This is a genomic window from Salmonella sp. GDC200615 (genome assembly GCF_050574145.1).
Lineage (GTDB): Bacteria > Pseudomonadota > Gammaproteobacteria > Enterobacterales > Enterobacteriaceae > Salmonella > Salmonella enterica.
Map to the genome: position 1 here is coordinate 2,353,944 of NZ_CP192247.1, position 57,449 is coordinate 2,411,392.

A 57,449-nucleotide genomic window follows, 5' to 3' on the forward strand; every position below is an offset into this window, starting at 1 on the left:
AACAAAAAAAGAAAATATAAAAAAATATATAATAAAACCAAGCATAACTATAGTGAAACAATGCCTTCGCACCCAACTGAGTTGCGTAAAACAAATCACCGGCATCAATTTACTATAAAAACGCATCCCCACCGATAAGCATAAAGCCACCAGTAAAATGATAAAAAAAAGCTCCCACAAAAACGATTCTGTTAAGAGAGAAAACTCGATAACAATTGGAATAAAGAACAAAACCGCTGCCAAAAAAAGACGTAAAAAGCTAAGGTCGTGGATACGTACTTTTTGCTTTACTAGAAAAAATAATAGAATACCCACTCCCCACGCTATTATGAATATAGCCATCAGGCTAATCGCATGGAATAGACTTCGGGCAATGTTGTCAGGGCCGACGCCTACATACCACCACGGGAAACCATAGTACGCGGAGACGCCCCAGCCATAAAAATAGGCGCTTCCCCATCCCAAACCACCTAAATAGGCCAAAAGCATCGAAGAGTTTTTAATAATTGAATCATCATTCATTATAGTTAACTCACTTAAGAAATATTTAATATGAAAATAGAAATCAAAATGTCACATAAAACACTAGCACTTTAGCAATAATAGTCGGATGATAAGTTTGTCTGTTTTTCCTGAGTATCAAGCCAGCTCATACTCACGCCAGCATACTAAAATCAGGAGTGGCTTCTTTTTTAGATCTTTGCCTTAGCCAGGCGCACACTCAATAATGATAGCAGTCAGATAATATGTACCAGGTATTAACCTCACGTTGTTGATGATATATTTACTTCGTTGAAAAACAATAAACATTGTATGTATTTTATTGGCGACGAAAAACTGTTAAAGAAGCGTAATTCCATATACACCATTTACCTGATTACTTTTCTTGCTAATATTTGCTAATTAATTATTTGCTAAAGCGTGTTTAATAAAGTAAGGAGGACACTATGCCATTGAGTGTTGGACAGGGTTATTTCACATCATCTATCAGTTCTGAAAAATTTAATGCGATAAAAGAAAGCGCACGCCTTCCGGAATTAAGTTTATGGGAGAAAATCAAAGCATATTTCTTTACCACCCACCATGCAGAGGCGCTCGAATGTATCTTTAATCTTTACCACCATCAGGAACTGAATCTAACACCGGTACAGGTTCGCGGAGCCTACATCAAACTTCGAGCCTTAGCGTCTCAGGGATGTAAAGAACAGTTTATTATAGAATCACAGGAACACGCCGATAAGTTGATTATTAAAGATGATAATGGTGACAATATTTTATCTATTGAGGTTGAATGTCATCCGGAAGCTTTTGGTCTTGCCAAAGAAATCAATAAATCACATCCCAAGCCCAAAAATATTTCTTTGGGTGATATTACCAGACTGGTATTTTTTGGCGACAGCTTGTCTGACTCCTTAGGGCGTATGTTTGAAAAAACACATCATATCTTACCCTCCTATGGTCAATACTTTGGCGGAAGGTTTACTAATGGATTTACCTGGACTGAGTTTTTATCATCTCCACACTTCTTAGGTAAAGAGATGCTTAATTTTGCTGAAGGGGGAAGTACATCGGCAAGCTATTCCTGCTTTAATTGCATCGGTGACTTTGTATCAAATACGGATAGACAAGTCGCATCTTACACCCCTTCTCACCAGGACCTGGCGATATTTTTATTGGGGGCTAATGACTATATGACACTACACAAAGATAATGTAATAATGGTCGTTGAGCAACAAATTGATGATATTGAAAAAATAATTTCCGGTGGAGTTAATAATGTTCTGGTCATGGGGATTCCCGATTTGTCTTTAACACCTTATGGCAAACATTCTGATGAAAAAAGAAAGCTTAAGGATGAAAGCATCGCTCACAATGCCCTGTTAAAAACTAATGTTGAAGAATTAAAAGAAAAATACCCCCAGCATAAAATATGCTATTACGAGACTGCCGATGCATTTAAGGTGATAATGGAGGCGGCCAGTAATATTGGTTATAATACGGAAAACCCTTATACTCACCACGGCTATGTACATGTTCCCGGGGCTAAAGACCCTCAGCTAGATATATGTCCGCAATACGTCTTCAACGACCTTGTCCATCCAACCCAGGAAGTCCATCATTGTTTTGCCATAATGTTAGAAAGTTTTATAGCTCATCATTATTCCACTGAATAAAGTTCCATCGGCTGCGGTACGCCTTGAGCAAAACACAGCTCAATATCATAGTGCCGGTGGTATGAAAATATGATGCTATCTTTGCTGCCGATTGGTCAATAAGTGATACATAGTCTATGTTCAGTAAGACAAAAATGGATAGGGTCGATAAATCGCCACCGTAACTAAAATACTCACTATCACACTGACAATAAAGTATGTTTTGAATGGCTGCTTTTGCGTTTTATGACGGAAGAGTTGTTGACCAACAATCGCCCCAGGCCACTCACCGACAACCCCAAACACCAACAAAGTGGATTCCGGCACTCTGCGCCAGGTTTTACGTGCCGCCGTTTTGTCTATACCGTAGATCGCCAGCGTTAGCACATTGGCGAGCAGGAACCACATCGCGACGGGATGCGATGTAAAAATGCTTCCGACCGCAGCGAAGATCAGGAGTAAATAACAAAAGCGGTTAAGATACATATCATTATGTCATAGCAATAATTAGGGGTATCGGAGCCCATTATACGCGATACATGCGCCTATGTGATGTAGAATTTTTTTTCACTCAGCCAACGAGTCATTAAGGATTCATTTTTAATTACCATGGTAATCATAAGGTAATTAACGGCTGTGAACACGATTAAAATGGGTAAAGCCACCGAAAATGTTATCACCTTAATCGTTGCCAGGATAACTTAATGAAGAACCCTCTTTATTGCTGTTTGTTATCCGGTTGTCAGTCTCAGTTTTGGATTTATTAATCGTATTTATATTTATTACATAAGATGTACGATGTTAATTTGAGAATTTTATCTCAACAACCGTATATATTCAGATATTTCTGAATTAAGATTATCATCGATTAAAACAAGTTAACGTTTTGATAAACATAACAACATCGTCAAAAATCCTGACTTGTTGTCGTTTGTTCATGAGACAAATAATTTATATGCTTGTAAATATAGATAGCACGCAAATCAACTTAGCTCAAAAAATGTATTTGACAAGAAAAGATAAGTCTTTATATTGGCCCTGGATAGAGTGGTAAGATGATAATTAGAGACATGAAAGGCACCGTCACTGAAGCATTTATCTGCTTATCATGTAAATATGTATGCGTAAATGGAGCATAAACTATGTCCAGTATACTAATGTCTATGGTATCTTTACATTTTCACCTTTCATGGTGTCGCTGCACTCATATCCAGTTGATATCTTATGGTATATTCAATCCATTCCCTTTGATGATTCCTGTCAAACCTCCTGATTAAATTACTTAACAGCGATGGAATACATAACGTTAAGTACTTTACGCCTGCAAATGTCAGGCTCACGCCCTAATGCTTAATTTATAATACGCATTACCTTACTACAGGAAATAGATAGCATGTTATCCAAAAAATTTGGCTTATCGATGATAGTGTTGGGAATAATGTCGTCTTCAGCGTTTGCTGATAGCATCGTTGAAGGGAGAACACTCAATGTCGCAGTATCACCAGCCTCTCCCCCTATGTTATTTAAAAGTGCTGATGGCAAATTGCAGGGGATAGATCTGGAGCTTTTTTCGTCTTACTGTCAGTCACGGCATTGTAAGCTAAACATCACCGAATATGCCTGGGATGGAATGCTTGGCGCAGTGGCGAGTGGTCAGGCAGATGTAGCATTTTCGGGAATTTCAATCACAGATAAACGTAAGAAAGTTATTGATTTCTCTGAACCTTATTACATCAACTCTTTTTATCTGGTCAGTATGGCCAATCATAAAATAACGCTCAATAACCTCAATGAATTAAATCAATATTCTATTGGATACCCTCGAGGAATGGCTTACTCCGACCTTATCAAAAACGATCTGGAGCCCAAAGGATACTACTCGTTAAGTAAAGTAAAATTGTATCCAACCTATAATGAGACGATGGCTGATCTAAAAAATGGCAATCTTGATCTGGCTTTTATAGAAGAGCCGGTTTATTTTACCTTCAAAAATAAGAAAAAGATGCCGATAGAAAGCCGTTATGTTTTCAAGAATGTTGATCAGCTTGGCATTGCCTTTAAGAAAGGCTCTCCCGTGCGCGATGATTTCAACTTATGGCTTAAAGAGCAAGGGCCACAAAAAATATCTGGCATTGTCGATAGCTGGATGAAATAGTAAGCTATGTCATCAGGTAATATGCTGGCTATCTTTTATTTCCTATTGGAAGGGATTGGTAATACGCTGCTTGTAACATTTACCTGTTTTCTCTCAGCGTTTTTGTTTAGGCTTACAGTCGCCGTATTACGGCGACTATCCCCCCTTCCACTACAGAAGATACTCGACGTACTGGTCTTTATTCTTCGGGGAATTCCAATACTTATTGCTGTTTTTCTTGTTTATTTTGGATTGCCATCGATTGGCATATATGTTTCACCTCTGGTGGCCATGAACCTCAGCGTCGGCTTAATCAGTGGGAGCTATCTTGCCGAGGTGTTCAGAGGGGCGCTTAAATTAGTTGAGCCATACGAAATTACGGTAGCGAAAGTAGCAGGAATGCGTCAATTACAGGTTATAATAAATATTGAACTGCCACAGATGTTGCGATTTTCTGTGCCCGGTATTATCAATGAGTTTTCTTCTGTATTAAAAGCGACGCCCTTTGCTTATACTGTAGGTATCGCTGAAATAACGAAGCAGGCAATGTCACTGACAGCCATCACGCTGAACGGGTTACAGATCTATACTCTTGCCGGGGTATTATATTTCATTATTTATAAAGTTTTTACTCTTCTGGCCGGAGTGTTTGAGAAAAAATATCGCATCAGTTGAACCATAAAAATAGAGGTGATACTCATGGCTTTACTGAAACTAAAAGAGATAAGTAAGGAATATTCAGGAAAAAAGGTTCTTGATACGGTTAGTCTGAAAATTCAATCGGGAGACATGAAAGTAGTCATGGGGCCATCAGGTTGTGGAAAAACGACGCTTTTACGCTGTCTGCTTCGATTAGAAGAACCTGATTATGGCAATATTTATTTTCACGGGAAAAATATTTACGACAAAGAATTTACTATTCTTGAGTTCAGAAAAAAAGTTAGTTGTGTCTTCCAGAATTACGCTTTGTATCGCCATCTTAACGTCATGGATAATATTACCCTTGCCCTATGTAAAGTGTTTGGCATGCCGGGACAACTAGCCCGGGAGAAAGCCTTACATGAGCTACAAAAACTTGATATGGCCTCGCATAGCGCGAAATACCCTTCGCAATTATCGGGCGGCCAGCAACAGCGCGTCGCCCTGGCCCGTACAATGGTCACCGACCCAGAACTCATTATTTTTGATGAGCCGACGTCTGCGCTTGATCCGCTCATGACTCGTGAAGTCGGAATGTTGATCAAGCAACTTCACGACAATGGCGTCACTATATTATGCGTCACTCATGATATTCGCCTCGCCAGATTACTAAGCGATAACGTAACGTTTCTTAATCATGGCAAGATTCGTGCAGAAGGCGCTTTTACCGATCTTGCCTTACGAGAAACGGATCCAGATATCCACTGTTTTTTTAGCGAGGCACAACGATGATCGCTGGCTGGTCTCTCTTCTTTAATGACCTGACTGAACAACTGCCACTTGTTGTGGACGGTATTAAAGAAACCTGTAAACTTGCGCTGATTGTTTCCATCACCGGTTTTTTGTGGGGAATTATTATTTTCTTTCTGAGCCTGAGCCATCGCCCCGTGGTAAAAGCCATAACTCGACTGTACATGGATTTCTTTATCGGTACGCCACTCATTCTTATTCTATTTGTTATCTATTATGGTTTACCTCAATCTGGCATTCACCTGTCCTCTTTTACCGTGGCGGTTACAGGTTTTACCTTGAATGTCGGCGCATATAATGCCGCGTACATGACAACGGCCTATAACGCATTGAATAAGTATGAAACGGAGGCAGCAGTCGTTCAGGGGTTGAACAAACGGCAGGTCTTTTTGTGGATTATACTGCCTCAGGTATTGCTGTCTTCCATTCCAGCCTTAACGAATCAGGTGATTAATAACCTTAAAGACAGCACCATCGTTTTTCTTATCCAATATACTGAGTTTTTCGCGCGAATTCAGGAGGTTGCTGCAACCAGCTTTAAATTCTTCCATGCTTACCTTTTTGCCGCCATAGTGTATCTTATTGGCGTTACCTTTATCGTCGGTTTGACCCGGTTTTTAGAGCATAGACTGCTTCGCCATTACGGTCAGGGTTACTGAGTTGCACTGCACTATTCTGATTAATTCACCACTGACATTATCAAAGTTATTTTTATTTAGTGTTGGTTAAGATTTTAACCTTCATTATTGCGTTAGGTGTCCATTCTGGTCTAAGTCTTACTCCATTGAGGATATTATGGCGCTACCACAACTATCAATATGGCAGCCCGGCGATGGGTTAAGAAAAATAAAGTATAAATATCATGTTTGTCTCATTGTCATATTCTCCGTCCTTATACGGTTGCTGTTTTTAACTGACCGCTACCTTTGGTGTGACGAAGCGTCCAGCGTGCTGATTAGTCGACATAGCGTAGATAATCTGCTATTCCATACCGCTTTTGACGTGCATCCCCCGCTTTATTATCTGTTACTGCATGACTGGATCATATTATTGGGTGATAGCATTGCAGCGGTACGCTCTCTCAGTCTACTCTTTGGGATCCTGACAGTTGTGCTGGTTATCGCGCTTACGCGATGGCTGGCAAATGAACGTACAGCCTTATTGGCGGGATGGTTCGCCGCCCTGATGCCGATGGCAGTTCATTACAGTCAAGAAACGCGCATGTACGCGTTAATGGGAATGCTAACGCTCGCTGCCGCGTTAGCATTGATGATGTGGATAAAAACACCCACCCATAATCGCTATCTTATCGCGTATGCTTTACTTATGACGTTCAGCTTTTACACCCATTATTTCACCCTATTTACACTTATTGCCCACTGGATCGCAGTAACAATATTATCCTGCCAAAGCCATAAAACGGCCTGCTACCTTAAACTTCCTGGCTGGTGGTTTGCTAACCTGGCGATTGCTGTCGCTTATCTCCCCTGGTTGCCCGTATTGTTTAATTTACTGACTCATCTGGCGCAGTTGAGAGCCGGTAATGATATCGGTTGGATTCCCCCCGTAACATGGCGTGACCTGCCTGCGATGTATTTGCATTTTTTTACCAGAAACAACGGACAGGGTTTTCCGTCGTTCATTCTGTGGCTGGCTGTGGGAGGTTTTATCGGTACTGTGGGGCGAATATCTTTATGCAACGGAGAATATGAAAGATATCAGCTGATATTATTTTGTAATCTGGTCATCCCTGTAATGCTGGTCTTCATCATTTCCTGGTGGATGCCGTTATTTATCGATCGTTATTTCTTCTTCTCATCGCTGAGCATTCCTCCCCTGCTCGCGGTATTACTTACCCGCGCAAAAAAAGCGGTTTGTGGCTTCTGGTTTATCTTATTCACCTTATTATTCGGCTATGGTTCATATCATAATAACCCTGAGCACATAGACGAGTTTAAACCACTGGTAAACTATATTAATACCCGTCACCAGCCTAATGATGCCGTGGTAGTCAGTAAAATGTTCGATTATTTAAGTTATGTGTATTATAATAAGCGAGATTATCGTACGTTTCTTTATACACCGCCTAACGCTCATGGAACATCAGGCAGACCGAATGCCTATGGCTTTGGTTCACTGTTTTATGCGCAAGCCGATCAGACATATATTGATACTCTGACAACGCTTTCAAAAAGTTACCATCGTGTCTGGTTGGTAAGCGGCGGTAACTTTAGTCAGGATTATCCCTTGCCGTCAGAATGGCAAAATATCGCAAACTTCAGAAGTGGTAGATTTCAGGTACAGTTATTTGTAATACCGACTCAACAGGCGCGTCAAATGCAATGATTACCGTTTTTTATCCAGTGCAGTGATAAACAGTACTGCCACTGCCAGACCGCCTAAAAGTAAGGTCCAGCCAAACGCTTCAAAAACCTCAATCATATCGCCTCCAGGTAGGTGATATTAAATAAAGATGGCTATCTCAGCGTAACATTTAAAATATCAATTAATGTGCAATAATCGCTTTATGTGTTTAAATAAATATTGTTCTTCCTGCATTTAATTGCATTGTTATTATCAAAGGGCTTAATACGCGTACATCAACGATTATTAATTATCAGCTTATAATAATATGACTGTTCAATTCATTTATCAGCTATTATTATCCTCTATATTCTTTAAGATAGCCGCTTAATTCATAATATCTCCTTTATTCATCGCATTAAATTACTCACTCGCCTGATTAATGCTTTGCCTAACGATTGCTTCGTTGTTTTAATTCCAGCGCGAAATTATTTAGTGAGAGAACAATGAAGCATACACAACAATCAGGCGCAAAAGTCTATAACCCATTCACGCTTAGCTTATATGACTGGTGGGTACTCAATATCTCAAACAAATATGCATGGAAGCGTCCTACTGATACGCGACTACTTCCTTTCTTCCTGCATCACATGGGCGAGACTCACCTGGATATTGGCGTAGGTACAGGTTATTACCTGAAACATGCACCTGCGACTCATGCCATTTCGCTGATGGATTTAAATCCGGATAGCCTGAAAATAGCCGCCAGCCGAGTGGGTAATACGAAAATCCGCGCCACACTACAACACGATGTTTTCGACACGTTCCCGGCGGACTGGCACGGGCGCTTCGATTCCGTTTCGATGTACTATCTTCTGCACTGCTTACCCGGTGAGATGACAACAAAAGCGAAGGCAATTAAAAATGCCGGTATGGCGCTTAAACCCGGCGGCACACTTTTTGGCGCCACGATTCTGGGCAAAGAGGTTCCTCACAATGCTTTTGGTAAGAAATTAATGGCTGTTTATAACAAGAAAGGAATATTCAGTAATACCAATGATTCAGCCGATACGTTACGCAGCGTGTTGGACGAACATTTCGCTAAGGTGACTTTGGAGCAACATGGCGCCGTTGCGCTATTTTCCGCCACTATGCCACGTTCATTGTAAGTGTAGGCACTTCCGGGCGGTCGGCAGCGCGATCATGTGGGTTTAACCCGTTGATTAAACATTGGATTACGGAATAGTAATTGTTTATTTTATTTGTCATACAAATAAGTATAATACCCGCTTCCGATGTAGACCCGTCCTCCTTCGCCTGCGTCACGGGTCCTGGTTAGACGCAGGCGTTTTCTGTATGGAATACGCCATCCCCTCTGATAGATGCCTTGTTTGCCTGAAGCAGTTAACCCCGCCTGTAGCAAACGTCATACAGGACGGTCAGTTACGCTTACGCGGCATCATCCGTAACAGCGTATTGTCTTTCCAGAAATAGTGATGCATCAAAGCAGCGATGGCATGAAGTCCAATAACAAAATAGCCCAGATTCGCCAGCGTGACGTGCCAGGATTTCAGCATATCTACGCGTTCAAAGTTAGCTTCGGCGGCATGCGGCATAGTAATGCCAAATGCGACCCAGGGATTGCCGCGGTTATACATCATGACCAGACCAATAACAGGCAGCACGATAAATAACAGGTAAATCACCAGATGTCCTAAATGCGCCATTCCGGTCATCATCGGTTTTGGACGAGGAACAATGGGCGGCGTGGGATATTTCAGCCGAATAATCAAGCGCGCCACCATTAAAAGCAAAATAGTGATACCACATGAAACATGCGTCATATTAAACCAGGGCCGATAACTACGCGGCGCAAAACCGCGCAGTTCCATCGCGGCGTAAGCCACAATAACCAGAAAAAAGACTAACCAGTGAATACCAATTTGCAGGCCGGAATACTTATTGCCCATAGCGCGTCCTGAATGAAAACCGTAAAGCGACAACATAACCAGCTTTTATAAATAATTCATCAAATTTATGAGATGGTGGTCGCACTTGCCCGTTCACCCTCGCAAACGGGCGATTTTTAGCGTAACGCTCTCTGTTCTAACGCACTGCGCAGCGTCGTATCTGCCTGCAATACCTGCCATGCGTTTTCAATATCGCGTGGGATATCAACGTGAATGATAAAATCTTTACCACGCGGTCCATACCCTGTTTCATCGTCACGCAAACGTGGCAGCTCGCCGGCAATCAGAGACAGATAACGCTCCACCGTCCAGATGCCCTCTTCAACGTTGGCAAAACGTGTACCGCCGTTAAGGTGGCGCAGTACCGGAACAAAACCAGGAAAACTCAGCCAGCGCGGCGCATCGGTGTCGTCGTTTGTCACGCGCCGGAATGCCGCGATAGTGCGCCGCTGCATGGTGGGGTCTTGCACAACGATAGCCGTGTTAATGTTTTCTTTCGCCTGACGGATCAGTGCGCAAGAGAAACGGGCATTTTCGCCGCAATTAGTTGACCGATCTTCCAGCCAAATTTTCTCAGCCGGAATATGCCAGAACTGGTTCGCGATATCCGCGAGGATCGCGGCTTCAGCGCGTCTGGTTGTGCGAATAGTGTGGTAGCGCGGATGCCGGGCAATCACGGCGTACAAAAACGGCGTCGAATGACCTATACCGCCGCTAATCAGTAAAGGAACGCCTTGCGCTTTGGCGATGCGACAGGCCGCGTCGATAGTGGGGATCACCGCATTGCCCGCCAGGACGACGCAATCCGACGAATAAGGTTGTTCGCCGGAAAAATCATTTTGCGCCAGCCACTGTCCGACGGTATTCACCGCCAGCAATGTTTCCGCAGAGAGCGCCGGAAATGGCGTTGTATTCATAATTCCTCCTTTTTGTTCCGAACTTGTACCGGATCGCTTTGAAAGACGTCGTCGCCTGGCTTTTTAGGCCGTAATCTGATCCATGGCCTGTAAAATACGCTTATCGGAAATAGGATAAGGCGTACCGAGCTGTTGGGCGAAATAACTGACACGCAGTTCTTCAATCATCCAACGGATCTCTTTAACATCATCATCTTCGCGACGCGCTGGAGGCAATTTATTTATCCATTGTTGCCACGCCTGCTGGACGCTTTCGACTTTCAGCATTTGCGCCCGATCGCGGTGCGGATCGACAGCCAGTTTCTCCAGCCGCTTTTCAATTGCCTGCAGATAACGCAGCGTATCGCCGAGACGTTTAAAGCCGTTGCCAGTCACAAAACCACGGTATACCAGACCGCTCATCTGCGCCTTGATATCGGAAAGCCCCAACGCCATGCTCATATCCACCCGCCCTTTCAGACGCTTATTGATATTGAATACGGTCGTCAGGATCCGCTCAACCTGCTTCGCGATATCCACCACAGTATCATTCAGCTCGGCGCGTACCTTTTCGTGCAGCGCGGTGAAACCTGCTTCGCTCCAAACCGGCCCGCCGTTGGCATCTATCAGCTTATCTACCCCGCAGGCGATACAGTCATCAATCAACTCCAGTACTTTGCCGTACGGGTTAAAGTACAGCCCCAGCTTGGCTTTATTCGGCAATTTCTCATGCAGATACTTAATCGGTGAAGGAATATTGAGCAACAGCAGACGGCGTAAACCGCACCACATCGCCTGTTGTTGTTCCAGCGGATTATCAAACAATTTGATAGCGACGCTGTCACGCTCATCCACTAACGCTGGCCACGCCTTCACTTTATAATTACCGCGTTTCTGTTCGTAGCTTTCCGGCAGCTCGCCGAAACTCCAGATATGCAGCCCGCTCTGCTCGATGCCGTCATCCGCCACCGCCGAGAGCGTCTCCTGCACTTTGCCTTTCAGCGCATTTTTAAGCTCGGCGAGCGAACGCCCTTCCTGCAGTTTCTTGTTTTTGTCATTCACCACGCGAAACGTGATTTTCAGATGCCCGGGCACCTGATCCCAATGCCAGTCTTCCCGGTCGACCGTGACGCCGGTCATCCGGCGCAGTTCACGCTCCAGAGCGTCCAGCAGCGGCAGCTCCAGCGGCGTTACGCGACCCAAAAACGCTTCAGCATAGTTTGGCGCCGGAACAAAGTTGCGACGTACCGGTTTTGGCAACGATTTAATCAGCGCAATCACTAATTCACGGCGCAGCCCCGGGATCTGCCATTCAAAACCGCTCTCGTCAACCTGGTTAAGTAGCGGCAACGGAATATGGACGGTCACGCCGTCAGCATCCGCGCCCGGTTCAAACTGATAGCTCAAACGCAGCTTGAGATTGCCCTGGTGCCAGAAATTCGGGTAATCCAGTTTGCTGATTTTTTCCGCGCCTTCTTTAATCAGCATACTTTTTTCAAAGTTGAGCAGATCCGGCGTCTCGCGGCTGATTTTTTTCCACCAACTATCAAAGTGGCGGGCGGAAATAACGTCATGGCTAATACGCTGGTCATAAAACTCAAACAGGGTATCGTCATCCACCAGGATATCGCGGCGGCGAGATTTGTGCTCAAGTTCCTCGACTTCCGCACGCAATTTCAGATTCTCACGGAAGAAGGCATGACGGGTTTGCCAGTCCCCCTCCACCAGCGCATGGCGGATAAACAACTCACGACACAACGCCGGGTCAATCTGGCTGTAATTCACCTTGCGCGCGGCGACAATCGGCAGACCGTAGACAGTAACCTTTTCCGTCGCCATCACCGCGCCTTGCGCCCGCTCCCAGTGCGGTTCGCTATATGAACGTTTAATCAGGTGCTGGGCTACCGGTTCCACCCATTCTGGCTCAATGCGGGCAGCGATGCGCCCCCACAAACGGCTGGTCTCCACCAGTTCTGCGACCATTGTCCATTTCGGCGGTTTTTTGAATAAACCGGATCCGGGGAAAATAGAGAATCGGGCGTTACGCGCGCCGGTGTACTCTTGTTTATCGGCATCTTTCATCCCGATATGCGACAACAGCCCCGTTAACAACGCAACGTGAATTTCCCGGTACTCTGCGGGTTCGCTGTTTACCGGAATCCCCAGCTCTTTTACCACCTGACGCAGTTGGGTATAGATATCCTGCCACTCACGCACGCGTAAATAGTTCAGATAGTCGGTGCGACACAGACGGCGGAATTGATTCGACGACAGGGCCTTTTGTTGCTCGCCGAGGTAATTCCACAGGTTAACAAACGCCAGAAAATCGGATTCCTTATCATGAAAGCGCCGGTGTTTCTCATCGGAAGCCTGCTGCTTATCCACTGGGCGCTCGCGCGGATCCTGAATAGAGAGTGCGGAAGTAATGATCATCGCTTCGCGCACACAGCCATGCTTTTGCGCTTCCAGAACCATACGCGCCAGGCGCGGGTCGACCGGCAACTGGGATAATTGTCGGCCCAGCGGCGTCAGCTTATATGCCGTTTGCTGTTCGTCGGCGGTAATCGCCCCCAGCTCTTCCAACAAACGCACGCCATCCTGAATATTGCGCTTATCCGGCGCTTCAACAAACGGGAAGGCGGCGATGTCACCCAGCCCCAGTGCGGTCATCTGCAAAATAACCGACGCCAGGTTGGTACGTAGAATTTCCGGGTCGGTAAATTCCGGACGTGACAAAAAGTCATCTTCCGAATACAGACGAATGCAAATCCCTTCCGATACGCGTCCGCAACGCCCTTTACGCTGATTGGCGGAAGCCTGTGAGATCGGTTCAATCGGCAGGCGCTGCACTTTAGTGCGGTAGCTGTAGCGGCTGATGCGCGCAGTGCCAGGATCGATCACATACTTGATACCCGGCACCGTCAGCGAGGTTTCCGCCACGTTAGTCGCCAGCACGATACGGCGTCCGCTGTGCGACTGGAAAACGCGGTTCTGTTCGCTGTTCGACAAGCGTGCATACAGCGGCAACACTTCGGTATGCCGTAAGTTCAGCTTGTTCAGGGCATCGGCGGTATCGCGGATTTCCCGCTCTCCGCTCATAAAAATCAGGATATCGCCGGGACTTTCACGCCCCAGTTCATCAACAGCGTCGAAAATTGCCTGTAGCTGATCGCGTTCAGTGTCGTCAGCCTCTTCCACGATGGGGCGATAACGAACTTCTACGGGATACGTTCGGCCAGAGACTTCGATAATCGGCGCGTTATTAAAGTGGCGCGAGAAGCGTTCCGGGTCGATGGTCGCAGAGGTAATAATCACTTTCAGATCGGGGCGACGCGGCAGAAGCTCTTTCAGATAGCCGAGCAAGAAGTCAATATTCAGGCTGCGTTCATGCGCTTCATCAATAATGATGGTGTCATACTGCATCAATAGTCTGTCCTGCTGGATTTCCGCCAGCAGGATACCGTCCGTCATCAGTTTGACCATGGTGTTGCTACTGACATGATCGCTGAAACGAACTTTATAGCCGATGCAGCCGCCTGGCTCCGTTTGCAACTCTTCGGCAATGCGGTTAGCGACGGTGCGCGCCGCCAGGCGACGCGGCTGAGTATGACCAATAAGTCCTTTAATTCCACGTCCCAGTTCCATACAAATTTTCGGCAACTGGGTGGTTTTACCGGAACCGGTTTCCCCTGCTACGATCACTACCTGATGATCGCGGACCGCTTCCAGAATGTCCTGTTTCTTCTGGCTAACAGGCAGATTTTGCGGATAAGTGATTGAGGGGCGCGCCGCTTCACGGAGGGCGACTTGCGCCACAGCCTGTTCAATTTCTTTCGCCATCGTCTGGAAAATGGCCTGTTGCGCATCAGGATTTTTTACTTTCTTTACGCCATGCAGGCGGCGCGCAAAGCGCTGTTTGTCGCGCAGCATCAGTGCATCCAGCCGCTGCTGTAACACCTGAAGCGTCAACGTAGATTGTTCAGTCATAAAGCTCTTGGGCAGCATTCTGCCTGTTTAAAATCGTTTTAAATGATAGGTATAGAGTACCACATTGGGGCTTTTTTTGTGTTGTTCAATAATTTCGAACAAAGGGTTCGATATATTGCGCTATCCCTGCGACATATTTGTGAATAAAGTGTCAACAAGCAACGGGGCACGCCCCTTCAAACACATAAAAGGAAACACCCATGAGCAAGGTATTAGTTCTTAAATCCAGTATTCTGGCAGGGTACTCTCAGTCTGGTCAGTTGACTGACTATTTTATTGAACAATGGCGCGAAAAACACGTCGCAGATGAAATTACTGTCCGCGATCTGGCGGCCAACCCTGTTCCGGTGCTGGATGGCGAGCTGGTGGGCGCGATGCGTCCGGGCGATGCGCCTTTAACGCCACGTCAGCAGGACGCTCTGGCGCTGTCTGATGAACTCATTGCTGAACTGAAAGCCCACGACGTCATCGTTATTGCGGCGCCGATGTACAATTTCAATATCCCGACGCAGCTGAAAAACTACTTTGATCTGATTGCCCGCGCCGGTATCACTTTCCGCTATACCGAAAAAGGCCCGGAAGGTCTGGTAACCGGTAAACGCGCGGTGGTTCTCTCCAGCCGCGGCGGTATCCATAAAGACACCCCGACGGATTTGATTGCGCCTTACCTGAAAGTGTTCCTTGGTTTTATCGGTATCACCGACGTGAATTTTGTCTTTGCCGAAGGCATCGCCTACGGGCCGGAAGTGGCGGCTAAAGCTCAGGCCGATGCAAAAGCCGCGATTGACAGCGTCGTGGCCGCTTAAATATTTTTGCCTCCCGTTTCGACGGGAGGCAACGTCTCCGGTTCGTAGCGCAAATATCCTACCACGCCGCTACTGCCGCCATCGCTGGGATGCGTTACCCCATCATTGACTTCAACGCAGGCGAAATCAAAAGGCGACACATTTTCGATGCACGCCACATTGACCCCATATTGATCGGGATTGGATCGGCGCTGATGAAAAGTATATATCCCGCATACCGAACAGAAAAAATGCACCGCCTTGCCCGTATTGAAGCGATATTCGGTAAGCTTATCCTGCCCTTTTAGCACTTTAATACCCGATAGCGGCGCAGACACTGCCACCGCTCCGCGCATCCGGCAAAACGAACAGTTGCAGCGCCTGGCGGTATGAAAGCCATCGCTAAGTTGAACGGTAAACACGACGCTGCCACAATGGCAAGCAGCAGATAATTTTTCAGACGTCATACCTGGTTACTCTCGCGAATAGTGATACCAGTCGACAGTATAGAAATAGCCTTCCGGTTCGCCTAATGTAAATACGACCTCCGTATTCAAAAATTACCAATATAAAAATGCATTTTGCGGTAAAAAAATTGTCGGGAAGCGGTTATTTACGCATCCATTTGCCATTAATTCCCTGGACATATTCTCCCGGCCTGGCGCGCTCAACCAGTTTTTGCCCTGCCATCTTCGCCACCTCGTCCACGGGAAGATGATTGCTATCCGCTAACTGCTGATAACTGGCGCGGCGGGCATGATTAATATCAAGCACCAGTTTCTGGGTTTCGGCATCATTCTTTAAGGCCACCAGATAGCCATTCAGCGTTTCCCCGACCCGGCCCTGCGTGCGCGCTTCGTCCAGGGTTAAGGCCCACACAGAAGGTGTGAGCAAGCTCAGCGTCAGCACCCATAGCATTAAATACTTTTTCATTATGGCCTCAGAATAGATCGCTGCGTGATTTCAGGAGTTCTTCAACATCTTTATCGACTTTGATATGTATTTCATGCTCGATCTTTACATTCATGTTGATGGTAATCGGCTGTTCCGGCGCGGCGACTTCAATACGTGGCGTGCAGCCCACCACGATAAATGACGCAAGCGCTGACAGCATGGCAATACTCATTTTCATTATTTATCCTCACAGTCCTTGTCTTTCCGGCAAGGAGGTTGCGGCAACGCTGTATTTTGTTCAAGCCATGCCTGTAAATTGTCGCCAAAACGCAAACTGCGCCACAGCGTAAACACATTTTCTTCATGGGTATAGTTCAAGTTAACGATCGCGGTTTTACCATCTACCCGGCTTTTGCCGGTAATAGCCGCCTGCATCGTTAGTACGCCCAGGTTATCAACGTTAATTTTCGTCCACGAATGCGTAATCTCCATATAACGTAGCCAGTTGATCGCCGAGCCTGCCGTGACATTATCCTTCACCACCGCATCCGCAGTATCTTTATCGATACGCAACGTCATTGGCCCAGGATTCGTAAGCCAGCCATCTTTGATTATCCATTTTTCATTGTTCAGCCACAGCGGCAGCGCGCCGCTGACCGGACCAGACATGGCGAATTGCTTTGGATTTATGGCGCTAATCAATTCGCTGGATGAAATATTTTGCACCCGCAAAAGCGCCGGGTCGTGCTGCGGCATTCGCAACTGTTTCATAATGATTTGACCGCCCAGCACGTCTACGCTGACATCGCTTAGCAGTAATGGATTCGACTCGCTCCAGGGATAACCGCCCTGTAAATCAGCGGTGATATTTTTCGCCGTGACCTGGTTAACTATCCCGGCGATACGCAGCGAGATGGGCCCGCGCGTCCCCAATTGCCACGCGCCGTTGTGGAAGCGAAATGGCAGAATGAAATCGACGCCGTTGATTTTGTTATCCGGCATCCAGGCGCTGCCGCCTTTTAACACGCCGTGTCCACCTGCTTCAAACCCCTGCCCCTGTGCGGCGGAAAAAGCCACCTGCGCATACAGTGAGCCTTCGCGCAGCGTCATTTTCCAGTCCGGTGGAAGCAACGGCTGGAAAACGATAAGCGACTGCTTCGGCCACCAGGCCTGTCCACGAAGGCGTTCGCCATCCCAGCGCCCATTCAGCCGTACCGGCCCTATCGCCCCCGCCCGAAGGTCGCCTTTAAACTGGAACAGGGTTGGCTCTCGCCCTTCAACGCTAAAATTAAGGGTAGAAGGCGGCAGCACGCTCCCACTGGTAAATACGGTTTTCCCCGCCACCAGAGACAGCGCGCCCTGTAGCGACGGCGTTGTGGCGTCGCGAACCCAGACAATAGGTTTATTCAGCGCCAGTCTTGGCGATGTGACAGTCATTGCGCCATAGTGCAACTGATCAAAACCGGTGGACAAACTGGTCAACCTGATGGTGTTATCATGCCATTCGCCCTGTCCGGCAATATCCCAGTGGGCGCGCATTGGCGTAAAGCTTCCTTGCCCCCAATAGCGCCACCGCCAGCGACCAGCATCAGGGAGAAAATCATTGGCCAGGCCATCAAGATGAAGAACGAAATCGCCCATCTCATTTTCGTGCGCCCGTAAAATAGCCTGTAATCGGCCATCAACGCCGCGCGGCGTCACCTTAACGCCCGCCAGCGGCCAACGAATTTCATCAATATCTAACGCATCAATCACCCGCCCGCGCGAGCGTAGCAATGCGCCAGGTGCAAAGGTGAGCTGCGGATCGGCCAGACTGCCGCGGAACATAGCGGGCAATACGGCATAAAAGATTAAATCCTTCTGTTTAGCCTCGCCGGTAAGCTGTAGAGGCATCTCACTGCTATCCATGCTGAGTTTTCCCGGGCCGATAGTCAGTACAGCGTTCGCTTTACCGGCATCGCCCTGGGTCAGAATATTCAGGCGTCCGCTGACTTGCGCATTATCCAGCCCGGCTTGCCAGTTATCGATATTAAAAGCCAGACGTCCGCTCAAGGGGAATCCCTGATATGGCCAGTTCCAGCGGCCATCGCTGATGGTAAGCCGCTGACGCGTTACCGCCCAGGGGAGATCGAGAATCGGGTCAGGATTACCTCGCGCCATCACGATGAGCTGTCCGGCGTTATCACGCCACTCCAGTTCCGCATCCACCAGCGACGGTTCCTGCGGCAGACGCAAGGTCGCTGCCGCATGACCGCTGACCGGCAGGCCATCCGGTACCAGCGGCAACACAAATTCCCCCGCCAGGCTAACGGGAGGCTGGTTGGCCAGCGCGGCGATCTCCAGTTGGCTCACCGTCAATGCCTGACCGCGTAGCTGCCCTTGAAATTTTACTTTTTCGCCCTGATAACGTATCTGCTGAATGACCGGCGTCATGGAGATCGCCAGCTTGCCCTGCCATTCCGGCCAGGGCGCGAGAATGACATTATCGATGTTAATCCAGGTATTGGGCAGCATTGACTGCCACTGCGCCAGCGTACGCGGCGCGGCGGGAGAAGCTTCCGTAGCGGGCAGTTTCGCCAGGCATGCGGCATCCAGTTTAAGGCTTTTAATATTCAGCAACCAACGGCTGGGATGCGTCAGTTCCGCCTGGGTAATATGCGCTAACGAACAATCATTGACCAGATAGCGAAGATCGGGAATCACTAACCCATGACGTGTCAGGCGTGGACTTTGTTCCAGAGCGATACGGGTACCGACGGGTAGCCAAATTCCCGCCAGAGTGGGAACCCACAGCCCGAGGGTCATCAGTAGCGTCAGAGGGATAAGAATCAGCAGTAACAGTAGCGCAAGGGCGGCTTTATATTTACCCTTCATGGGCCATTAATTTCCTGATTTAACGAAAAATTCAGTCGGCTATCTCTTTATTTTGGCATGATTGCCCGTACATAGCCTAATAGTTCATGTTGCAGGGGCGCCCTCCGGCTATTTGAGGCGTTGTGGAGAATGATAACCTAAAATTATTCATTATATGTATGACTATCAATTATTTTTGATTTTTTGTAAGATAATTTTAAGCATATTTGTGTGATTCAAACATCACTGGAGAAGGTCATATGAAACTCGCCGTCTATAGTACCAAACAGTATGACAAGAAATATCTACAGCAAGTGAACGAAGCGTTCGGTTTTGAACTGGAGTTTTTTGATTTTCTGCTAACCGAGAAAACGGCGAAAACCGCCAATGGATGTGAAGCAGTTTGTATCTTCGTGAATGACGACGGGAGCCGACCGGTACTGGAAGAGCTGAAAAAACACGGCGTGAAATACATCGCGCTGCGTTGCGCCGGATTTAATAATGTCGACCTGGATGCCGCAAAAGAGCTCGGTTTGCAGGTGGTGCGCGTACCGGCTTATTCTCCGGAAGCCGTCGCTGAACATGCGATTGGCATGATGATGACATTGAACCGCCGTATTCACCGCGCTTATCAACGCACCCGCGACGCTAACTTTTCCCTTGAGGGACTGACCGGCTTTACCATGCACGGAAAAACCGCTGGCGTCATTGGTACCGGTAAAATCGGCGTCGCCGCGCTGCGTATCCTGAAAGGCTTTGGAATGCGTTTACTGGCGTTTGATCCCTATCCCAGCACCGCCGCGCTTGATCTCGGCGTCGAGTATGTGGATCTGCAAACGTTGTTTGCCGAATCGGATGTCATTTCCCTGCACTGCCCGCTCACGCCGGAAAACTACCATTTACTGAACCATGCGGCATTCGACCAAATGAAAAATGGCGTTATGGTCATTAATACCAGTCGTGGCGCGCTGATTGATTCCCAGGCGGCTATCGAAGCTCTGAAGAATCAGAAAATCGGCTCGCTGGGGATGGATGTGTATGAAAACGAACGCGACCTGTTCTTTGAAGATAAGTCAAACGATGTTATCCAGGATGATGTTTTCCGCCGTCTGTCGGCCTGCCATAACGTACTGTTTACGGGGCACCAGGCATTCCTGACCGCAGAAGCGCTGATCAGCATCTCTGAAACCACGTTACAAAACTTAAGCCAGCTTGAGAAGGGCGAAGCCTGCCCGAACGCGCTGTTCTAATCCTGTCGCTCCCCTGCGCTCAGGGGAGCATTTTCGGATAACCCCTGAAGATCTATCCGGTCATATCATTACTATAGTCAGTGTTAACTATCAGATTACAGAGAATATCAATGAAGAAAAGCGTCACGCTGGTCGCCCTGAGCATCATAATGACAGGGTGTGTGAGCAGTGGAAAAGTGTCCGTCAAACGCGAGCAACTGGAGCACCACCGCTTTGTTCTGGAAAGCGTAAACGGTAAAACGGTCACCGGCCCGGAGCTCAGCTTTGGCGAGGACATGACGGTATCCGGCAAAATGTGCAATCAATTCACCGGCGAAGGAAAACTGTCGGACGGCGAATTAAAAGTGAAAAATTTAGCGATGACCCGAATGATGTGCGCCGATCCACAGCTTAACGCGCTGGACGGCACCCTCAGCGAGCTCTTCAGCAAGGGCGCACAGGTCGATTTAACCGCGAACCAATTAACGCTGGCGACGGCAGAAACAACGCTAATGTATAAACTGGCGGATTTAGCGCACTAAGCCATTAAGTGAAAAGTTATACGCGTCAGGCGAAACGCCGCGCTTAATAACTCCCGCAGCTTCCGGCGGCAAGCGACTGTTCGCTACAACGTTTGCCGTTGGGTAGCGCGCACATACCAATTACTGAACCATCAAGCTGCCGGGCCGCTGAAAGCGAACCGCCAATCATAGCGCAATTCGCTTCGCCGGCGCTGGACATAGCCGCTTTCATCCCTGGCGAAACATGTGCCGCGGTTGCCTGCTGAACAGGTTCGCTACTGCAAGCCGACAATAATAACGCGGCACATCCCACCCAAAACGCTGCGCGCATTTCTCTCCCCTCTGTTTATTCATCCAAACGACACCGCCCTAAATAATAGGCAGCAGAAACTGACGCGTCGAGAGGCAAAGCGCGCATTTATGCGCTTCATTAACATTTATTGGCAATTTTTTACGTCTTTTCGGCAAGAAATCGCCATTCTCCTCCCGCCAGGGACACAAAAGCGAAAATGGGGCTTGAAGGGCTTTGCTAAAATAAAAGGATAACTACAGGATGCGCTCACGATTATGCGTGTCCCTCTTTTTTGCGCAATGTAAGGGTGTCATATGCAAACAATTGACGGTAATGGCGCAGTAGCGTCGGTGGCGTTCCGTACCAGCGAGGTTATCGCCATTTACCCGATTACGCCCAGTTCAACAATGGCTGAACAAGCGGATGCCTGGGCCGGCAATGGGCTTAAAAATGTCTGGGGCGATACGCCGCGTGTGGTAGAGATGCAGTCGGAAGGCGGCGCGATCGCCGCCGTTCACGGTGCGTTACAAACCGGTTCGCTTTCTACGTCATTTACATCATCGCAGGGGCTGCTGCTGATGATTCCAACGCTGTATAAACTGGCGGGGCAGCTCACGCCGTTTGTACTGCACGTTGCCGCGCGCACTGTCGCCACACACGCGCTTTCTATTTTTGGCGACCATTCCGATGTGATGGCGGTCCGCCAGACAGGCTGCGCGATGTTATGCGCCGCCAGCGTTCAGGAAGCGCAGGATTTTGCGCTGATCGCACACAGGGCTACGCTGAAAAGCCGCGTTCCGTTTATTCATTTTTTTGATGGCTTCCGTACATCGCATGAAATCAACAAAATTATACCGCTAACGAATGAAACCATTCTGAACCTGATGCCGCAGGCGGAGATCGACGCTCACCGCGCCCGCGCGCTGAATCCGGAACATCCGGTGATTCGTGGAACTTCAGCGAATCCGGACACCTACTTCCAGTCTCGCGAAGCGACCAACCCGTGGTACAACGCCGTTTATGATCATGTTGAAGAGGCGATGAAGGCATTTGGCGACGCTACGGGCCGTCAGTACCAGCCATTTGAATATTATGGCCATCCCCAGGCTGAACGCGTCATCATAATGATGGGCTCCGCCCTCGGCACCTGCGAAGAGGTCGTGGACGAGCTACTGATACGCGGAGAAAAGGTCGGCGTTCTGAAAGTCCGTCTGTTCCGCCCCTTCTCCGCCAAACATTTGTTACAGGCATTACCGGAAACCGTTCGCGCTATCGCCGTGCTGGATCGCACCAAAGAGCCTGGCGCCCAGGCCGAGCCGCTTTATCTGGACGTGATGACCGCACTGGCGGAGGCCTTTAATAATGGCGAGCGCGAAACGTTGCCGCGCACCATTGGCGGCCGTTATGGGCTATCATCCAAAGAGTTCGGCCCGGCGTGCGTACTGGCGGTCTTTAATGAACTCAGCCGTGCGAAACCCAAGCCACGGTTTACGGTGGGCATTTATGATGACGTTACTAACCTCTCGCTGCCATTACCGGAAAATACCCTGCCCGGCAGCGCTAAACTTGAAGCGTTATTTTACGGTCTGGGAAGCGACGGCAGCGTATCCGCCACGAAAAATAATATTAAAATTATCGGTAATTCTACGCCGTGGTATGCGCAAGGTTATTTCGTTTATGACTCTAAAAAAGCTGGCGGGCTCACGGTATCGCACCTGCGCGTCAGCGAAAAACCCATTCGTTCCGCTTACTTAATTGCTCAGGCGGATTTTGTCGACTGCTATCAATTACAGTTTATCGATAAATATCAGATGGCGGAGCGTCTGAAGCCCGGCGGTATCTTTCTGCTTAATACGCCGTACAGCGCCGACGAGGTCTGGTCGCGTCTGCCGCAAGAAGTTCAGGCGGTGTTGAATCAGAAAAAGGCGCATTTTTACGTGGTTAACGCGGCGAAAATCGCCCGCGAATGTGGACTTGGCGCCCGCATCAATACCGTCATGCAAATGGCTTTCTTCCACCTGACGCATATTCTTCCGGGCGATAGCGCCCTGGTTGAGCTGCAGGGCGCGATTGCCAAAAGCTATAGCAGCAAAGGACAGGATCTGGTTGAGCGTAACTGGCAGGCATTGGCTCTGGCGCAGGAATCGCTGGCGGAAGTGCCGTTGCAGGCGGTTAATCCGCATAGCGCGCATCGCCCGCCGGTCGTCTCCGACGCCGCGCCGGATTTCGTGAAAACCGTTACCGCCGCCATGCTGGCGGGCCTCGGCGACGCACTGCCTGTTTCCGCCCTGCCGCCGGACGGAACATGGCCAATGGGCACCACCCGCTGGGAAAAACGCAATATCGCCGAAGAGATTCCTGTCTGGAAAGAGGAACTGTGTACACAATGTAATCACTGCGTCGCCGCCTGCCCTCACTCGGCGATTCGTGCAAAAGTCGTTTCCCCGCAGGCGATGGAGAACGCGCCAGCCAGTCTGCATTCGCTGGACGTGAAGTCCCGCGATATGCGCGGCCAGAAATATGTGCTGCAGGTCGCGCCGGAAGACTGTACTGGCTGTAATTTATGCGTAGAGGTCTGCCCGGCTAAAGATCGGCAAAATCCACAGATCAAGGCTATTAACATGATGTCGCGCCTGGAGCATGTGGAAGAAGAGAAAGTGAATTATGACTTTTTCCTCGACTTACCGGAAATCGATCGCAGCAAACTGGAACGAATTGATATCCGCACATCGCAGCTTATTACGCCGCTGTTTGAATATTCCGGCGCCTGTTCCGGCTGCGGTGAAACGCCGTATATTAAACTGCTGACTCAGTTATATGGCGACAGAATGTTAATCGCTAACGCCACGGGGTGTTCCTCTATTTACGGCGGTAACTTACCCTCTACGCCTTATACCACCGATGCCAACGGACGCGGCCCGGCGTGGGCGAATTCGCTATTTGAAGATAACGCGGAATTTGGCCTCGGTTTCCGTCTGAGTGTGGATCAGCACCGGGCGCGCGTCATGCGTTTACTGGCGCAATTCGCCGATCGCATTCCGGCGGAATTAAACGATGCGCTGCATGCCGAAGCAACGCCTGACGTTCGGCGTGAACAGGTCGCCGCATTACGCCAACATCTGAAATCGGTTGCGGGCGCAGAGGAACTGTTAAAGGATGCTGATGCGCTGGTAGAAAAATCAATCTGGCTGATTGGCGGCGATGGTTGGGCATACGACATCGGCTTTGGCGGTTTAGACCATGTGTTAAGCATGACGGAGAATGTCAATATTCTGGTTCTGGATACGCAGTGTTATTCCAATACTGGCGGCCAGGCGTCGAAGGCGACGCCGCTTGGCGCCGTCACTAAGTTTGGCGAACATGGCAAGCGTAAAGCCCGTAAAGATCTTGGCGTCAGCATGATGATGTATGGTCATGTTTATGTCGCGCAAATTTCGCTGGGCGCGCAGTTAAACCAGACGGTGAAAGCCATCCAGGAGGCCGAAGCCTGGCCAGGACCGTCGCTGATCATTGCCTATAGCCCCTGTGAGGAACATGGTTACGATCTGGCGCTAAGCCATGACCAGATGCGCCAGTTAACGGCGACCGGTTTCTGGCCGTTATACCGCTTTGATCCCCGCCGTGCGGATGAAGGCAAGCCGCCGCTGGCTCTGGACTCTCGGCCACCGTCTGATGCCCTGGCGGAAACGTTGCTTAATGAACAGCGTTTCCGTCGCCTGAATGCGCAACAGCCTGAAGTAGCTGAACAATTATGGCGAGATGCCGCATTGGATTTGCAAAAACGCTATGACTTTCTTGCCTTGCTGGCAGGAAAAGCGGAAAAACCCGGCGCAGATTAAAAAATATTCTAAGGATTAACCTGGAAACAAAAAAAGCCCGAACATCCGTTCGGGCTTGTCAATTTATACGCTGGAAAGCAAAGGTTAACGCAATGGCCCAGCGACAAAATGAATATGTGACAATAAAGGCATATAACAGGCGTAGAATATCGTAACCGAATGATATTGTATAATTTTTATTTCGTATAATACCCCAAAAGCATTCGTATAAATTATATCTATTTCACTGCGAATTATTTCATTAATTATTGAATTAAACGGTAACATCTCTTTTTAGGTCTTTCCTGACAAGGCAGAAATAACGTTTTAACGTCAACTCGCTGATTATTTACGTGGAATACGCGTAATATTACGTCGCCCTCCCCTGTAGGCAGTCCCCGCAGAGTATCGTGGAGCAGCACCTAAAATGTGACGTATGTCATTGTACATAAAGTGCCTTTAGGGAGTAGAATTTCAGTGGATACTTAAACAGGAGGTTTTATGAACAGAACGATTCTTGTACCCATCGATATTTCAGATTCAGAATTAACTCAACGCGTAATTTCGCATGTTGAAGCTGAAGCAAAGATTGACGACGCTAAAGTGCACTTTTTGACTGTAATCCCGTCTTTGCCCTATTACGCCTCACTGGGACTGGCTTATTCAGCAGAGCTTCCCGCAATGGACGATTTGAAAGCCGAAGCCAAATCTCAACTGGAAGCGATTATCAAGAAATTCAACCTTCCTGCGGACCGCGTGCAGGCTCACGTTGCAGAAGGCTCTCCTAAAGATAAGATTCTGGAAATGGCAAAAAAATTACCGGCCGATATGGTGATTATCGCCTCGCATCGCCCGGATATTACTACCTATCTGTTGGGTTCCAACGCCGCAGCCGTTGTGCGTCATGCGGAATGCTCCGTACTGGTGGTACGCTAAATACCCGAGCCCGCATAAGAGAGTGCGGGCTCAAATCAATCATCATCGCCTAGTGACTGACACTTTTTGAAAACAGATTGATTACGATTACGCCGCAGATGATAAGCAACATGCCAATAATAGCCGGCATATCCAGTTTTTGGCCGAGAAATAACCATCCTATCAATCCAATAAGAACAATCCCTACCCCAGACCAAATAGCATAAATGATACCCGCAGGGATGGTTCGCATTGGGATGGTAAGACACCAGAACGCAATACAATATCCGATGATAGTAACGAGGCTCGGTACCAGACGCGTAAAACTATCTGATAATTTTAATGAGATCGTGGCGATAACTTCTACCACGATGGCGATAAATAGAAAGATTACAGCTTCTTTAGTCATACATCTCTTCGTTCCAATATTTTTCGGGTCGTGATGATATCTTAAGTAATACGGATGACAGAATAAAGACGCTTTTGAACCATTGCGTATCTTGCCATAAAAACGTGCTGGCATTCGTCGCCGTAATCCGTACCATACGCGACATGCTTTTGCCTGCTGGCTGTTGACGGCAGGAGCGAACCCGGCATTTATCGCCAGCCAAATGGGGCATGAAACTGCGCAGATGGTGTATGAAATTTACGGTATGTGGATTGATGACATGAACGACGAACAAGTAGCGATGTTGAATGCGCGGTTATCGTAATTGCAAAGTTTGCCCCCAATTTGCCCCATTTAGTACCAGAGAACTGAAATAATGCAAGAAATTCAAAAGAATACAAAGAAAGAGCAATACAACCTCAACAAGTTGCAAAAGCGCCTGCGCCGTAACGTTGGCGAAGCGATTGCCGATTTTAATATGATTGAAGAAGGCGATCGCATTATGGTTTGCCTTTCTGGCGGCAAAGATAGCTATACGATGCTGGAAATTTTACGTAATTTGCAGCAAAGCGCCCCGATCAATTTTTCACTGGTCGCCGTCAACCTCGATCAAAAGCAGCCAGGTTTTCCGGAACATATCCTGCCAGCCTACCTTGAGCAGCTGGGCGTAGAATATAAAATCGTCGAAGAAAACACCTACGGCATTGTGAAAGAAAAGATTCCGGAAGGAAAAACCACCTGCTCGCTGTGCTCGCGTTTGCGTCGGGGTATCCTGTATCGTACGGCGACTGAACTGGGCGCGACCAAAATCGCCCTGGGCCACCATCGCGACGATATTCTGCAAACCCTGTTTCTGAATATGTTCTATGGCGGAAAAATGAAAGGGATGCCGCCGAAACTGATGAGCGATGACGGCAAACATATCGTGATCCGCCCGCTGGCTTACTGCCGCGAGAAAGATATTGTCCGTTTTGCTGAGGCCAAAGCCTTCCCTATCATTCCTTGTAATCTGTGCGGTTCGCAACCAAACCTGCAACGCCAGGTGATTGCCGACATGCTACGCGACTGGGATAAGCGCTATCCTGGACGGATCGAGACGATGTTTAGCGCCATGCAGAATGTCGTGCCGTCTCACCTTTGTGACACTAACCTGTTCGATTTCAAAGGAATCACTCACGGTTCCGAGGTCGTCGACGGCGGCGATTTAGCGTTCGATCGTGAAGAGATTCCCTTGCAGCCCGCTGGCTGGCAGCCGGAAGAAGATGACACCGCCTTAGAGGCGTTGCGGCTTGATGTTATCGAAGTGAAATAATCTGCAGGCGTCTCAGCACTCCGCTGAGACGCCATGCTATCGATCATTTTAATAGCCGTACCCGGCATGACTTGCCTTTGATCTTCCCGTTTTGCAACTGCTTCCAGGCTTTTTGCGCTACTGCTTGACGTACGGCGACGTAAACGTGCATTGGATGCACGTTAATTTTGCCAATATCCGCCCCGTCTAATCCAATATCGCCGGTCAGCGCGCCCAAAATATCTCCCGGACGCATTTTCGCTTTTTTGCCGCCGTCAATGCATAGGGTAGCCATCTCTGCGGCCAGAGGGAGTGACGGCTGCCGGGCGGGCGCATTCAGCCAGTTCAGCTTGAGTTGCAGCATTTCTGAAAGAATATTCGCCCGCTGCGCCTCTTCCGGCGCGCAGAAACTGATCGCCAGGCCGCTGCTTCCCGCGCGCGCCGTACGGCCAATACGATGGACATGCACCTCCGGGTCCCAGGCCAGTTCATAGTTAACCACCAGTTCGAGCGATTTAATGTCTAATCCTCGCGCGGCAACGTCGGTGGCAACCAGAATGCGCGCGCTACCGTTTGCAAAACGCACCAACGTCTGGTCGCGGTCGCGTTGTTCCAGATCGCCGTGGAGCGCCAACGCGCTTTGTCCTACCGCATTAAGCGCATCACAAACGGCCTGACAATCTTTTTTGGTATTGCAAAATACCACGCAGGACGCTGGCTGATGCTGGCTAAGCAACGTTTGTAGCAGCGAAATTTTTTCATGCGCAGACGTTTCGAAGAACTGTTGTTCGATAGCCAGTAGCGCATCTACCGTATCGATTTCAATACGTATTGGCTGCTGCTGTACACGACCGCTAATCGCCGCGATGGCCTCAGGCCAGGTTGCTGAAAACAATAACGTCTGGCGCGTCGCAGGCGCAAAGCGGATCACCTCATCAATGGCGTCACTGAATCCCATGTCCAGCATTCGGTCTGCTTCATCCATTACCAGAATATGCAGCGCATCCAGCGATACGGTTTCTTTTTGTAAATGATCCAGCAGGCGCCCCGGCGTCGCGACAATGATATGCGGAGCGTGCTGAAGCGAGTCGCGCTGTGCGCCAAAGGGTTGCCCGCCACACAAGGTCAGAATTTTGGTATTTGGCAGAAAACGGGCCAGGCGACGTAACTCTCCGGCAACCTGATCCGCCAGCTCCCGCGTCGGGCACAGCACTAATGCCTGTGTCTGGAACAGAGTGACGTCAATTCGATGCAAGAGCCCAAGACCAAACGCCGCCGTTTTGCCGCTACCGGTCCTGGCCTGCACACGCACATCATTACCCGCCAGAATGACGGGTAATGCTGCGGCCTGAACAGGCGTCATCTCAAGATAGCCCAGCTCAGTAAGGTTATTGAGCTGGGCGGCGGGCAAAACATTCAGGGTTGAAAAAGCGGTCACAATTTACTCTCGCGGTAACGACTCATAGTCAGCAGGCGCGTATCCTCGCAGATCCGGGCGTTTGATGCGACATTTTAATCGGTTCTTCGTCCGGCGGCGGGTCGGGCATCGGCTGAGGACGGGGAAGCGGCTCAGGAATGGGAACAGGGTCAGTGGGAATCGGGTCCGACAAGGACGAGTGTAGATATAATAAGGTCAAAAGACAGCTCATATTACCCTCCAGAATGTCATTCAGACTCTTAAAGGGTAGACGCTGATATTCTACAGGCAAAAAAAAGCCGACTAATCTAAGCCGGCGTCGTACGAATCAATTGTGCTATGCAGTAATTCAAAAAAGGAAGTAAGACAATATGGAGCGCAACGCCCATCGCTTGACGTTGCATTCACCTGCGAGAGAGATATTGCCCCGAATAGGTAGATGTTTTATTGACTTCGCTCAAATTTCTCGGCGTTTTTTCATACGAAATGGTCTGAAAAGCGCTTTTGTTACAACCATTTACTGCGATGCAACCATAAAGTAACACCACCGATCAGGACAACTAACAGAATACAAAACAGAGAAAAGCCGAACCGCCATCCGCCGCCAGGAATACCGCCCAGGTTAACGCCAAATAATCCTGTTAAGAAGGTGCTGGGCAGAAAAACCATCGCCATAAGCGACATGGTATAAGTTCTGCGCGCCAGAGACTCCTGCATCACCTGGGCAATTTCATCCGCCATGATGCCAGTACGCGCGATACAAGCGTCAATTTCATCCAACCCCCTTCCCAGCCTGTCGGCGATATCCTGCATTCTGCGCCGGTGATCGTCGCTCATCCACGGCAGCCGTTCACTCGCAAGCCGGGCATAGACGTCGCGCTGCGGCGCCATATAGCGGCGCATAACAATTAGCTGTTTACGTAGCAATGCGAGGAAACCGCGTGGTGGGATTTGCTGGTCGAGAAGATTATCTTCCAGATCGATAATTTTATCGTGTAGCTCTTCAATAAATTCACTGGCGTGATCGGTTAACGCATCGCACACATCTACTAACCAGCTGCCGCAATCTACGGGCCCGGTGCCCTCCTGCAAATCACTGACCACATCGTCCAGCGCCAGAACCTTTCGCTGACGGGTAGACACAATGAATCGCTCGTCCATATATAAACGCATTGCCACTAATTGATCCGGGCGTTCGTCAGTACTGCCATTAATACAGCGCAGCGTAATGAGCGTCCCTTCCCCCATACGACTTACGCGCGGGCGCGAGCTTTCACCAGCCAGCGCATCACGCACGTTATTGGGGAGTAAAGGCGTTGAAGCCAACCAGCGGGCGCTGTCCGGGTGGGTATAATTAAGATGTAGCCAACAGGGATGCTGACTATCGATCACATCATTATCTTCGAGCGGTTTTACTCCACCACGACCATCCAGTAGCCATGCGAAAACGGCATCCGGAACGTTCACATCCGATCCCTTAATGGCTTCCACAGCGCCTCCACGTTACAACTCTGATGCCGTTAGTCTAGCTTTCGGGAAAGGTTAAGCAATCTCTCATTTTCTCATTGCGCAAAAAGAATTACGGGAACGTGCGAAAAAAGCGCCTTAGCAACAGGCGCTTACCAAACATGTATTATCAGGCCTGGCCGCGCCTGGTGATGGTCGAAAGAGGTGATACATGAGAGCGCGACAGCGCATGTTCACTGTAACCCGGCTGGCTTAAACGAAATTTGTCGGTTTTAGTCTGTAACTCGATCACCTGCGCCTTTAAAACATCCGAAGAAGCAGATAACGCTTCAACCATTAAAACATTGCTATGGGTTGCGCTTTCCAGATCGCTCAACGCCAGTGTTATCTGGTTAATGCCTTTTTCCTGCTCCCGCGTGGTGGTGGAAATTTCACTCATCAGCACGTTTAATTGCCCGGAGCCGCCAACAATCTCCTGCATATTTTTTTCAGCCTCCTGCACTATGGCGGCCCCCTGCCGCACATTCTCATGCGTAACGTCGATCAGCGCCTTGATACTTTTTGCCGCCTCGGCGCTACGATGCGCCAGGTTACGCACTTCCCCGGCCACCACGGAGAAACCTTTTCCATGATCGCCCGCCCGCGCAGCCTCTACCGCCGCGTTAAGCGCCAGAATATTAGTCTGGAATGCGATACCGTCAATCAATGAAATAATCTCCGTCATCTGCGAGGCACAGTCGGTAATAGAACGCATATTTTCTGTAACCCGCACCATTAATTCACCGCCTTTACGGGCGCATTGGGTTGCACAATCCGCCTGTATGCTCGCCATTCGGGTATTATCCGCATTGTTTTTGGTACTCGCCGCCATTTCATCCATACTGGCGGCAGTTTGAATTAACGAGGCCGACTGCTGTTCCGTCTTTACGGATAGCGACATACTGCGCGCCGCCAGTTGTTCGGAAAGGGTCATTGCCGTTTGCGAAGAGGATCTGATTTCGCGTACCAGCGCGGAAATATTCTCCGACAGGCTATTAATTCCGGGGATGAGTCGCCCGGCGCAATTATTGCCAAATTCGGAGATATGAATAGACAAGTTTCCTGCTGCGACCTCTTCAATACTTTTCTTCACGGTATTAATCGGCACTACCAGATAGCAGGTCATATACCACCAAAGCAGTAATGTCGAGATCAGATAAATGATATTACACGTAATTAAAATAGGGAGATCGTGCAGAAAGGTTATTTGTAAAGTATCCACCAAAAGAAACGTACATACCATGAATAGAATAATGCATGTTCTGACGCTGATATTTCTCAACATTTTTGACGGCCTACAACCAGGATAGGAGACAGGTTTTATTTTTATAGCATTTCAGATACCTATTGCCATTCGTTTCTTTGACATTCTCCATATTCAATACCAGACCATCGCCATTTCCCTTAGTGCAACAGATAAAATCACCTATATTCGCTATGCCAGGATATTCATCCATCCATATTGACAAGTGATGTACTTATCACCATTTTCTGCTTAATAGTTAAGTCGAAAGCCAGTATATTTTAATAGACGCTTAAATAAGCGAATGACTGTTTCTCCGTGTTATTACTGTGGACAGCGTTATCGCCCGTTCTCTTGCAGAATCCTGAGCGTTTGGATAAGGCGTTATATCAGGCATAAAATCGGGTTCGCGCGAGCTTGCGCTGGCGGTCCTGTCCGCCAGCGGCAACGATTTACCGACTACGCTTCGCATGGCGCTCCCAGTTATCCTGTTTAGCCTGCACCGTTTTACGTAACGCGACATAACATGCCCCGCCGCCGCCATGATGCGGCAGCGCCGAACAATAAGCCTGTACATCCTCAAACTCTGTCAACCAGCGGGCCACATAGCTTCGGACGATATTGGCATGCGACTTCGCCTCTCGCCCTTTACCATGAATGATCAGGACATTACGCAACCCCTCTTTCTGCGCCTCCAGGATAAAACGAAATAGCATTTTTCGGCACGTTTCGACCGGCTGGCGTAACAAATTGAGGCTGGCCTGCTGAGGGTATTTCCCACTGCGTAACTTGTCGATGACACCCTGCTGCAATCCTTCCCGACGAAATTCCAGCGGTTCATTCAGCGGCAGAATATCCAGAAAGCCCGTCGTCAGGAAATTATCAAGCTGAAGCGTGTCGATACGCTGGGGCGTTTTAAGATTACGCGTTGGCTGCCAGTGTACATCAGTATGGCGTTTCAGCGGCTGGACATCCTCCATGGCGTCAAGAAACAGCGCTTTATCGTCAAGGTTCATGGTTCATCCTCCAGCGTTTTTGCGACTGCCGTTATCATAACCGTGCCCTGTTATACCGACAACGGTTTACAGTTATTTCCAATAACAGCGACAATGTCAGGCAATTAACCGCCTCGCCAGGCTCTCTTTTTCTCCGCCTACGATATTACTGGCGCTAAATGTGTTATCCCTGACTATCTTTTAAGGAGTATGGTTGCGGGTATTCCTGGCATGATATCTTGTCTCTTACGTTAGATTAAGACGATGTGAGAGAACGGATGCTGAGATTACTTGAAGAGAAGATAGCCACGCCATTAGGTCCGTTATGGGTGGTTTGCGATGAGCAGTTTCGACTGCGGGCCATTGAGTGGGAACAGTACCGCGATCGTATGGAACAACTGCTAAATATCCACTACCGTCACGAAGGCTATGAACGCGTTTCTGCAACTAATCCCGGTGGACTCAGCGATAAGCTTACAGATTATTTTGCAGGCAATCTCGCCGTAATTGATACCCTGGAAACCGCCACGGGGGGCACACCTTTTCAACGGGAAGTATGGCAGGCGTTGCGCGCTATCCCCTGCGGGCAGGTGATGCACTATGGTCAGCTGGCGGCGCAATTGGGACGACCGGGCGCCGCACGCGCAGTCGGTGCTGCGAATGGCGCTAACCCCATCAGTATTGTTGTTCCCTGCCATCACGTCATTGGGCGTAACGGCACTCTGACCGGATACGCCGGTGGCGTGCAGCGAAAAGAGTGGCTATTACGCCATGAAGGCTATCTTTTATTATGAATATACAGGCAAAAAGTGCCTTACCGGTCACACTTTTATGTAAAGCAACAACAAATAAATTACGTATTTTCAAATAGATAAAAGTATTCATCAAACTTATACTTGAATTATTCCTTCTCCGGGATAGCTCAGACTTACGCGCTCACCAAAAAGATGTTAAAATTGACAAATATCAATTACGGCTTGAGCAGACCTATGATCCCGGAAAAGCGAATTATACGGCGCATTCAGTCTGGCGGTTGTGCTATCCATTGCCAGGATTGCAGTATCAGCCAGCTTTGCATCCCGTTCACACTTAACGAGCATGAGCTTGATCAGCTTGATAATATCATCGAGCGCAAAAAGCCCATTCAGAAAGGGCAAACTCTGTTTAAAGCAGGTGATGAATTGAAATCGCTCTATGCTATCCGCTCCGGAACGATTAAGAGCTACACCATTACCGAGCAAGGCGATGAGCAGATTACTGGATTCCATTTAGCAGGCGACCTGGTGGGTTTTGACGCCATTGGCAGCGGTCATCATCCGAGCTTTGCACAGGCGCTGGAAACCTCAATGGTATGTGAAATACCCTTTGAGACACTGGATGACCTGTCCGGCAAAATGCCTAACCTGCGTCAGCAAATGATGCGTCTGATGAGCGGTGAAATTAAAGGCGATCAGGATATGATTCTGTTATTGTCGAAGAAAAACGCCGAAGAACGTCTGGCTGCGTTTATTTACAACCTGTCCCGCCGCTTTGCGCAGCGTGGTTTTTCACCGCGTGAATTCCGCCTGACGATGACCCGTGGCGATATCGGCAACTATCTGGGCTTAACGGTCGAAACCATTAGCCGTCTGCTGGGGCGTTTCCAGAAAAGCGGCATGCTGGCGGTGAAAGGTAAGTATATTACTATTGAAAACAGCGATGCGCTGGCGGCCCTCGCCGGTCATACCCGCAACGTCGCTTAAACGTCAGCTAAACCATTGATGTTATCTTCTGCCATATCGTTAAATTTTTCTCATTTATTGATCTGGCAGAAGCGCTTCCTCTGTTTCATTCACCATATTTGAGTTACTCTTTAGTTACAAACTGCGATGACAGTTGTAAGGAGACCCTGTATGGCTATGTATCAAAATATGCTGGTGGTCATCGATCCCAATCAGGACGACCAACCCGCATTACGGCGAGCAGTTTATTTGCATCAACGGATTGGCGGCAAAATTAAAGCTTTCCTGCCTATTTACGATTTCTCGTATGAGATGACCACCCTGCTTTCTCCTGACGAACGCACCGCAATGCGTCAGGGCGTAATAAGCCAACGCACAGCCTGGATACGTGAGCAGGCGAAATATTATCTTGAAGCCGGTGTCCCCATTGAAATTAAAGTGGTCTGGCACAATCGTCCCTTTGAGGCCATCATCCAGGAGGTTATCGCCGGCAGTCACGAGCTGGTGTTGAAAATGGCGCATCAGCACGATCGACTGGAAGCGGTCATTTTTACCCCTACCGACTGGCATTTGCTGCGTAAATGCCCAAGCCCCGTGTGGATGGTCAAGGATCAGCCGTGGCCAGAGGGCGGCAAAGCCCTGGTCGCCGTGAACCTGGCAAGCGAAGAGCCTTATCACAATGCTCTCAACGAAAAGCTGGTAAAAGAGACCTTACAATTGGCGGAGCAGGTTAATCATACCGAAGTGCACCTGGTCGGCGCCTACCCCGTTACGCCAATCAATATCGCCATTGAGCTGCCGGAATTTGATCCCAGCGTGTATAACGACGCCATCAGAGGCCAGCATTTACTGGCGATGAAAGCGCTGCGCCAGAAATTCAGCATCGATGAAAAAGTTACGCATGTAGAAAAAGGCTTGCCGGAAGAAGTTATCCCGGATCTTGCTGAACATCTCCAGGCGGGGATCGTTGTGCTTGGCACTGTTGGACGTACCGGACTCTCGGCCGCGTTTTTGGGGAACACGGCCGAACAGGTCATTGACCATCTGCGCTGCGACCTGTTAGTCATTAAGCCTGATGAGTATCAGACACCGGTTGAACTGGACGACGAGGACGATTAATCCCTCTTGCGTCCTGCCGGATGGCGCTGCCATCCGGCCAACACCTCATCCCTGTTACTCATCTCCGCCGAGGAAATAGATCCCCAAAGGAATCGCCAGCAGAATAGTGAACACCAGACTGTAAACGAAAATCATTGCCGACTGAATGGCATACATAGAGCTTGTCCACTCGGACAGTGGAATATGATACTGCTCAATCACACCGCCGATAGTCGCGCGCGTTACCACCGATGCCGCAACGATAAACACTGCCAGCAGGCATAACAGAAATTTTTTCCCCTTCGCCGATTTCAGCTTCATCATGATCATAGTATTGTCCTTTACAGATGACTTTGTTACCTGATAGCAACAATACCATGACAATCACGCGATGTCTGCTCCATAAAACGTGACATTGTATTTACATAAAAAGTAAACCGCTGAGATTAAAGCTGATAGCACTATTTCTTCTTTTTACTTATCGATGATCTACGCGTTTATCCTGGGTAAAATACCTGTTAATCAGGTCATTCTGAGCTGTTATCGTAGGAAGGAGCGGAAAACAATAATGTTCACTGAATTTTTTCTCAAAAACGCATTTAATCTGGCGATACTTTTCAGTTGCGGTATGGCGTTGCTGGTCGTGAGATTTTGGCTCAGCCGTAACGTACAGTGGAAGAAAGGATTCACGTTCCATGCGGCACAGTTTTTTATTTACGCGATTATTATTGGAACCATCGGGAGCATCCTGAATAATGCTATTGAAGATTATAATTTGCGTTTTATCTCTTCCGGGGTCATTGATTTTATCTGCACCTCGCTCATTGCGCTTATTCTGACGATAAAACTTTTCCTGATTATTAACCAATTTGAAAAAGCACAGGTCAATAAAGGTAGAGATGTCACCAGTACCCGTATTCTGGCACGGGTCATAAAAATAACCATTATTGTCGCGATTGTCTTACTGTATGGCGAACATTTTGGCATGAGTCTGTCCGGTCTGCTGACCTTTGGCGGTATCGGCGGTATCGCTGTTGGTATGGCGGGCAAAGATGTCCTGAGCAATTTTTTCTCCGGTATTATGCTCTATTTCGATCGCCCCTTCAGTATCGGAGACTGGATTCGTTCTCCTGACAGAAATATCGAAGGTACGGTCGCCGAAATCGGCTGGCGAATTACGCGAATTAACACATTCGACCACCGCCCGTTGTACGTGCCTAATTCCGTCTTTTCATCCATTAGCGTTGAGAATCCGGGACGGATGACCAACCGTCGAATAAAAACGGTTATTGGATTACGTTACGAAGATGCCGACAAAATTGGCCTCATTGTTGACGCTATCAGAAACATGCTGCAGGCGCACAGAGATATCGATCAGAAACAGACGCTGTTGGTCTATTTTAATGAATTCGCCGACTCTTCGCTGAATATTATGGTGTATTGCTTTACCAAAACAACAGTATGGCAGGAATGGCTTGCCGTACAGCAGGATGTTTACCTGAAAATTATTGCGATTGTCCAGGAAAACGGCGCTGACTTCGCCTTCCCAAGCCAGACGCTCTATATCGATGACCCGGAGGCCGCGCCTGCGACAAAATAAAAGATAGCCGGTTAGAAGCTGTTCATGCGAGAAAACATCCGCAAGCGCCGGGATCAATCGTAGATTTTAACGCCAAGACAACCGCGAACAAATTCAGGATTAAAATGCTTCACCGCTTCGCCAACGTAGCCTAAATCAAGGGCGTTGATTTGAGCCATTTCATTATCCGTTAGTGAGAAATCCCAGATGGCAAAGTTCTCTTCAATGCGTTCCTGTCGAGTGGATTTAGGAATAACCGTGACGCCACGCTGCACGTTCCAACGCAGGACAACCTGCGCGATGGTTTTTTGATGGGCATCGGCAATCCTTTGAAGCATGACATTTTCATACGGTTTATGTCTCCCGCCGCCTAACGGCGCCCACGCTTCAGGCTGAACGTTATAATGCTTCATGGTTTCCAGCGCGGCGGGTTGTGCAAAGTATGGATGCAATTCGACCTGGTTTACCATTGGCGTAATTCTGACGGTTTCACAGAAGTTGGCTAACACATGCGCATAGAAGTTGGACACGCCAATGGCTTTTAGTTTACCGGCTTCATAAGCGTCTTCCAGCGCGCGCCACGCACTAAAATAATCGCCCATTGCCTGATGCAATAAATAGAGATCAAAATAATCTAACCCGGATTTTTTCAGCGACGCTTCAATACCTGCTTTGGCCAGATCGTAGTTAGCCATATCTTGCACCCACAGTTTAGAAGTAATAAATAACTCCTCACGGGTACACAGACCTGTCGCGATAGCTTTACGAACAGCGTCACCAACGGCATCTTCATTGCCGTATACCGCAGCGGTATCGATAAGACGATAACCGCTGCGAATAGCGCTTAACACTGACTGCTGACATTCTTCTTTGTCGGTTACCTTAAAAACGCCAAAACCCACCATAGGCATTTTAAGGTTGTTACTTAATATTGAATATTCCACGCTAAAGCACCCTTTCGTCGTAAAGACTCCATGATAAGAGCAAAATACAGGTACAATGAGTATTGTTAAATCCGATTATATTTATACAAAAAGTTCATTAATAACAGTTGTACAGATTTTTTATTGCATCCAAACGTTCCGTGCTTGCTATATCCTCGCCGTGTAGCACCTGTTTGATAATGCCTTTTACTTATGCGTCAAAAACCAGTACCGTCATTTTGACCGTCTGTGAAAAAGTTTTCTGAACAGGCAATGCGATATCCGGAATAATATTTTTAGCGAAGAGGCTCCGGCTGGCTCAGCGCCGTTTTGCACCAGTCATAAAAAGCGCGTACCGCAGGCGGCAGAAACCTGTTTTGCGGATAGACCAGCGCAAGCGGCAAATCATAAAAATGGTTGTCCATGCAGGCCACCAGCGCCCCGCTGTGCAGATACGGCGCAACCAGATAGCTGGCGACGCGAATTAACCCCAGCCCCTGTATTCCGGCCTGAATATAAGCGTCCGTATCATCGACAACCAGCGTCTCCTGCACCCGCATCGCGTAATCCTCCCCCTCACGCGTAAAAAACCAGTCGGTGGTACGCCCGGTGCGGTGGTTCAGGTAGCCGACCGCATGGTGTTTTTGCAGATCATCTAAATTTTCAGGGCTACCGTAACGCTCAATGTAAGTGGGCGATGCTGCTATCACCCAGTTAAAGCTGGCAAGTGGACGGGCAACCAGCGTGGTGGAATCATCGATTCTGCCGGCCCGAATCACGCAGTCATACCCTTGAAGGATAATATCCTCCACGCTATCGCTGGAACAAAGTACCAGCTCCAGCTCCGGATACTGGCACAAAAAGGCCGGGAGCGTAGGAATAATGCAATGCCGGGCGAGAGATTGCGGCATCCCCACTTTAAAACGCCCTTTGGGTTGTGCCGCCCGGCCGGGAAATGACGACTCCATGGCCGCGATATCTGCCAGCACTCTTTTGCACTCTTCGTAGTAACGCCGCCCCTCTGCGGTCACGCTAAGTTTGCGGGTTGTACGTTGCAAAAGTTGAATCTTAAGCCAGGATTCCAGTTCTTTAACCACTCGCGATACCGTTGAGCGCGGCACGCCAAGCACTTCGGCGGCTCTGATAAAACTATGGGTATCCACTACGCAAACATAGACCTGCATCGCCTCCAGCTTGTCCATTTTCCCCCCGCCAATTATCCCATTTATCAGAACAGTCTAACCCGTCTTCGGCGTCTTATCGAACGCAGATCCCTGACGTAATCTCTATCTACAGGTGAATCAACACAGAGAGGTGCAAATGAAACAATCCAATAATCAGGTGGGTGAAAAAGTATTGGTGCTGGGCGCGGGACAACTGGGGGCGTCAGTGCTGGCGTCGTTGGTTCCGGCGGTCACACAGCGTAATGGTTCCGTTTGCGTTATTGTGTCAGGGCGATCCAGGGATAAACAGAGCAAACGACGTTCCAGCATTCATCAACAACTGGCGGATGCCGGTGCGCGGTTTATCCCGGTCGACATCGCAGGCAGTTCGGTTGCAGCGTTAAAAGATCAATTCCACGGTTTTGATACGATCATCAATTGTATGGGGTTTGTCGCCGGTGCGGGTACCCAGATAAAAATCACCCGCGCGGTACTGGAGGCGGGCGTTAAGCGCTATTTCCCCTGGCAGTTTGGCGTGAATTACGATGTGGTCGGCAAAGGTAGTGGCCAGCCGGTGTGGGACGAACAGTATGACGTCAGGACGCTTTTGCGCGAGCAAAACGTCACGGAGTGGGTGATTGTTTCAACCGGTATATTTACCTCTTTTCTCTTCGAACCGGCCTTTGGTGTGGTCAACTTAGCCCAAAAAACCATCAATGCCCTCGGCGGATGGGAAATGCAGGTCACCGTCACGTCGCCTACGGATATTGGTCGCCTGACCACTGAAATTTATCTGCATCAGCCGCGTATCACTAACGAAGTCGTCTTTGTCGCGGGGGAAACGACCTCTTATGCAAAACTGGCGGAAACGGTCGAACGCGTGACGCAGCAAACTTTTACCCGAGGCGTGAGGCGTATTGACGCTACCTGACTTACAGGAGCAGCTCCGTTTACATCCGCATGACCCAATGCTGCGCTATCGCGTCGCCTTCGCGCGTGGTGACGGTATGTGGTGGCCGATGAGTGACACCTGGAATGCACAACATCATCTGCCGACACAGGATATTGCCGCCTGGCTGAAAACACAGCAATGAGAACGGCGGCATCAGGCGCTCGCTTAATCCCCATGCCTTCTGCCAGCATCAGGCGGCGGGCTTGGCTACCTTGAGTTAACAAGAAACCAGTACGCATCAGTGCTTCACGATATACATTGTACGGCTATAGGCCACATCTTCCGGGTTAGTAATGGGGTATCCCTTTACCCACGGTTTAATTAACCGGCCATTGGTATACTGATAAATAGGCGCTATAGGCGCTTGTTCCATTAAAATTTTCTCCGCTGCATTGTAATCCGCGTTACGCGCTTCGGCGGTATTTTCCATCGTCGCTTGCGTCAGGATTTTGTCATAAGTCGGATTAGTAAAGCGTGAAATATTCCCCGTATGCGTGGACGTTAATAAGGATAAGAAAGTCGACGGTTCGTTGTAATCACCCACCCAGGAGGCGCGAATAACATCAAAATTACCTGTATTCCGGCTGTCGATATACGTTTTCCACTCCTGGTTTTGCAATTTCACATCCACCCCCAGATTTTTCTTCCACATTGACGCCACCGCAATCGCGATTTTCTGATGGTTTTCTGAGGTATTGTAAAGCAGAGTTAATTTAAGCGGCTTCTGCGATCCGTAGCCTGCTGCACGCAGCAATGTTTTCGCCTGGGCGTTAAGTTCTTCCTGGCTCATTTGTTCAAACGGTGAAGGATCGGGCTTAAATCCTGCCGTGACATCCGGTGTAAAATGCCAGGCCGGTTTTTCACCGGTACCTAAGACTTTTTCCGCCATCAAACGGCGATCAATGGTCATACTTAGCGCCAGACGAACGCGGGAATCCGCCGTCGGCCCTTTCTGCGTATTAAACGCATAATAATAAGTCCCTAATCGCGGCGGCGTATAAACTTGCCCAGGAATATCCTTCAATAATTTCTGGTACATATTTTTAGGGAAAGATTCGGTGATATCAATATCACCGGCAAGGTAACGTTTCGTCGCAGCCGATTCTTGGTTAATGGGTAAAAATGTTACTTTTTGCAGTACCGTTTTCGCGTTATCCCAGTAATGCGTATTAGGCACGACCACCAGTTTTTCATTTACCACGCGCTCTTTAAGCACATACGCGCCATTGCCAATCAGTTTTCCCGGCTTCATCCAGTCTTTGCCGCTTTCGACATTCGCTTTTTGGACCGGATAAAAGGCAAAACTGGCGGTCAGACTGGCAAACCAGGGCAACGGCTTGTCAAGCTGAACACGCAAAGTGTGCGCGTCCACTGCACTGACGCCAAGCTGATCCGGCGTGACTTTACCGTCGATAATGGCTTGCGCATTAGTGATGCCAGCCAGCGCGGCAAACCAGGCGAAGGGGGAAAGCGTTTTGGGATCAACGAGACGTTGCCAGCTATAGACAAAATCCTGGGCGGTCACCGGCGTTCCATCGGCCCATTGCGCATTATCCCGCAACGTAAACGTCCAGATACGATTATCATTGCTCTTCCACTGGCTGGCGACGCCAGGGATAATTTCACCCTTTTCGTTCTGGTTAACCAGCCCTTCAAACAGATCGCGGATCACCTGAATTTCAGGCAGCCCAACGGCTTTCGCTGGATCTAACGAAGCGGGCTCACCTTTGATATGACGCACCAGTTCTTGTTTTTCTGCCAGTACCGCTCCGCCGGGAACATCCGCAGCATATGCCAGGGAAAAGCTGCTAACCAACAGCGCACAACAGGTTACTGAAACAGAATGTCTCATAGAAGTTCCTCAAAGATGAGTTAAATGACAACGTAATTATTTGTTTCAGCAAAAAGAAATGCAATTATCTTCCGCCAGAAAGTTGATATCGCGCCATACAAGAGGGTAAATAGAAACCATTTGATAATCGGCGGGTTTTACACAACACTACGATGATTACCCTACTGGTCTCAGCTTCGGGAAACGCGTATGACTGTCACCCGCCCCCGTGCCGAGCGCGGCGCATTTCCGCCAGGCACTGAACATTATGGACGTTCGCTACTAGGCGCGCCGCTAATCTGGTTTCCGGCACCTGCAGCCAATCGCGAAAGCGGTCTGATACTGGCTGGCACCCACGGGGATGAAACCTCATCCGTGGTGACGCTCTCCTGTGCGTTACGCACCTTAAATCCAACCCTTCGCCGTCATCATGTCGTACTTGCCGTTAATCCTGATGGCTGTCAACTGGGGTTAAGGGCAAATGCGAATGGCGTTGATCTAAACCGTAACTTTCCCGCCGCCAACTGGAAAGCGGGTGAGACAGTTTATCGCTGGAATAGCCGCGCGCAAGAGCGTGATGTCGTGCTGCTAACCGGCGACCATCCCGGCTCAGAACCGGAAACCCAGGCGCTTTGCCAGTTAATTCATCGACTCCAACCCGCCTGGGTCGTCTCTTTTCACGATCCGCTAGCCTGCATTGAAGATCCACGTCGCAGCGAGCTAGGCGAGTGGCTGGCCGATGCGTTTGCGTTGCCGCTGGTGACCAGCGTAGGTTACGAAACGCCCGGTTCGTTTGGCAGCTGGTGCGCCGACCTCAACCTGCACTGCATTACCGCCGAGTTTCCCCCTGTTTCTGCCGATGAAGCCAGCGAAAAATACTTGCTGGCTATGTCGAATCTGCTCCGCTGGCATCCTAAAGATGGAGTTGACCCGTCGTAAAGCGTAGCGCGGGCTCAACATCAACCGCCAGCCATGTTGGGCCATCAAGATCGGCGAAGCTCACCTGCGGCATAAGCGGCAGCGCGGCGCTAATCGCTCTTGATGTACAGAGCATACAGCCCAGCATCAGGCCGAATCCTTGCTCCCGCGCCTCCGTTGCCAGCGCCAGCGCCCCAGTCAGACCGCCGGTTTTATCCAGCTTAATGTTGATCATATCGTAGCGCCCCGTCAGGGCTTTCAGACTACTGCGAGTATGGCAGCTCTCATCTGCACAGATGGGCAACGGATGAATAAAATTTTCCAGGGCGGCGTCATCCTGCGTGGGCAGCGGTTGCTCCAGCATCGCGACATTCAGATCCGCCAGTAACTGGCAACGCGCCGCCAGCCCCTCCGGACGCCACGATTCATTGGCGTCCACAATGAGCGTCGCCTCCGGCACCGCCGAGCGGATCGCCACCATACGTTCGCTAATCAGACGAGCATCGAGTTTAATTTTCAGCAACGTCGCCCCTTTTTCCCATAGTGCCGCCGCACTGGCTGCCATCTGTTCCGGCGTACCTATCACTACCGTTTGCGCGGTAGTAAAAACCGGGGACAGCGTCACGCCGAGCAGCCCGGCAAGGCTTTGCTGCCGCTGGCGGGCCTGCAAATCCCATAAGGCGCTATCCACCGCGTTGCGCGCCGCGCCTGCCGGCAACAGTTTCTGCAATGCTTCGCGAGTCAGCCCGTTTTCCAACTGAGGCACAATACTCATGATTTGCGCCATGACCGAGGCATCACTTTCACCATAACGTGGATATGGCGTACATTCCCCGATGCCTTTTACGTCCTCTTCTTCCAGTTCGACAACGACAACATGCGCTTCGCTTCGGCTACCACGCGCAATAACAAAAGGCGTATGTAACGGCCAGGTTTCCTCATATACCTTAACAGATCTCATCTCTTCCCCTCTGATAGCGCCGGACGCGGCTTGCTACAAATAGTATTTGCCGTGTTAATGAATAATGACTTAAACTGGATTTCGACGTTAACTATAAGTAAATAGGAACATAATTATGTCACAGACTGTACATTTCCAGGGTAACCCGGTCACCGTTGCCAACGTTATTCCGCAGGCTGGTAGCAAAGCACAGGCTTTTACTCTTGTCGCAAAAGATTTGTCTGACGTTTCCCTCAGCCAATATGCAGGCAAACGCAAAGTGCTGAATATTTTCCCAAGCATTGATACTGGCGTATGCGCCGCATCAGTTCGTAAGTTTAATCAACTGGCCACAGAAGTGGAGAATACCGTCGTATTGTGCGTTTCTGCTGACCTGCCTTTTGCACAGTCGCGTTTTTGCGGCGCGGAAGGCCTGAGCAACGTTATTACGCTTTCCACTCTGCGTAATAACGAGTTTCTGAAAAACTACGGCGTCGAAATCGTTGACGGCCCGCTGAAAGGTTTGGCGGCGCGCGCAGTCATCGTGCTTGACGAAAACGACAACGTTATTTTCAGCCAGTTGGTGGATGAAATCACCCACGAGCCGGATTACGACGCCGCGCTTAATGTCCTGAAGGCATAAGCCAGCGCCTGCTGGCGCTACGTTTGTCAGTACTACAGGCGGTGCTCTTTTGTCACAAGAAGGCCTCTATCCGGAGGCCTTCTTTTTTTCTACTCTTCACCCTTCTTCTGGCTCAGACCATATTCACGCAGCTTATTGGCAATCGCGGTATGCGATACCCCCAACCGTTTCGCCAGTTTACGCGTACTCGGATAGCTACGATAAAGCTGGGTCAGGACAGAACGTTCAAAACGACTGGTAATGTCATCCAGCGAGCCTTCCATCGCATCCTCGCCGACTGCCACCGTCGCGGCATCGTAGTCAGGCAGCAGGATATCCTGCGGACGCAGCTCATACCCTTCCAGTTGCGTCAGCGCCCGGTAAATCGCATTTTTAAGCTGGCGAACGTTACCCGGCCAGCCGTAACGAGTGAGGACCGTACTCAGATCGGCAGACAGTTTCGGTCGCGGAACGCCCTGTTCGTCGGCAAAACGCGCCACGAACAGTTCGGTCAACGGCATAATATCCTGCGGACAATCGCGCAACGGCGGCAAATTAAGCGTCAGAACGTTAAGTCGATAATAGAGATCTTCGCGGAACAGTCCTTTTTGCACCAGCTCCACCAGATTTTTCTGCGTGGCGCAGATAACGCGGACATCAACATGAATTTCGTGATCTTCGCCGACGCGACGGAACGTACCATCGTTGAGAAAACGCAGCAGCTTCGCCTGCATACGCGGCGACATTTCGCCAATTTCATCCAGCAGCACCGAACCGCCATTCGCCTGTTCAAAGAAACCTTTTTTACCTTCCGGCGCATGGCCAAATAGTTCGCTTTCTACCGCATCTTCCGGGATTGAAGCGCAGTTGAGCGCCAGATACGGTTTCGCTGAACGAGGGCTTGCCTGGTGACAGGCATAGGCGAAAAGATCTTTGCCGGTTCCCGTATCGCCGGTAATCAGCAGCGGCGCGCTGAGCATCGCCAGTTTGCGCGCCTGCTCAACGACGTGCTTCATCTTTGCGCTCACGGCAATAATCTGACTAAACGCGCTCAGATCCTGCGTGGACAAATTCTGTAGCTGCTGTCCCATACGAATCGTGGAACGCAACATCACGACCGCCCCGGTCAACACGTATTCGTCATTTTCGTTTTGTAAATGTACCGGCGTAATCTCCATCAGGAAGTTTTGCCCGTTGATCACGACATGTTCGTTATGGGAGCTTTGCGGGTTACCGTCCAGCCAGCGCTGAAAATTGAAGCCGTTGATTAATTGTGCGGCGGTATGGTGCCGCATTCGCTCCTGGCTCTGGGCAAAAAGTTGACAACTCGCCGGGTTCGCCATCTCCACTTTACTCTTCATATCCAATGAGAGCACCGGCTCCGGCAACGCCTCAAGCAGCGCGCTCAGGGCCAGATGTTCACGTTCGGACGGCATCCAGGGAACGGTACGGACATCCGTTACGCCGGAAATACGGCGGATTTCTGCCATCAGGCTGCTGAAGTCGGTGAATTCCAGCTCAGCAAAATTAAGATAAATTCGCCCAATGGGATCAATCTCGATTCCGCGTAAATCAATGCTACGTAACACCAGTAAATCAAGTAATTCGCGGGTCAGACCAAGTCGGTCTTCACAAAAGACTTCCAGACGCATGGGAACCTTCACCTGAATAATGAACCATTAAATAGATGATAAGCCACTATTCGGCTGGCAGGAAGGATTCTGTCAACAAATATTGACAGCATGACGGAAAAACGGGCGCTGCGGCGTAAAGCCAGGCAATCAGCGCCCTGTGGAAGGTCATTTCTCAGGCGACGACTTACTCTTTTGCAGCGTCTCTTTTAGCTGACCGATAAGCTGACAACGAAAATCACCGAGACGTGGTTTATCGTTATCGATCCACGGCAATGGTCGACATAGCTCCATCGCTTTTATTCCCAGTCGAGCGGTAAGGAGACCTGCGCCAATCCCCTGCGCCGCGCGCGTAGACAGGCGTGCGGCCAGATCCTGAGACATCCAGTCCATACCGACTTCACGCACCAGCTCACTGGCCCCCGCGAACGCGATATTCAGCAACACCAGACGGAACAGACGAAGGCGGCTGTAATAACCAAGTTCAATGCCATACAGCGTTGCGATGCGGTTAATCAGGCGTAAATTACGCCAGGCAATAAACGCCATATCCACCAACGCTAACGAGCTGACGGCGATCATCAGAGTCGATTCCGCGGCGAAACGGCTAATCTCACGTCGCGCCTGCGCGTCAAGTACCGGCTGTACCAGATGCGCATACAAGCCGACGATTTCCCTGTCGTTTTGCGTTTCGTGAATAGCGGCATACCAACGTTGTAATGCCGGATGTGATTGATCAATCCCCGCCTGCTGCGCCAGTTTTTCGCAAAATGCGCGACCTTTCCCGACGCTATGGCTATGTAACAGTTCACGCGCCTCATCGCGCTCATGCGCCCGCTGGCGCAAGCGCCATAATCGCCGCCACTCCGTGACCACCGATCCCACGCCAGCGCCAATGATCAGCGCGCCTGCGGCACAGCCGCCTAAAGCGACCCAGTCCTGAGTTTGCCAGGCATTCATTGTCCACTGTACGCCTTGCTCGACCACGCTCGCGCCAAACAGCGCCAGCCCTCCCATCACCATTTTACGCCACAGACTGCGTTTGGGGCGCAGCGCGGCATCGACCGCCGCTTCTGCCACGCCTTCGTCTTCCGGGCGCTCATCGATAGCTGCAGGCGCAAATGTACGCGACTCCGCTTCGCTAAAAGTTTGCTGCGCTTTGAAGGCCGACGTAGGTTCCTCCTTTAGCGGTTCTGCAAAATCAATACGCGGTTTTAACGGTTCGCTCATCGCAGCTTATCTCCTATTAAAAACTCCAGCGCAGCGTCCAGACGAATATGTGGTAACGGTTTATCAACATCCATCACCTGCGGACGAAAGGCTTCGAACTGAAAACCCTGACTATCCCAAAACGCTTGTCCCGGCAAACGCGAAGGCACTTCGCCGGGGTACACGGTTAACGGCGCGCCGTCACTCAAACGGTTTCCACGTAAAGCCGGGATTTTTTCACCGTTGACCTCAATCACGCCGCTGGTGGTCGCCTGTACCGACGCCAGCCCCAGGCAATCCATACTAATGCCTTCAAACGCGGCATTTTGCCAGGCATCCTGAATAAGCTGCTGGAGCAAGGCCACCATATTGGCATGTTGGTCGAGGGTGACATGGTCGGCTTTCGTCGCGGCGAACAGCAATTTATCAATCACCGGCGAAAACAAGCGGCGAAACAGAGTCCGCTGGCCATAGTGAAAACTTTGCATCAACTGCGTTAAGGCGAGACGCATATCATTAAACGCCTGCGGCCCGCTATTAAGCGGTTGCAGACAGTCGACCAGTACAATCTGGCGATCAAAGCGTAGAAAATGATTTTTATAGAACCCTTTGACCACTTTTTCGCAATAGTAGTTAAAGCGTTCGCGCAGCATTCCAGCGTTGGTCTGTTTATCCGCCTGCGCCAGTTTTGACTCGCCGAAGGCGTCCACATCCGGCCACGGGAAAAACTGCAACGCTGGCGCACCCGCCATATCGCCCGGCAAAACAAACCGTCCAGGTTGAATAAAATGCAATCCCTGCGATTTACACTGATGCAAATAATCCGTCCAGGCGGCGGCAATCTCCGCCAGCCGGTTTTCATCGGCGGGTGCCAGCGGATCGAGCCCGTCGCAAAGTTGCCGCCATTTTGCGGCCCACTCAGCGCGTTGTCCTTGTAACAAGCCGTTCATCTGACGGGACCAGCTTAAATAATCCTGAGCCAGCATGGGCAGATCGAGTAACCATTCCCCTGGATAGTCCACAATCTCCAGATACAATGTCGAGGTATCTTTAAAATGGCGCAGCAGCGAGTCGTTGGAGCGATAGCGCAACGCCAGCCGAATCTCACTGACGCCGCGCGTCGGTGTGGGCCATGCGGGAGGATTGCCATAAAGCTGAAGTATCCCCTCATCGTAGGTAAAACGGGGAATACCAAAATCACGTTGAGGCACGCGCTTTACGCCAAGCAGGCGTTCTTCGCGTACCGCGCTGAGCAACGGTAAGCGCGCGCCCGCGTGGACATTAAGCAACTGGTTAACCATCGCCGTGATAAACGCTGTTTTACCGCTGCGGCTCAACCCGGTTACGGCAAGACGCAAATGCCTGTCTACCCCACGATTGACCAGCGCGTTGAGTTCAGTTTTAAGTCGCTTCATTGACATTCTGTTGAGCCTGAAGAGAAGAAAAAATAATAACGAGCCTGCGTTATAGATATGTGCAAAAACGTTATTATCAACTACCCGGAGAGATCAACAACGGCGCATTAAGCGCCGCGGTTAGTATGAGTATTGAGCAATAGATTATCTATTTTTTTACTTTCGGCATATCAAGACGACTGATGCCGCCCATATTCATCGCGTGCGTATACCCCATATCAAGCAACATTTGTTTTGCCATGCCCGACTGTCGTCCGGAGTTGCAATATAACTTTACCGTATCGTTCCTGTCTGGAACTACCGTTTCGATATGAGATTTAATCTCCTTCAATGGGATATTAATCGCGCCCTGAATATGCTCACGCTGATATTGTTCCGGAATGCGGACATCTATCCAGTATTCTGCGGCATAAAGCGGCATGGCTACGAATAACGCTAACGCAAATATTCCTTTTTTCAACATACTTCCGTCCTGACACGTAATGTATTTCGCACACACTATACGCCAGAGCTTAACGAAATATTATGACCAGACTCGCTATTTGTAACGCTGCGAAATTTTATTCGCCGCCTTACGAAGTACTGGCTCCAGCGCAAACGCCAGCAACATTTTTAGCGGACGACGGGCGACGGATTTTACCGCCCATCCCGCCACGCCGGCAGGCCCGTAGCGTAACGCGGTCAACAGAACCAGCTTACCTGCTATTTTGAAGCCGGGCTTCACCTTCTGCCCGACGCGTTGCCAGCGAGTATTCATCTTCACCTTCCCGATATAACACTTAAAGTTGACGGAAACGACTACGCAGTGTGAACGTATCTGACGTGACGTAGCGTTCCATTTCTCGCAAACGCTTTTCGCCTGCGGCAAGCTCTCTGTCTACGGTATCCAGCAGTTCGCCGCTGGTCGGCTGCGATTTGCCTGCGGCCAGATTATCCGGCATAGGGTCCAGTACAAAAGACAGAACGATATAGGCCACTACGGTAAAAAACGCCAGCCCAAAGAAAATCGACAGCACGACCAGAATACGCACCAGTTTTACCGGTACATCAAGGTAGTCGGCGATCCCGGCGCAAACGCCACGCACCATGCCCTTTTGCGGCATACGCCATAGTTTTTTATTCAGATTGATTCCACCCATTAGCGCTCTCTCCAGTTCGGATGCTCTGCATCAAGAATGTCTTCCAGCGCCTGAATGCGCTCGCGCATACGTTGCGCATCGTCTGTGAGTTGCAGTAAGCGTTGCTGCTCGCTTTGCGACAGTTCTCCCCGACCGGCGCGGTTGCTGTAATGCAGCCACAGCCAAATCGGTAACACAAACAACACAAAAATGGTTAACGGGATGGCCAAAAATAGCGCGCTCATGCGTTCTCCTTACACCTAAAGCTGATGAGCGACGGCGCGTATCGGCGCCGCCATTGTCATTATTGATTATCTTGCTTCATTTTGGCTTTCAACTGCGCCAGCTGCTCGCTGATTTCATCATCGGCTTTCAGGTTGGCAAACTGTTGGTCCAGCGATTGCTGCTTACCAAAACGATGGCTTTCCGCTTCCGCTTCCATTTGATCGATACGACGTTCAAAGGATTCAAACCGCGCCATGGCTTCATCCAGTTTGCCGCTGTCAAGCTGACGACGGACATCGCGGGAAGAACTCGCCGCCTGATGACGCAGCATCAGCGCCTGCTGGCGAGCGCGTGTTTCGCTGAGTTTGTTTTCCAGCTCGCCAATCTCTTTCTTCATGCGCGCCAGCGTGTCATCCACCAGCGTGACTTCCTGTTCAAGCGTAGCAATTAAATCGGTCAGCTTTTGTTTTTCAATCAATGCGGCGCGCGCCAGATCGTCTTTATCTTTGCGCAGAGCCAGTTCCGCTTTTTCCTGCCACTCGGTCTGCTGAACCGTAGCCTGTTCAATGCGACGGGATAACTGTTTCTTTTCCGCTAAAGCACGCGCGGAGTTCGAGCGAACCTCCACCAGCGTATCTTCCATCTCCTGAATCATCAGGCGCACCAGCTTCTGCGGATCTTCCGCTTTTTCCAACAACGCATTGATATTGGCGTTCACGATGTCGGCAAAACGAGAAAAAATACCCATAATTCAATCCTCACATAATGTTCTGATAACGGGCGATGCCCTGCTACATGGTTAATACAATTTGCGTGCCAACTTTTTATACCACTGATAGTAAAGGAATTATTTCGTTTTACCTCGCCAGCAAAAAAGGATAAAGTGGTGAAAAACACTAACAAGTGGCGATTTTCATCATGGCTGAATTTAAAGATAACCTGCTCGGCGAGGCAAACCGTTTTCTTGAAGTACTGGAACAAGTCTCCCGGCTCGCGCCGCTGGATAAGCCAGTGCTGATTATTGGCGAACGCGGTACGGGTAAAGAACTTATCGCCAATCGCCTGCACTATCTCTCTTCACGCTGGCAGGGGCCGCTTATCTCGCTTAACTGCGCAGCGCTTAACGAAAATCTGCTGGACTCCGAACTGTTTGGTCATGAAGCGGGTGCTTTTACCGGGGCGCAAAAACGCCATCCCGGTCGCTTTGAACGCGCCGATGGCGGCACGCTGTTTTTGGATGAACTGGCGACAGCGCCAATGCTGGTACAGGAAAAGCTACTGCGGGTGATTGAATATGGCGAGCTAGAGCGCGTCGGCGGCAGCCAGCCGTTACAGGTTAATGTGCGATTAGTATGCGCCACCAATGCCGATTTACCCGCCATGGTAAAGGAAGGAACATTTCGTGCCGATCTGCTCGACAGGCTGGCTTTTGACGTTGTACAACTGCCGCCGCTGCGCGAACGTCAAAGCGATATTATGCTGATGGCCGAGCATTTTGCTATTCAGATGTGTCGTGAGCTACGTCTGCCCTTATTTCCCGGTTTTACCGATCGGGCAAAAGAAACGTTGTTGCATTACGCCTGGCCGGGTAATGTCCGCGAGCTGAAAAACGTAGTCGAACGTTCAGTGTATCGCCACGGCAGCAGTGAACATCCTTTGGATGAAATTGTTATCGATCCTTTTCAACGCCATTCCGCCGAACCGCCCACGCCCGCCCTGCCAGCGGCATCCGCCACGCCTGACCTGCCGCTCAAGTTGCGGGAGTTTCAACTGCAACAGGAAAAAGCGCTGCTGCAACGTAGCTTACAACAGGCGAAATTTAACCAGAAACGAGCCGCCGATTTGCTGGCACTCACCTACCACCAGTTTCGCGCCTTGCTTAAAAAGCATCAGCTTTAGCTATTTCTCCGGCTAATTGACGACATTTACGCCAGTTATCCACCGACATTTTTACGTGGCGGGCCGAAGTGCGATACACTTTGCAAATTGAACTTCAAAAACTTAACTATTATGCGCCTGGTTTTATCGTCTCTGATCGTGATAGCGGGTCTACTGAGTAGTCAGGCTACGGCTGCGGCTGCGCCCGAACAAACTGCGAGTGCAGATATTCGCGATAGCGGCTTTGTGTATTGTGTCAGCGGGCAGGTCAACACCTTTAATCCGCAAAAAGCGAGCAGCGGCCTCATCGTCGATACCCTGGCAGCCCAGTTATATGACCGCCTGTTGGATGTCGATCCCTATACTTATCGTTTAGTCCCAGAGCTGGCAGAAAGCTGGGAAGTGCTGGATAACGGGGCAACGTACCGTTTTCACCTGCGCCGCGACGTTTCCTTTCAAAAAACCGCCTGGTTTACGCCGACCCGAAAACTCAATGCTGATGATGTCGTCTTTACCTTTCAGCGGATTTTTGATCGTCGGCATCCGTGGCATAACATCAACGGCAGTAGCTTCCCCTACTTTGATAGCCTACAGTTCGCCGACAATGTAAAAAGCGTGCGTAAGCTGGACAATAACACCGTTGAGTTTCGCCTGACGCAGCCAGACGCCTCCTTTTTATGGCATCTGGCTACACACTACGCTTCCGTCATGTCCGCTGAGTACGCCGCGCAGCTTAGCCGAAAAGATCGTCAGGAACTGCTAGACCGCCAACCGGTCGGCACCGGGCCTTTCCAGCTTTCGGAGTACCGTGCCGGACAGTTTATTCGTCTCCAGCGCCACGATGGGTTTTGGCGCGGCAAACCGCTGATGCCGCAAGTGGTAGTGGATTTAGGCTCCGGCGGTACCGGGCGTTTATCGAAATTACTGACCGGTGAATGCGATGTTCTGGCCTGGCCCGCCGCCAGCCAGCTAACTATTTTACGCGACGATCCGCGTTTACGTCTGACGTTGCGCCCGGGGATGAATATCGCCTATCTGGCCTTTAACACCGATAAGCCGCCGTTGAATAATCCCGCAGTGCGCCATGCGCTGGCCTTATCGATCAACAACCAGCGTCTGATGCAGTCGATTTATTACGGCACGGCGGAAACCGCAGCCTCCATTTTACCGAGAGCCTCATGGGCTTACGATAACGATGCCAAAATTACGGAGTACAATCCGGAAAAATCGCGCGAACAGCTAAAAGCGCTGGGCATTGAGAATCTTACGCTGCATCTCTGGGTGCCGACCAGTTCTCAGGCCTGGAACCCAAGTCCGCTAAAAACGGCGGAGCTTATTCAGGCGGATATGGCGCAGGTTGGCGTAAAAGTGGTCATTGTGCCGGTTGAAGGTCGTTTTCAGAAGGCGCGCCTGATGGATATGAATCACGATCTGACCTTATCCGGCTGGGCCACGGACAGCAACGATCCGGATAGCTTTTTCAGACCACTGTTAAGCTGTGCGGCCATCAATTCGCAAACCAATTTCGCCCACTGGTGTAACCCTGAATTTGACAGCGTGCTGCGTAAAGCACTGTCGTCGCAGCAGTTGGCTTCGCGCATAGAAGCATATGAGGAAGCGCAGAATATCCTGGAAAAAGAGCTGCCGATACTGCCGCTGGCATCATCACTACGCCTGCAGGCTTACCGCTACGATATTAAAGGGCTGGTGTTAAGCCCGTTCGGCAATGCGTCTTTTGCCGGCGTCTCCCGCGAAAAACACGAAGAGGTGAAAAAACCATGATTATCTTCACCCTGCGTCGGTTATTGCTGTTGCTGGTGACGCTATTCTTCCTGACCTTTATCGGCTTTAGCCTGAGCTATTTTACGCCGCACGCGCCGCTACAAGGCGCATCATTATGGAATGCCTGGGTTTTCTGGTTCAACGGTCTGCTGCACTGGGACTTTGGCGTGTCCAGCATTAACGGCCAGCTGATCTCCGAACAGCTTAAAGAGGTGTTTCCCGCCACGATGGAGCTGTGCATTCTCGCCTTTGGTTTTGCGCTGATGGTCGGCATCCCGGTCGGGATGCTGGCTGGCGTGACGCGTAGCAAATGGCCGGATCGTTTTATCAGCGCGCTGGCGCTATTAGGTTTCTCAATTCCGGTTTTCTGGCTGGCGCTTCTGCTCACACTGTTCTTTTCGCTCACGCTGGGGTGGCTGCCGGTATCCGGGCGATTTGACCTGCTTTATGAAGTTAAACCGGTTACCGGTTTCGCCATCATTGACGCCTGGATTTCAGATTCGCCATGGCGTGATGAAATGGTGATGAGCGCCATACGGCATATGGTTTTACCGGTGCTCACGCTCTCCGTCGCGCCGACCACAGAAGTGATCCGCCTGATGCGAATCAGCACTATTGAGGTCTACGATCAGAACTACGTTAAAGCGGCGGCCACGCGCGGCTTATCGCGCTTTACGATTTTACGCCGTCACGTGTTGCATAATGCGCTGCCGCCGGTCATTCCCCGTCTTGGTCTGCAGTTTTCAACCATGTTAACGCTGGCGATGATTACCGAAATGGTTTTCAGCTGGCCTGGGCTGGGACGATGGTTAATTCACGCCATTCGTCAGCAGGACTATGCCGCTATTTCCGCTGGCGTGATGGTCATTGGGTCGCTGGTTATTGTGGTCAATGTGATTTCCGATATTTTGGGTGCTATGGCTAACCCTCTGAAACATAAGGAATGGTATGCCTTACGATAGCGTATACAGCGAAAAGCGCCCGCCAGGCACCCTGCGCACTGCCTGGCGTAAATTTTATAGCGACGCGCCTGCGATGGTGGGTCTGTATGGATGCGCCGGTCTGGCGTTGCTGTGTATTTTTGGCGGCTGGATCGCGCCCTATGGTATCGATCAGCAATTTCTGGGCTATCAGCTACTGCCACCCTCCTGGTCACGCTATGGCGAAGTCTCCTTTTTTCTGGGGACTGACGATCTGGGGCGCGATGTGCTGAGCCGCCTGTTAAGCGGCGCGGCGCCCACGGTCGGCGGCGCGTTTATCGTAACGCTGGCGGCTACGCTATGTGGATTAGTCCTCGGCGTAGTGGCAGGCGCGACGCACGGTTTACGCTCTGCCGTGCTGAACCATATTCTGGACACGCTGCTTTCCATCCCTTCGCTCTTGCTGGCGATTATCGTCGTGGCATTTGCCGGCCCACATCTGTCACACGCGATGTTTGCCGTCTGGCTGGCCCTGTTGCCGCGAATGGTACGTTCCGTCTACAGCATGGTGCATGATGAACTGGAAAAAGAGTACGTCATTGCCGCCCGTCTGGATGGCGCGACAACGCTGAATATTCTGTGGTTCGCCATTTTACCGAATATTACCGCCGGTCTGGTCACCGAAATTACCCGGGCGCTGTCGATGGCGATTCTGGACATCGCCGCGCTGGGATTTTTAGATCTCGGCGCGCAGCTTCCCTCTCCTGAATGGGGCGCCATGTTGGGGGATGCGCTGGAGCTAATCTATGTCGCGCCGTGGACCGTTATGCTACCCGGCGCGGCGATAACGCTCAGTGTTTTACTGGTAAACCTGCTCGGAGATGGGATTCGTCGTGCGATTATTGCGGGGGTGGAATAATGCCGTTACTGGATATCCGCAATCTCACCATTGAATTTAAAACCAGCGAAGGTTGGGTAAAAGCGGTCGATCGCGTCAGTATGACATTAAGCGAAGGTGAAATTCGCGGCCTGGTAGGTGAATCGGGTTCCGGAAAGAGCTTGATTGCTAAAGCTATTTGCGGCGTCGCGAAAGACAACTGGCGAGTCACTGCCGACCGTATGCGTTTTGATGATATCGATCTGCTGCGCCTCTCCTCACGTGAACGGCGTAAGCTGGTCGGACATAATGTGTCGATGATCTTCCAGGAGCCGCAGTCGTGCCTTGATCCTTCCGAACGCGTCGGCCGCCAGTTAATGCAAAATATTCCCGCCTGGACCTATAAAGGCCGCTGGTGGCAGCGTTTAGGCTGGCGTAAACGGCGTGCAATTGAATTACTGCACCGGGTGGGAATTAAAGATCATAAAGACGCGATGCGCAGTTTTCCCTATGAACTGACCGATGGCGAGTGTCAGAAAGTTATGATCGCTATCGCGCTGGCGAATCAACCGCGACTCCTGATCGCTGATGAACCCACCAACTCAATGGAACCGACGACGCAGGCGCAAATTTTTCGCCTGTTGACGCGACTGAATCAAAACAGTAATACCACCATTCTGTTGATTAGCCACGACCTGCAAATGCTGAGTCAGTGGGCTGACAAAATCAACGTTTTATACTGCGGCCAGACGGTAGAAACCGCGCCAAGTAAAGATCTGGTGACGACGCCACATCATCCTTATACGCAGGCGCTTATCCGTGCGATTCCGGATTTTGGCAGCGCGATGCCGCATAAAAGCCGTCTCAATACGCTGCCGGGCGCGATCCCGCTACTGGAGCAGTTACCGATAGGTTGTCGTCTGGGGCCGCGCTGCCCTTACGCGCAACGAGAATGCATTATCACGCCACGCTTAACCGGCGCGAAAAATCATCTCTATGCCTGTCATTTTCCGCTGAATATGGAGAGAGAGTGATATGGTGGAAACTCTGCTTGAAGTGCGCAACCTGAGTAAAACCTTTCGCTACCGGACAGGATGGTTTCGCCGCCAGACCGTCGACGCCGTGAAACCATTAAGCTTTACGCTTCGTGAGCGTCAGACCCTGGCCATTATCGGCGAAAACGGTTCCGGCAAATCCACGCTGGCAAAGATGCTGGCCGGCATGATTGAACCCACCAGCGGCGAGCTTCTTATTGACGATCATCCCCTGCATTACGGCGACTATTCGTTTCGAAGCCAACGTATTCGAATGATTTTTCAGGCCCCCTCAACGTCACTGAATCCACGTCAACGTATTTCGCAGATCCTTGACTTCCCCCTGCGCCTTAATACCGATCTGGAGCCGGAACAGCGGCGCAAACAGATTGTCGAGACGATGCGTATGGTGGGGCTATTGCCCGATCACGTGAGCTACTACCCGCATATGCTGGCGCCGGGGCAGAAACAGCGTCTGGGCCTGGCCCGCGCGCTGATTTTACGCCCTAAAGTCATTATCGCGGACGAAGCGCTGGCTTCGCTTGATATGTCCATGCGCTCGCAGCTCATCAA

Annotated in this window: 56 protein-coding genes and 2 pseudogenes (2 of these 58 cut by a window edge); 28 read left to right on the top strand and 30 right to left on the bottom strand. The window is 49.9% G+C overall.

Annotation, left to right across the window (positions count from 1 at the left end):
• Positions 1-522, bottom strand: the 5' portion of a protein-coding gene (locus tag ACQ29O_RS11250) for a hypothetical protein (protein WP_001576085.1). Its footprint begins 195 nt before the window's first position; the window shows 522 of its 717 coding nt (coding positions 1-522); the start codon lies at positions 520-522; the stop codon falls past the left edge of the window.
• A 425-nt stretch (positions 523-947) separates the two neighbouring features.
• Between ACQ29O_RS11250 and sseJ the strand changes: the two genes are divergently transcribed.
• Entirely contained in the window at positions 948-2,174 is a 1,227-nt protein-coding gene (gene sseJ / locus ACQ29O_RS11255) for an SPI-2 type III secretion system effector SseJ (RefSeq protein ID WP_001131426.1), read from the top strand.
• 120 nt (positions 2,175-2,294) lie between these two features.
• On the opposite strand, the gene ACQ29O_RS11260 is transcribed toward sseJ, so the two are convergent.
• On the bottom strand, positions 2,295-2,639 hold the full coding sequence (locus tag ACQ29O_RS11260; RefSeq protein WP_253336053.1) for a DUF1294 domain-containing protein: 345 nt from the start codon (positions 2,637-2,639) through the stop codon (positions 2,295-2,297).
• 907 nt (positions 2,640-3,546) lie between these two features.
• Here ACQ29O_RS11260 and ACQ29O_RS11265 point away from each other — a divergent pair.
• From ACQ29O_RS11265 to ACQ29O_RS11290, 6 genes are all read left to right on the top strand, one after another.
• Complete coding sequence (locus ACQ29O_RS11265; RefSeq protein WP_000949374.1) at positions 3,547-4,308, top strand: transporter substrate-binding domain-containing protein; 762 nt, start codon at positions 3,547-3,549, stop codon at positions 4,306-4,308.
• Between the two features lie 6 nt (positions 4,309-4,314).
• On the top strand, positions 4,315-4,962 hold the full coding sequence (locus ACQ29O_RS11270; protein ID WP_000094450.1) for an amino acid ABC transporter permease: 648 nt from the start codon (positions 4,315-4,317) through the stop codon (positions 4,960-4,962).
• Between the two features lie 24 nt (positions 4,963-4,986).
• Entirely contained in the window at positions 4,987-5,718 is a 732-nt protein-coding gene (locus ACQ29O_RS11275) for an amino acid ABC transporter ATP-binding protein (RefSeq protein ID WP_020936988.1), read from the top strand.
• Positions 5,715-6,395: an amino acid ABC transporter permease gene (locus ACQ29O_RS11280; RefSeq protein ID WP_000560166.1), complete on the top strand. Its 681-nt coding sequence runs from the start codon at positions 5,715-5,717 to the stop codon at positions 6,393-6,395. The genes ACQ29O_RS11275 and ACQ29O_RS11280 overlap by 4 nt, the downstream gene beginning before the upstream one ends.
• A 136-nt stretch (positions 6,396-6,531) precedes the next feature.
• Entirely contained in the window at positions 6,532-8,082 is a 1,551-nt protein-coding gene (locus tag ACQ29O_RS11285) for a glycosyltransferase family 39 protein (protein ID WP_001746680.1), read from the top strand.
• Positions 8,083-8,546: 464 nt separating this feature from the next.
• The gene (locus tag ACQ29O_RS11290) at positions 8,547-9,209 is read left to right on the top strand and encodes a class I SAM-dependent methyltransferase (RefSeq protein ID WP_001576082.1); all 663 of its coding nucleotides are present in this window, start codon (positions 8,547-8,549) and stop codon (positions 9,207-9,209) included.
• 270 nt (positions 9,210-9,479) lie between these two features.
• Here the strand turns inward: ACQ29O_RS11290 and cybB are convergent, their stop codons facing one another.
• The 3 genes from cybB to hrpA form a co-directional block, all read right to left on the bottom strand.
• Positions 9,480-10,010, bottom strand: coding sequence for a cytochrome b561 (cybB, locus tag ACQ29O_RS11295; protein WP_000527280.1), 531 nt, complete (start codon positions 10,008-10,010; stop codon positions 9,480-9,482).
• 116 nt (positions 10,011-10,126) lie between these two features.
• Positions 10,127-10,927 (bottom strand): YdcF family protein, encoded by an 801-nt coding sequence (locus ACQ29O_RS11300; RefSeq protein WP_001098509.1) that lies wholly within the window; start codon positions 10,925-10,927, stop codon positions 10,127-10,129.
• Positions 10,928-10,990: 63 nt separating this feature from the next.
• Complete coding sequence (gene hrpA, locus ACQ29O_RS11305; protein WP_001574290.1) at positions 10,991-14,893, bottom strand: ATP-dependent RNA helicase HrpA; 3,903 nt, start codon at positions 14,891-14,893, stop codon at positions 10,991-10,993.
• Positions 14,894-15,093: 200 nt separating this feature from the next.
• Here hrpA and azoR point away from each other — a divergent pair, with 200 nt between their 5' ends.
• Entirely contained in the window at positions 15,094-15,699 is a 606-nt protein-coding gene (gene azoR / locus ACQ29O_RS11310) for an FMN-dependent NADH-azoreductase (RefSeq protein WP_000048924.1), read from the top strand.
• On the opposite strand, the gene ACQ29O_RS11315 is transcribed toward azoR, so the two are convergent.
• The 4 genes from ACQ29O_RS11315 to ACQ29O_RS11330 form a co-directional block, all read right to left on the bottom strand.
• Positions 15,696-16,145, bottom strand: coding sequence for a GFA family protein (locus ACQ29O_RS11315; protein ID WP_001531579.1), 450 nt, complete (start codon positions 16,143-16,145; stop codon positions 15,696-15,698). The genes azoR and ACQ29O_RS11315 overlap by 4 nt on opposite strands.
• Positions 16,146-16,287: 142 nt before the next feature.
• Complete coding sequence (locus ACQ29O_RS11320; RefSeq protein WP_000760414.1) at positions 16,288-16,611, bottom strand: YdbL family protein; 324 nt, start codon at positions 16,609-16,611, stop codon at positions 16,288-16,290.
• Between the two features lie 7 nt (positions 16,612-16,618).
• Positions 16,619-16,810, bottom strand: coding sequence for a YnbE family lipoprotein (locus ACQ29O_RS11325; RefSeq protein WP_000784063.1), 192 nt, complete (start codon positions 16,808-16,810; stop codon positions 16,619-16,621).
• Positions 16,810-19,446 (bottom strand): YdbH family protein, encoded by a 2,637-nt coding sequence (locus ACQ29O_RS11330; protein WP_000677010.1) that lies wholly within the window; start codon positions 19,444-19,446, stop codon positions 16,810-16,812. The genes ACQ29O_RS11325 and ACQ29O_RS11330 overlap by 1 nt, the downstream gene beginning before the upstream one ends.
• A gap of 239 nt (positions 19,447-19,685) precedes the next feature.
• On the opposite strand from ACQ29O_RS11330, the gene ldhA reads away from it, so the two are divergent.
• Together ldhA and hslJ are read left to right on the top strand one after the other, a co-directional pair.
• Entirely contained in the window at positions 19,686-20,675 is a 990-nt protein-coding gene (ldhA, locus tag ACQ29O_RS11335) for a D-lactate dehydrogenase (protein WP_000762206.1), read from the top strand.
• A gap of 110 nt (positions 20,676-20,785) precedes the next feature.
• Complete coding sequence (gene hslJ / locus ACQ29O_RS11340) at positions 20,786-21,196, top strand: heat shock protein HslJ (protein WP_000750316.1); 411 nt, start codon at positions 20,786-20,788, stop codon at positions 21,194-21,196.
• A 43-nt stretch (positions 21,197-21,239) separates the two neighbouring features.
• On the opposite strand, the gene ACQ29O_RS11345 is transcribed toward hslJ, so the two are convergent.
• Positions 21,240-21,506, bottom strand: coding sequence for a putative hemolysin (locus ACQ29O_RS11345; RefSeq protein ID WP_001200680.1), 267 nt, complete (start codon positions 21,504-21,506; stop codon positions 21,240-21,242).
• Between ACQ29O_RS11345 and ACQ29O_RS11350 the strand changes: the two genes are divergently transcribed.
• From ACQ29O_RS11350 to uspF, 3 genes are all read left to right on the top strand, one after another.
• Complete coding sequence (locus ACQ29O_RS11350) at positions 21,422-21,721, top strand: hypothetical protein (RefSeq protein ID WP_001137722.1); 300 nt, start codon at positions 21,422-21,424, stop codon at positions 21,719-21,721. The genes ACQ29O_RS11345 and ACQ29O_RS11350 overlap by 85 nt on opposite strands.
• Before the next feature lie 60 nt (positions 21,722-21,781).
• Positions 21,782-25,306: a pyruvate:ferredoxin (flavodoxin) oxidoreductase gene (gene nifJ / locus ACQ29O_RS11355; RefSeq protein WP_001193263.1), complete on the top strand. Its 3,525-nt coding sequence runs from the start codon at positions 21,782-21,784 to the stop codon at positions 25,304-25,306.
• A 480-nt stretch (positions 25,307-25,786) separates the two neighbouring features.
• The gene (uspF, locus tag ACQ29O_RS11360) at positions 25,787-26,221 is read left to right on the top strand and encodes a universal stress protein UspF (protein ID WP_001082296.1); all 435 of its coding nucleotides are present in this window, start codon (positions 25,787-25,789) and stop codon (positions 26,219-26,221) included.
• Between the two features lie 49 nt (positions 26,222-26,270).
• On the opposite strand, the gene ACQ29O_RS11365 is transcribed toward uspF, so the two are convergent.
• Positions 26,271-26,609 (bottom strand): SMR family transporter, encoded by a 339-nt coding sequence (locus ACQ29O_RS11365; protein ID WP_000159240.1) that lies wholly within the window; start codon positions 26,607-26,609, stop codon positions 26,271-26,273.
• Positions 26,602-26,754, bottom strand: coding sequence for a hypothetical protein (locus tag ACQ29O_RS11370; protein WP_000089155.1), 153 nt, complete (start codon positions 26,752-26,754; stop codon positions 26,602-26,604). The genes ACQ29O_RS11365 and ACQ29O_RS11370 overlap by 8 nt, the downstream gene beginning before the upstream one ends.
• Between ACQ29O_RS11370 and ACQ29O_RS11375 the strand changes: the two are divergent.
• Together ACQ29O_RS11375 and ttcA are read left to right on the top strand one after the other, a co-directional pair.
• Positions 26,710-26,913: pseudogene (locus ACQ29O_RS11375) on the top strand (tyrosine-type recombinase/integrase); the annotation flags it as partial. The gene ACQ29O_RS11370 and the pseudogene ACQ29O_RS11375 overlap by 45 nt on opposite strands.
• Positions 26,914-26,964: 51 nt before the next feature.
• Entirely contained in the window at positions 26,965-27,900 is a 936-nt protein-coding gene (gene ttcA, locus ACQ29O_RS11380; RefSeq protein WP_001156217.1) for a tRNA 2-thiocytidine(32) synthetase TtcA, read from the top strand.
• A 43-nt stretch (positions 27,901-27,943) separates the two neighbouring features.
• On the opposite strand, the gene dbpA is transcribed toward ttcA, so the two are convergent.
• From dbpA to smrA, 5 genes are all read right to left on the bottom strand, one after another.
• Complete coding sequence (dbpA, locus tag ACQ29O_RS11385) at positions 27,944-29,317, bottom strand: ATP-dependent RNA helicase DbpA (RefSeq protein WP_020936990.1); 1,374 nt, start codon at positions 29,315-29,317, stop codon at positions 27,944-27,946.
• 28 nt (positions 29,318-29,345) lie between these two features.
• On the bottom strand, positions 29,346-29,528 hold the full coding sequence (locus ACQ29O_RS11390) for a hypothetical protein (RefSeq protein ID WP_001670836.1): 183 nt from the start codon (positions 29,526-29,528) through the stop codon (positions 29,346-29,348).
• Between the two features lie 275 nt (positions 29,529-29,803).
• Complete coding sequence (zntB, locus tag ACQ29O_RS11395) at positions 29,804-30,787, bottom strand: zinc transporter ZntB (protein WP_000387374.1); 984 nt, start codon at positions 30,785-30,787, stop codon at positions 29,804-29,806.
• A 145-nt stretch (positions 30,788-30,932) separates the two neighbouring features.
• Positions 30,933-32,087, bottom strand: a complete 1,155-nt coding sequence (locus ACQ29O_RS11400) for a methyl-accepting chemotaxis protein (protein ID WP_000945632.1) — start codon at positions 32,085-32,087, stop codon at positions 30,933-30,935.
• 410 nt (positions 32,088-32,497) lie between these two features.
• Complete coding sequence (gene smrA / locus ACQ29O_RS11405; protein WP_001046799.1) at positions 32,498-33,061, bottom strand: DNA endonuclease SmrA; 564 nt, start codon at positions 33,059-33,061, stop codon at positions 32,498-32,500.
• A 257-nt stretch (positions 33,062-33,318) separates the two neighbouring features.
• Between smrA and ogt the strand changes: the two genes are divergently transcribed.
• The 3 genes from ogt (at position 33,319) to uspE (ending at position 35,880) form a co-directional block, all read left to right on the top strand.
• Positions 33,319-33,834, top strand: a complete 516-nt coding sequence (gene ogt, locus ACQ29O_RS11410; RefSeq protein ID WP_000945039.1) for a methylated-DNA--[protein]-cysteine S-methyltransferase — start codon at positions 33,319-33,321, stop codon at positions 33,832-33,834.
• A 195-nt stretch (positions 33,835-34,029) separates the two neighbouring features.
• On the top strand, positions 34,030-34,782 hold the full coding sequence (gene fnr, locus ACQ29O_RS11415; protein ID WP_000611914.1) for a fumarate/nitrate reduction transcriptional regulator Fnr: 753 nt from the start codon (positions 34,030-34,032) through the stop codon (positions 34,780-34,782).
• Positions 34,783-34,932: 150 nt separating this feature from the next.
• Positions 34,933-35,880: a universal stress protein UspE gene (uspE, locus tag ACQ29O_RS11420; protein WP_001262139.1), complete on the top strand. Its 948-nt coding sequence runs from the start codon at positions 34,933-34,935 to the stop codon at positions 35,878-35,880.
• 54 nt (positions 35,881-35,934) lie between these two features.
• Here uspE and ACQ29O_RS11425 read toward each other — a convergent pair whose 3' ends face one another.
• On the bottom strand, positions 35,935-36,189 hold the full coding sequence (locus tag ACQ29O_RS11425) for a DUF2534 family protein (protein ID WP_000605645.1): 255 nt from the start codon (positions 36,187-36,189) through the stop codon (positions 35,935-35,937).
• 238 nt (positions 36,190-36,427) lie between these two features.
• On the opposite strand from ACQ29O_RS11425, the gene ACQ29O_RS11430 reads away from it, so the two are divergent.
• Complete coding sequence (locus ACQ29O_RS11430) at positions 36,428-37,459, top strand: mechanosensitive ion channel family protein (RefSeq protein WP_000493665.1); 1,032 nt, start codon at positions 36,428-36,430, stop codon at positions 37,457-37,459.
• Positions 37,460-37,512: 53 nt separating this feature from the next.
• Here the strand turns inward: ACQ29O_RS11430 and ACQ29O_RS11435 are convergent, their stop codons facing one another.
• Together ACQ29O_RS11435 and ACQ29O_RS11440 are read right to left on the bottom strand one after the other, a co-directional pair.
• A complete protein-coding gene (locus ACQ29O_RS11435; RefSeq protein ID WP_000456781.1) occupies positions 37,513-38,382 on the bottom strand; it encodes an aldo/keto reductase in 870 nt (289 codons plus the stop codon).
• A gap of 275 nt (positions 38,383-38,657) precedes the next feature.
• The gene (locus ACQ29O_RS11440) at positions 38,658-39,563 is read right to left on the bottom strand and encodes a LysR family transcriptional regulator (protein WP_020936991.1); all 906 of its coding nucleotides are present in this window, start codon (positions 39,561-39,563) and stop codon (positions 38,658-38,660) included.
• Between the two features lie 118 nt (positions 39,564-39,681).
• Here ACQ29O_RS11440 and ACQ29O_RS11445 point away from each other — a divergent pair.
• Positions 39,682-40,618 (top strand): annotated as a pseudogene (locus ACQ29O_RS11445) (aromatic alcohol reductase).
• A 96-nt stretch (positions 40,619-40,714) separates the two neighbouring features.
• Here ACQ29O_RS11445 and ACQ29O_RS11450 read toward each other — a convergent pair.
• Positions 40,715-42,328: a peptide ABC transporter substrate-binding protein gene (locus ACQ29O_RS11450; RefSeq protein WP_020936992.1), complete on the bottom strand. Its 1,614-nt coding sequence runs from the start codon at positions 42,326-42,328 to the stop codon at positions 40,715-40,717.
• Positions 42,329-42,517: 189 nt separating this feature from the next.
• Between ACQ29O_RS11450 and mpaA the strand changes: the two genes are divergently transcribed.
• Positions 42,518-43,246, top strand: a complete 729-nt coding sequence (gene mpaA / locus ACQ29O_RS11455; RefSeq protein WP_000219111.1) for a murein tripeptide amidase MpaA — start codon at positions 42,518-42,520, stop codon at positions 43,244-43,246.
• Here the strand turns inward: mpaA and ycjG are convergent.
• Complete coding sequence (gene ycjG / locus ACQ29O_RS11460) at positions 43,221-44,186, bottom strand: L-Ala-D/L-Glu epimerase (protein WP_001258065.1); 966 nt, start codon at positions 44,184-44,186, stop codon at positions 43,221-43,223. The genes mpaA and ycjG overlap by 26 nt on opposite strands.
• Before the next feature lie 115 nt (positions 44,187-44,301).
• Between ycjG and tpx the strand changes: the two genes are divergently transcribed.
• A complete protein-coding gene (gene tpx / locus ACQ29O_RS11465; protein ID WP_000084401.1) occupies positions 44,302-44,808 on the top strand; it encodes a thiol peroxidase in 507 nt (168 codons plus the stop codon).
• Positions 44,809-44,897: 89 nt separating this feature from the next.
• Here the strand turns inward: tpx and tyrR are convergent, their stop codons facing one another.
• The 8 genes from tyrR to pspA form a co-directional block, all read right to left on the bottom strand.
• Positions 44,898-46,439, bottom strand: a complete 1,542-nt coding sequence (gene tyrR / locus ACQ29O_RS11470; RefSeq protein ID WP_001235493.1) for a transcriptional regulator TyrR — start codon at positions 46,437-46,439, stop codon at positions 44,898-44,900.
• Between the two features lie 147 nt (positions 46,440-46,586).
• Positions 46,587-47,648, bottom strand: a complete 1,062-nt coding sequence (locus tag ACQ29O_RS11475) for a YcjF family protein (RefSeq protein ID WP_253336055.1) — start codon at positions 47,646-47,648, stop codon at positions 46,587-46,589.
• Positions 47,645-49,042 (bottom strand): YcjX family protein, encoded by a 1,398-nt coding sequence (locus ACQ29O_RS11480; RefSeq protein WP_000825860.1) that lies wholly within the window; start codon positions 49,040-49,042, stop codon positions 47,645-47,647. Before ACQ29O_RS11480 ends, ACQ29O_RS11475 begins: the two co-directional genes overlap by 4 nt.
• Before the next feature lie 148 nt (positions 49,043-49,190).
• Positions 49,191-49,505, bottom strand: coding sequence for a thiosulfate sulfurtransferase PspE (pspE, locus tag ACQ29O_RS11485; protein WP_000913432.1), 315 nt, complete (start codon positions 49,503-49,505; stop codon positions 49,191-49,193).
• Between the two features lie 75 nt (positions 49,506-49,580).
• Positions 49,581-49,799 (bottom strand): phage shock protein PspD, encoded by a 219-nt coding sequence (gene pspD / locus ACQ29O_RS11490; RefSeq protein ID WP_001097610.1) that lies wholly within the window; start codon positions 49,797-49,799, stop codon positions 49,581-49,583.
• A 22-nt stretch (positions 49,800-49,821) separates the two neighbouring features.
• On the bottom strand, positions 49,822-50,181 hold the full coding sequence (pspC, locus tag ACQ29O_RS11495; RefSeq protein WP_000508940.1) for an envelope stress response membrane protein PspC: 360 nt from the start codon (positions 50,179-50,181) through the stop codon (positions 49,822-49,824).
• Entirely contained in the window at positions 50,181-50,405 is a 225-nt protein-coding gene (gene pspB, locus ACQ29O_RS11500; RefSeq protein WP_001274953.1) for an envelope stress response membrane protein PspB, read from the bottom strand. The genes pspC and pspB overlap by 1 nt, the downstream gene beginning before the upstream one ends.
• Positions 50,406-50,464: 59 nt before the next feature.
• Positions 50,465-51,133, bottom strand: coding sequence for a phage shock protein PspA (pspA, locus tag ACQ29O_RS11505; protein ID WP_000511010.1), 669 nt, complete (start codon positions 51,131-51,133; stop codon positions 50,465-50,467).
• Between the two features lie 170 nt (positions 51,134-51,303).
• On the opposite strand from pspA, the gene pspF reads away from it, so the two are divergent.
• The 6 genes from pspF to sapF all read left to right on the top strand — a co-directional run.
• On the top strand, positions 51,304-52,284 hold the full coding sequence (pspF, locus tag ACQ29O_RS11510; RefSeq protein ID WP_001675625.1) for a phage shock protein operon transcriptional activator: 981 nt from the start codon (positions 51,304-51,306) through the stop codon (positions 52,282-52,284).
• Positions 52,285-52,395: 111 nt separating this feature from the next.
• Positions 52,396-54,045: a peptide ABC transporter substrate-binding protein SapA gene (gene sapA, locus ACQ29O_RS11515; RefSeq protein WP_001241621.1), complete on the top strand. Its 1,650-nt coding sequence runs from the start codon at positions 52,396-52,398 to the stop codon at positions 54,043-54,045.
• Positions 54,042-55,007, top strand: coding sequence for a peptide ABC transporter permease SapB (sapB, locus tag ACQ29O_RS11520; RefSeq protein WP_000583298.1), 966 nt, complete (start codon positions 54,042-54,044; stop codon positions 55,005-55,007). The genes sapA and sapB overlap by 4 nt, the downstream gene beginning before the upstream one ends.
• Positions 54,994-55,884, top strand: a complete 891-nt coding sequence (sapC, locus tag ACQ29O_RS11525) for a peptide ABC transporter permease SapC (RefSeq protein WP_001146150.1) — start codon at positions 54,994-54,996, stop codon at positions 55,882-55,884. The genes sapB and sapC overlap by 14 nt, the downstream gene beginning before the upstream one ends.
• Positions 55,884-56,876, top strand: coding sequence for a peptide ABC transporter ATP-binding protein SapD (gene sapD / locus ACQ29O_RS11530; RefSeq protein ID WP_001128869.1), 993 nt, complete (start codon positions 55,884-55,886; stop codon positions 56,874-56,876). Before sapC ends, sapD begins: the two co-directional genes overlap by 1 nt.
• A 1-nt stretch (position 56,877) precedes the next feature.
• Positions 56,878-57,449, top strand: the 5' portion of a protein-coding gene (gene sapF, locus ACQ29O_RS11535; RefSeq protein ID WP_000230460.1) for a peptide ABC transporter ATP-binding protein SapF. Its footprint extends 235 nt past the window's final position; only the first 572 of its 807 coding nucleotides appear in the window; the start codon lies at positions 56,878-56,880; its stop codon lies beyond the right edge, outside the window.

What these genes read in the sequence shown, in the direction of transcription:
- mpaA (WP_000219111.1), top strand. Translation starts at nt 42,518, where the DNA reads ATGACTGTCACCCGCCCCCGTGCCGAGCGCGGCGCATTTCCGCCAGGC.
- sapD (WP_001128869.1), top strand. Translation starts at nt 55,884, where the DNA reads ATGCCGTTACTGGATATCCGCAATCTCACCATTGAATTTAAAACCAGC.
- ACQ29O_RS11275 (WP_020936988.1), top strand. Translation starts at nt 4,987, where the DNA reads ATGGCTTTACTGAAACTAAAAGAGATAAGTAAGGAATATTCAGGAAAA.
- cybB (WP_000527280.1), bottom strand. Translation starts at nt 10,010, where the DNA reads ATGGGCAATAAGTATTCCGGCCTGCAAATTGGTATTCACTGGTTAGTC.
- pspB (WP_001274953.1), bottom strand. Translation starts at nt 50,405, where the DNA reads ATGAGCGCGCTATTTTTGGCCATCCCGTTAACCATTTTTGTGTTGTTT.
- sapA (WP_001241621.1), top strand. Translation starts at nt 52,396, where the DNA reads ATGCGCCTGGTTTTATCGTCTCTGATCGTGATAGCGGGTCTACTGAGT.
- sapB (WP_000583298.1), top strand. Translation starts at nt 54,042, where the DNA reads ATGATTATCTTCACCCTGCGTCGGTTATTGCTGTTGCTGGTGACGCTA.
- ACQ29O_RS11440 (WP_020936991.1), bottom strand. Translation starts at nt 39,563, where the DNA reads ATGGACAAGCTGGAGGCGATGCAGGTCTATGTTTGCGTAGTGGATACC.
- pspA (WP_000511010.1), bottom strand. Translation starts at nt 51,133, where the DNA reads ATGGGTATTTTTTCTCGTTTTGCCGACATCGTGAACGCCAATATCAAT.
- ldhA (WP_000762206.1), top strand. Translation starts at nt 19,686, where the DNA reads ATGAAACTCGCCGTCTATAGTACCAAACAGTATGACAAGAAATATCTA.
- hslJ (WP_000750316.1), top strand. Translation starts at nt 20,786, where the DNA reads ATGAAGAAAAGCGTCACGCTGGTCGCCCTGAGCATCATAATGACAGGG.
- ACQ29O_RS11315 (WP_001531579.1), bottom strand. Translation starts at nt 16,145, where the DNA reads ATGACGTCTGAAAAATTATCTGCTGCTTGCCATTGTGGCAGCGTCGTG.
- ACQ29O_RS11400 (WP_000945632.1), bottom strand. Translation starts at nt 32,087, where the DNA reads ATGTTGAGAAATATCAGCGTCAGAACATGCATTATTCTATTCATGGTA.
- ttcA (WP_001156217.1), top strand. Translation starts at nt 26,965, where the DNA reads ATGCAAGAAATTCAAAAGAATACAAAGAAAGAGCAATACAACCTCAAC.
- ACQ29O_RS11480 (WP_000825860.1), bottom strand. Translation starts at nt 49,042, where the DNA reads ATGAAGCGACTTAAAACTGAACTCAACGCGCTGGTCAATCGTGGGGTA.
- pspF (WP_001675625.1), top strand. Translation starts at nt 51,304, where the DNA reads ATGGCTGAATTTAAAGATAACCTGCTCGGCGAGGCAAACCGTTTTCTT.
- ACQ29O_RS11330 (WP_000677010.1), bottom strand. Translation starts at nt 19,446, where the DNA reads ATGAAGGGTAAATATAAAGCCGCCCTTGCGCTACTGTTACTGCTGATT.
- ycjG (WP_001258065.1), bottom strand. Translation starts at nt 44,186, where the DNA reads ATGAGATCTGTTAAGGTATATGAGGAAACCTGGCCGTTACATACGCCT.
- uspE (WP_001262139.1), top strand. Translation starts at nt 34,933, where the DNA reads ATGGCTATGTATCAAAATATGCTGGTGGTCATCGATCCCAATCAGGAC.
- pspC (WP_000508940.1), bottom strand. Translation starts at nt 50,181, where the DNA reads ATGGGTGGAATCAATCTGAATAAAAAACTATGGCGTATGCCGCAAAAG.
- ACQ29O_RS11290 (WP_001576082.1), top strand. Translation starts at nt 8,547, where the DNA reads ATGAAGCATACACAACAATCAGGCGCAAAAGTCTATAACCCATTCACG.
- ACQ29O_RS11430 (WP_000493665.1), top strand. Translation starts at nt 36,428, where the DNA reads ATGTTCACTGAATTTTTTCTCAAAAACGCATTTAATCTGGCGATACTT.
- sapC (WP_001146150.1), top strand. Translation starts at nt 54,994, where the DNA reads ATGCCTTACGATAGCGTATACAGCGAAAAGCGCCCGCCAGGCACCCTG.
- sseJ (WP_001131426.1), top strand. Translation starts at nt 948, where the DNA reads ATGCCATTGAGTGTTGGACAGGGTTATTTCACATCATCTATCAGTTCT.
- ACQ29O_RS11425 (WP_000605645.1), bottom strand. Translation starts at nt 36,189, where the DNA reads ATGATCATGATGAAGCTGAAATCGGCGAAGGGGAAAAAATTTCTGTTA.
- smrA (WP_001046799.1), bottom strand. Translation starts at nt 33,061, where the DNA reads ATGAACCTTGACGATAAAGCGCTGTTTCTTGACGCCATGGAGGATGTC.
- ACQ29O_RS11260 (WP_253336053.1), bottom strand. Translation starts at nt 2,639, where the DNA reads ATGTATCTTAACCGCTTTTGTTATTTACTCCTGATCTTCGCTGCGGTC.
- ACQ29O_RS11475 (WP_253336055.1), bottom strand. Translation starts at nt 47,648, where the DNA reads ATGAGCGAACCGTTAAAACCGCGTATTGATTTTGCAGAACCGCTAAAG.
- pspD (WP_001097610.1), bottom strand. Translation starts at nt 49,799, where the DNA reads ATGAATACTCGCTGGCAACGCGTCGGGCAGAAGGTGAAGCCCGGCTTC.
- hrpA (WP_001574290.1), bottom strand. Translation starts at nt 14,893, where the DNA reads ATGACTGAACAATCTACGTTGACGCTTCAGGTGTTACAGCAGCGGCTG.
- uspF (WP_001082296.1), top strand. Translation starts at nt 25,787, where the DNA reads ATGAACAGAACGATTCTTGTACCCATCGATATTTCAGATTCAGAATTA.
- fnr (WP_000611914.1), top strand. Translation starts at nt 34,030, where the DNA reads ATGATCCCGGAAAAGCGAATTATACGGCGCATTCAGTCTGGCGGTTGT.
- ACQ29O_RS11300 (WP_001098509.1), bottom strand. Translation starts at nt 10,927, where the DNA reads ATGAATACAACGCCATTTCCGGCGCTCTCTGCGGAAACATTGCTGGCG.
- ACQ29O_RS11280 (WP_000560166.1), top strand. Translation starts at nt 5,715, where the DNA reads ATGATCGCTGGCTGGTCTCTCTTCTTTAATGACCTGACTGAACAACTG.
- ACQ29O_RS11370 (WP_000089155.1), bottom strand. Translation starts at nt 26,754, where the DNA reads ATGTCGCGTATGGTACGGATTACGGCGACGAATGCCAGCACGTTTTTA.
- ACQ29O_RS11365 (WP_000159240.1), bottom strand. Translation starts at nt 26,609, where the DNA reads ATGACTAAAGAAGCTGTAATCTTTCTATTTATCGCCATCGTGGTAGAA.
- ACQ29O_RS11270 (WP_000094450.1), top strand. Translation starts at nt 4,315, where the DNA reads ATGTCATCAGGTAATATGCTGGCTATCTTTTATTTCCTATTGGAAGGG.
- ACQ29O_RS11345 (WP_001200680.1), bottom strand. Translation starts at nt 21,506, where the DNA reads ATGCGCGCAGCGTTTTGGGTGGGATGTGCCGCGTTATTATTGTCGGCT.
- ogt (WP_000945039.1), top strand. Translation starts at nt 33,319, where the DNA reads ATGCTGAGATTACTTGAAGAGAAGATAGCCACGCCATTAGGTCCGTTA.
- ACQ29O_RS11320 (WP_000760414.1), bottom strand. Translation starts at nt 16,611, where the DNA reads ATGAAAAAGTATTTAATGCTATGGGTGCTGACGCTGAGCTTGCTCACA.
- tyrR (WP_001235493.1), bottom strand. Translation starts at nt 46,439, where the DNA reads ATGCGTCTGGAAGTCTTTTGTGAAGACCGACTTGGTCTGACCCGCGAA.
- ACQ29O_RS11265 (WP_000949374.1), top strand. Translation starts at nt 3,547, where the DNA reads ATGTTATCCAAAAAATTTGGCTTATCGATGATAGTGTTGGGAATAATG.
- ACQ29O_RS11390 (WP_001670836.1), bottom strand. Translation starts at nt 29,528, where the DNA reads ATGAGCTGTCTTTTGACCTTATTATATCTACACTCGTCCTTGTCGGAC.
- ACQ29O_RS11325 (WP_000784063.1), bottom strand. Translation starts at nt 16,810, where the DNA reads ATGAAAATGAGTATTGCCATGCTGTCAGCGCTTGCGTCATTTATCGTG.
- azoR (WP_000048924.1), top strand. Translation starts at nt 15,094, where the DNA reads ATGAGCAAGGTATTAGTTCTTAAATCCAGTATTCTGGCAGGGTACTCT.
- pspE (WP_000913432.1), bottom strand. Translation starts at nt 49,505, where the DNA reads ATGTTGAAAAAAGGAATATTTGCGTTAGCGTTATTCGTAGCCATGCCG.
- ACQ29O_RS11285 (WP_001746680.1), top strand. Translation starts at nt 6,532, where the DNA reads ATGGCGCTACCACAACTATCAATATGGCAGCCCGGCGATGGGTTAAGA.
- tpx (WP_000084401.1), top strand. Translation starts at nt 44,302, where the DNA reads ATGTCACAGACTGTACATTTCCAGGGTAACCCGGTCACCGTTGCCAAC.
- nifJ (WP_001193263.1), top strand. Translation starts at nt 21,782, where the DNA reads ATGCAAACAATTGACGGTAATGGCGCAGTAGCGTCGGTGGCGTTCCGT.
- ACQ29O_RS11450 (WP_020936992.1), bottom strand. Translation starts at nt 42,328, where the DNA reads ATGAGACATTCTGTTTCAGTAACCTGTTGTGCGCTGTTGGTTAGCAGC.